Here is a 57,671-nt window from a genome sequence, read left to right as displayed (position 1 = left end):
CCCGTCGCTTTTGAGATAAAGGGCACCGTCCTGCTTGCGCGGGGATTCGCCTCGATGACGTAAACCGTATCTCCCTGAATGGCGTACTGCACATTCACAAGGCCCTGGACGTGCACCGCAAGTGCGATGCGCGCCGTTGTCTCGCGGAGCTTTGCACACAGCTCGTCCGAGAAGGAAAACGGCGGAATGCACGTTGCGGAGTCTCCTGAATGGATGCCCGCCTCCTCTATGTGCTCAAGGATGCCCCCGATGTAGACCTCATTGCCATCGCACAGCGCATCGACATCGCATTCCGTGGCACCTTCGAGGAAACGATCGAGATAAACGGGATAGTCGGGGGATACGCGCACCGCCTCCTCCATATAGGAACGCAGGTGCTCCGCATCGTAGGCGATCATCATGCCACGGCCGCCGAGAACATAGCTCGGACGCACGAGCAGCGGAAATCCGATGCGCTCAGCGACGCGCTCGGCCTCTTCGAAGCTCCGTGCCTCGCCCGACGGCGGGTACAGGATTCCCAGATCGTCGAGGAGGGCGCTGAAGCGCTCGCGGTCCTCGGCTAGATCGATGGCGGCGGGCTGCGTTCCCAGGATGCGCACGCCAGCCTGCTCGAGCGGGCGGGCGAGCTTAAGCGGCGTTTGACCGCCCAGCGTGACGATAACGCCATCGGGCCGCTCCACGTCTATGATGTCCATGACGTCCTCGTAGGTGAGCGGCTCGAAGTACAGCCGATCGCTCGTATCGTAATCAGTTGAGACCGTCTCGGGGTTGCAGTTGACCATTATGGTCTCGAAGCCCCGATCCTCGAGCGCATAGCTCGCATGCACGCAGCAATAATCGAACTCGATTCCCTGTCCGATGCGGTTCGGGCCGGCCCCTAAGATCATGATCTTCGGTTTGGTCGTCGGCGCGCACTCGTTCTGGTTCGCGGGCGCGGTGGAACCGACCTGCATCACCGGAGCCTCGTAGGTCTTGTAATGGTACTCGGTGCTGCACGCGAATTCGCCAGCGCAGGTATCCACCGTCTTCATGCAGGGCAGGACGCCCAGGCCGTGGCGATACGCGCGGACGAAGCGCTCATCGGTAGCCGTGATCTCGGCGATCTCGGCGTCGCTTGTTCCGTACTGCTTGAGCAAAAGCATCGACTCGGCATCGATGTCCTCGATGCGCAGACCCTCGATGCACGCACGAACGGCAACCATGTCGCGCAGGCGTTCGATGAACCAGGGGTCTATACCGCTCAAACCATGCACGCGCGCCGTATCCCATCCGCGCCGCACGGCCTCGACCACCGAGAAGATGCGCTCACCCGTAGGAGTTGCGATCTGCTTTGCAAGGGCATCGTCATCCTCAGCCCTAAGACCTTCCCCGTCCTTCCCAACGGGCATGATACCCAGATGCCCGTCTTCGAGCGACCTCACGGCTTTGCCCAGGGCCTCCTCGAAGGTGCGGCCGATGGCCATGACCTCACCCACTGCCTTCATGCGCGTCGAAAGGGTGTCATCGGCCCCCTTAAACTTCTCGAACGCGAAGCGCGGCATCTTGACCACGCAGTAGTCGATCGCCGGCTCGAAGCATGCCGGGGTGGCACCGGTGATATCGTTCACGATCTCGTCGAGCGTATATCCCACGGCGAGGCGCGCCGCCGCCTTCGCGATGGGAAAACCCGTTGCCTTCGATGCGAGAGCGGACGATCGCGAGACACGAGGGTTCATCTCGATGACGATGAGACGCCCGTTTTGGGGATTTACCGCGAACTGAACGTTTGAGCCGCCCGTCTCGACCCCGATCTTCTCGAGGATTGCCAACGAAGCGACGCGCATGCGCTGGTACTCGAGATCAGAAAGCGTCTGCGCAGGCGCTACGGTGATGGAATCGCCCGTGTGCACGCCCATGGGATCGAGGTTTTCGATGGAGCAAACGATGATGCCGTTGCCGGCACGGTCGCGCATGACCTCCATCTCGTATTCCTTCCATCCCTCGATGCTCTCCTCGACCAGCACCTCGTGGGCGGGACTGAGCTCGAGGCCCTGGCGCACGACTTCGATCAGCTCTTGCTCGCTGCGCGCGATGCCTCCGCCCGCGCCGCCGAGGGTGAAGCTTGGACGCAAAACGCACGGGTACCCCACCCGCCCAGCAATGGCAATCGCATCCTCGATGGAATAGGCATATCCGCTGCGAGCGACCTCGAGCCCGATCTCCGCCATCGCCTCATTGAAGAGCTTGCGATCCTCGCCACGCTCGATGGCAGCAAGGTCGCAGCCGATCATCTCGACACCATACCGGTCGAGCACCCCCGACTTGGCGAGCTCGACCGCAGCATTGAGGCCGGTCTGCCCTCCTAGCGTCGGCAGCAGCGCATCGGGATGCTCGGCCTCGATAACCCGTTCGATGAACTCCGGTGTAACCGGCTCAACGTAGGTTCTATCGGCGAGTTCGGGATCGGTCATGATCGTCGCGGGGTTCGAGTTCACCAAGATGACCTCGTAGCCGTCCTCTTTGAGAACCTTGCAAGCCTGCGTGCCCGAGTAATCGAACTCGCACGCTTGGCCGATGACGATCGGACCCGACCCGATGACAAGAATCCGCTTGATATCTTCCCGTTTGGGCATGATTGCTCTCCTTGGTAACGTTGTCTGGCGGAAAACCTGTTGAAGAAGCCTACGCTTCGACTGGGATCGTTCGGCAGTTCCAATCCGCAAGGCGGCTGGAGGCTATGTCGATATCCAGATAGTCGGCATGGCCGTCCATGAGGCGCGCGAACGCCTGGAAGAGGTATCCGGCATCCGTGGGACCGGGAGCCGCCTCAGGGTGATACTGAACGGAAAACGCTGGGATGTCGATGAATTGCATGCCCTCGGCGGTACCATCGTTGAGATTCACGTGGGTGAGCCGAATCTTTCCATAGCGCTGATTTTCGACCACCGGGGCCACACCGCGCTCAACCCACCAGCGCAAATCGGCAGATGGATGACGATCGATCCCACCCGACAGCTCGGGCACAAGTGGACCGAGACTGGAAAAGTCTAGGTTGAAGCCGTGGTTTTGGGCCGTTATCTCCACCCGGCGGGTAAGGAGGTTCATCACCGGATGGTTACCTCCATGATGACCGAACGGAAGCTTCACCATATGCGCACCCGCCGCGAGGGAGATCATCTGATGCCCAAGGCAGATACCAAAGACCGGCACCTTGCCTAATAGCTCACGAACAGCATGATATGTCTCCCCTACGGCATCGGGGTCGCCCGGACCATTTGAGAGAAACACGCCATCGGGATGACGGGAGAGCACCTTGGAAGCCGGAGTATCCCAGGCTACAACCTCGACAGAACATCCGACGCGAGCCAATCCCTCCAGAATGCCCCGCTTGATTCCGCAGTCATAGGCAACCACACGATAGGTAGGAGCGTCTTTGCGCGTCGTGCGGGCGAAGTCATGATCATCGGGTAGGTTTTCAGGCTCATAGGTATAGGTTTCTTCGCAACTTACCGTTGCAACGAGATTGCTTCCCACCAAATCCGGGGAGCATTCGAGGCGTTCCTGCAATTCGGAGACGTCGAAGACCTCGGTCGTGATGATGCCCTTCTGCGCGCCACCATCCCTCAGAACGCGAACAAGGGAACGCGTATCGATGCCCTCGATCGCAATGACCCCGTTTCGCTTTAGATAGGAAGAGAGGTCCTCGGCAGACCTCCAGTTGGAAGGCGTGGTGCACAGGTCGCGAACGACCATGCCCCTGAGCGCTGGCTGTGCCGTATCCACGTTCTGGGATGCAGGCCCTTGGGCATCGGCGGACACGAGACCGTAATTTCCTATCTGCGGATAGGTCATCGTTACGATCTGCCCGGCATACGAGGGGTCGGTCAGAACTTCGAAGTATCCTTCAAGGGCGGTGTTGAAACAAACCTCTCCGACCGCGGTTCCCAACGCACCCACTGCCCGGCCCTTGAACAGATGACCGTCGGCGAGCATCAAAATCGCAGGGATATACGTTCTCTTGCTGGTACTCTCGACCATACGGCGAGCGAGCGGAGCAACGGGCTCCGAGGCGTCAGCCATCCCACATGGTTGCAAAGATGCCATGACTTCTCCTTTCCGGACTCTCGGGACCGGGTTTAAAGGCTTATAGGCTTACGGCATTATAGACGTTATCGTAACTAACACGGCGAGATTATTCTGTTTATTACATATATCGTTTTTCAATATTCATATCGGGAATAGTAATCGCTTTATCCGATTGGATAATCCCATTCCTCCTTCCCCGCATTCTGTCGCCCTCTGTGACGGAGGGATGTTGCATCGGGTTTCCCGACGATGCGGGCATTGAGTCGTACTATGCTTGATCGATGTACGCTGGTCCATAAGTCCGCGGATGAAAGAAGGAATCCATGTCCAACCAAATCAGCACCGCCATGCCGCCCCTCTATACCCGCAAGGGGGCTTACATCCCCCGCGTCGCCGCTGTTCACGACATGTGCGGCTACGGAAAATGCTCGCTCGGCATCGCCATCCCCGTCCTGTCGGCTGCAGGCGTTGACGTCTGTCCCGTACCCACGGCCCTGTTCTCGGCTCATACCAAATTCCCCGTGTTCTACATGCATGACACCACCGAGATGCTGGAGCAGTACCTCGATGCCTGGCAGAAGGAAGGCATCGACCTCGATGGCATCTATTCCGGGTTCCTGGGGTCTGCAGAGCAGGTCGCGATCATTCAACGCCTCTATCGCGAATACCCCGATGCGCTGCGAATCGTCGACCCGGTCATGGGGGATGGCGGCTCAAAGTACCCAACCTATACCGATGAGATGTGCGAGGCCATGAAGGGGCTCGTGGATGGTGCCGACATCCTCACTCCCAACCTCACCGAGGCTTCCATCCTGACCGGAATACCCTACGAGGGACAGGATGTCGATGTGGCGTTCATTCAGAAGAACGTCGATGCATTGTTCTCCATGGGCGCCAAGTCAGTGGTCATCAAGGGCATCGTCCATCAAGGCGAGCAGATCATCAGGAACTACCTCGCTACCGCGGACCTCAACGAAGGCGCGGTTACGGAGATATCGGCTGAGCTGCTCCCCTATATGCTGCACGGCACCGGCGATCTCTTCGCAAGCGGGCTCACCGCCGCGATCTACACCGGGCGCAACCTAAACGATGCCGTCTCCTTTGCCGGTAAGCTTGTGCGCGATGCCATGACCATCACCTGCGAGCAACCTGATTATGAGGTCCGTGGCGTGAGCTTCGAACCCGTCCTCGGCGACGTCACGGCCCTGTTATCCTAATCGACACCCTGATCGAATGATTCCTGCTCCTCGGGAGCGCTTCCTTCGAGTACATCAGCGAGCGACCTATCGGGTTCCCCACCCCGGTAGGTCTCGCTCCCCATCAAGTCGCGTTCCATTTGAAGCTCGCGCTCCTGCGCGTCGATATCGGTCTGGTCTGCACCGGGAGTCTCGATGATCGACGAAACGGAGTTCACCTGTTCCTGGATGCGCTGCGCAACCTGCTCATCCATGCCGACGATGCGCAGCTCCCAGCCGATGTTGCTCGATTCCCCTGAGCGGCTCTTCGTCCAGATGAAGGAGAACATGTCGCGCGTGGCAACGGTCTCATTGCCCATGGAAAACCACGTGTCCCCCACGATGTCGCCATTCTCATCGACTCGAGCGGCAACGTTATAGACCACACGGTTGATATTGTCGTTCAGCAGCGCATTCGTTGCGAGAGCAGATGATTCGAGCTGGCTGTTCGAAAACAGCTCGAGCTCGTTCGACGAAGAGGTCGATACCACATCGACCTCGACCACGCCCGTGCGCTCATCCGCCTCGACGATCGTGTATTCCTCGGGGAACTGCGTGAAGCCGTTTCCCCACTCGACACCGCCCTCGAGGGCGCGGCGCACCGTATCGACATTCACGGATTCGGAGAGGTTGGCGGTGTTCAAGCGGCGCATGATGCCGTAGCCGATCTGCATGCCCACCACCAAAACGATGACGCCCACGATGAGCACGATACCAAAGCGCGAGATGGTGCTACCCACCTTGGAGCCGGATGGATCGTCATCAGATAGCGGGTCGATGGTCCTACCCACACGCGAACGGCGGTCTTCCTCATCCAGGCGCTCAAGCGCTTCCCTATCGCCCGCATGGCGCGCGGCGCGCCAAGCACCGATGCGCTTCTCGCGGTCGCGGACGCGCACCGGGTCCACGAGGCCGGAAGCATCGATCTCCGAGAACAGCTCGGCCACTTCATCCGATGTGAGCTTGTCGTGTTTGCGCATAGCGTTCCTTATCGAGGATGCTAGGCGAGGGAGCAATCCCGGGCAGGCGCCACGATGGCTTCCCGGGTACCCTCGAACTGCATTCGATAGTACCGAGCATACGTACCATTCTGGGCGAGAAGCTGCTCATGTGTACCGCGTTCCACAACTCTGCCACGCTCCACGGTTGCGATCTCGTCGGCATTTTTGATGGTGGAAAGACGATGGGCGATGATGATGGTCGTGCGATCGCGCGCCAGGCGCTCGAGCGATTCCTGAACCGCCTCCTCGCTCTCGTTATCGAGGGCTGAAGTCGCCTCGTCCAAGATGAGGATGGCAGGGTTCTTGAGGAATACGCGAGCTATGGCGATGCGCTGCTTCTGCCCGCCCGAAAGGCGGCTGCCACGCTCCCCCACCACCGTGTCGTACCCATCGGGAAGGCTCTCGATGAATGCGTCGATGTTGGCTTCACGGGCTGCAAGGGCGATCTCTTCCATGGTTGCCCCCGGGCGACCATAGGCGATGTTCTCACGAATGGTTCCATCGAAGAGGTAGACATCCTGCTGAACCAAGCCAATAGCTTGACGCAAGCTCTCCTGCGTCACCGAACGAACATCCTGCCCGTCGATGGTGATCGACCCTTCCTGCACGTCATAGAAGCGCGGGAGCAGCGAGCAGGTGGTGGTCTTGCCACCACCCGAGGGGCCCACGAGCGCGATGGTCTCGCCGGGGTTGATCGTGAGATTCAAATGGTCGATTACCGGACGCCCAGCTCGGCCTGATCCAAGCTCCTCATCATCGTAGGAGAAGCACACATCACGGTACTCGATTGAGCCGGCGTTTACCTGAAGAGGCTTGGCGTCAGGAGCATCTTCGATATCGGGCAGGGTCAGGATGACCTCGTCCATGCGCTTGAATCCCGCTATGGCCTTCTGGATGTTCTCCGTGGAGTTCACAAGCGTCTCGATGGGCGTGGTGAACAGGCTGATATACAGGGCGAAGGTCGCCATGTCGACGGCGCTCATCCTGCCTTGGGCGACAAGCGCGCCGCCGAGCACCACGATGATGGTGAAGAGCGCGCCGGTCATGAGTGCACTCGTCGCTTGATACGCTCCCATCGCATGGTACTGGTCTTCCTTAGAAGCGAGGTAGTGGGCGTTGGAGCGCCTGAACTTTCGACGCTCGGTCTCCTCATTCGCAAAGGACTTCACCACGCGCATACCTGCCAGCGAATCCTGCAACTGCGAATTGACCTCGGAGATCTTGCGTCGGTTATCGGCGAAGACCTCGCGCATACGCATGTTCTGGCGAACCATGACCGCAACAAAGAAGAGCGTGACCGCGCACATGGCCCCGGCAAGCGCGGGCGATATCGTGAACAGGATGACGAATGCTCCTATGATTTCCACTCCGCAAATGATGATCCATTCGGGAACATGGTGCGCGGCTTCGCAGATATCGAAAAGGTCGTTGACCACGCGGCTCATCATGTCACCGGAGTTAACCCGATCGAAGTAGCTGAAGCTGAACCTTTCGTACTGGTCGAAGAGGTCCTGGCGCATAGCAGACTCCATACGCGCGCCCATGATATGACCTTGGGCGGAAACGAAATAGCGGCACGCGCAGCGCACGAGGTACATCGCAACAAGCCCCGCAGCCACCATGCCGAGGGAGGCGAGAATGCTCGCCGAGCCCTCGGTGAACAGGCCTCCCGTGAGATTGCGCAGGATCACGGGAAAAGCGAGATCGATTCCCGCGATGATAAGGGCGCAGAGGGTGTCGGCGATGAAGAGGTGCTTTTGAGGGCCGTAATAGGCGAGAAACCTGCCGAGCATGGATCCACCCCGCCGAGAAGTGATGCCACCCTCCGCCGTGCTCCCTGCTTCCTGGACGTTTCTTGCCTTCATTATCTCACCTTCCGGTCTCCATCAGAGCTTCTCAGTCTAGCACGTATGAAAAACAGGGCATCCCACGGCATAAGACTCTTATTTTGGGTACTATTACATACCGTTCTTACGAGGTAGGAGCCCGTACTCTAGAGCGGGCAGCTCCACGACCAGCTTGCACACCAAGGAGGTGCCATAATGATCCGCGTTGACATCGAGACCATCATCATGGCCTCCGGTCCCGTTCCCTCCGTCATTGTCCTTCGCGAGCGCTCCCGAGCCGATGGCAGCGAGGCGCCTCTGCGGACGCTCTCCATTCAGACCGGCTCGTTTGAGGCTGCGGCCATCAGCCGCGGTATCGACGGTTCAACCAACGCACGGCCCATCACCCACGACTTGTTCGTCGATGCACTGCAAGCACTCGGCACGCACATCGAGCGCATCGAGATCAGTCGCGTCGATGCACCCGTGTTCTACTCCAAAATCGTCCTCGTACGCCGCGATGAGGACGATGCGGTGCACGAAGTCGCACTCGATGCTCGCCCAAGCGATGCCATCGCCCTCGCCGTGCGATGCAACACCCCCATCTACGTCGAGGATGATGTGATGAATCGCGCGGGTACGGTTTCTTATCGCACGGAGCAGACCGGAAGCGATGAAGAAGTCGAACGCTTCGACCGGTTCGTGCAGACGCTCTCACCGGATGATTTCTAGCGAGCCGGTACGGCGTCGACGCCCCCTACTCGAGCGACGAGACACTCCCCTAAACGAAAATGGCCCGGATTTCCCGGGCCATTTCTTTACTGCACCATCATGCTGCGCAGCACCGGCTACTCGTCCATCAGGTCCTCAAGCGCCTCGTCGGCAGCGCCGATATCAACACGGTCGTCATCGACGGAGGGTTCGACTTCGCCGAGGTTGAGCACTCCCTGATTCTCAGGCGGCTGCTGTGCCTTAGGCTTCTTCTTTGCGCTCGTCATACGGGCGACGGCGGTCACGCGGTCGCCGTCGGCAACCGAGAGGATCTTCACGCCCTGCGTGGCGCGCCCGGTCTTGGAGATATCCGTGCTCTTGACACGGATAACCGTTGCGCCCTCGGTGATGATGAAGAGCTCATGCTGCGGGCCCACCGTCTTCATGGCGGCAAGCTGACCCTTGCGAGAGGTCATCTGGATCGTGTACACGCCCTGTCCACCACGGTTCTGGCACGGGTAGTCTTCAACCGGAGTGCGCTTGCCATAGCCAAGTTCGGTGATGACGAACAGATCGCCCTTACCGTTCGAGATTTCCATGCCAAGCACCGATGCCCCGTCCTTGACGGTGATGCCACGCACACCGGAGGTATCGCGGCCGGTGGCGCGCACCTGGTCTTCCTCGAAAACGATTGCCTTGCCGGCGGTGGTGGCCATGATCACCTTATCGCCCTCGCGAACACGTCGCACATCGAGCAGGGAATCACCAGCCTTGAGATTGATGGCGATGATACCATCCCGGCGGCTGCGGTCGTAGGCGCTCATAACCGTCTTCTTGACCATACCGCTCTTCGTGGCGAACAGCAGGTACTCATCGTCGGGGAACTCACGACAGGAGATCACGCTCGCGATCTTCTCGCCGTCCTCGAAGGGGAGCAGGTTGACGATGGCGGTGCCGCGCGCCTGGCGCGTGCCAATCGGGAGCTCGTGCACCTTCAGGCGATACACCTTACCGCGGTTGGAGAAGAAGAGCACATACTCGTGAGTGGACGCGATGAACATCTCGGAGATGACATCGTCTTCCTTAAGGTTGACGCCCGAGACGCCCTTTCCGCCGCGTCTCTGGGCGCGGTAGGCTGCCACCGGAATGCGCTTCACGTAGCCCGTATGCGTAATGGTAACGACCATATCCTCGTCAGCGATCAGATCCTCAACATCGAGATCCTTTTCCGCTTGGCTGATTTCGGTACGGCGCTTGTCACCATACTTCTTCGCGATCTCGCGCATCTCCTCCTTGATGACCCCGAGGATCTTCTCCTCATGGGCAAGCAGATCCTCGTAATAGGCGATAGCGCGGCGAAGACCTTCGAGCTCCTCCTCGATCTTGTCTCGCTCGAGGCCGGTAAGCCGGCGCAGGCGCATCTCCAGGATGGCATTGGTCTGCTCGGGTGTGAAACCGAAACGATCGATGAGGCGTTGCGATGCCTCAGAATCGGTCTGCGAGGAGCGGATGATCTGGATGACCTCGTCGATATGATCGAGAGCCATGAGGTAGCCCTCAAGAATGTGGGCGCGGGCTTGAGCCTTCTTGAGGTCGTAGCGCGTGCGGCGGGTCACCACATCGACCTGATGGTCGATGTAGCAGCGCAGCATCTCGGGAAGCGAAAGGCACTTGGGCACGCCTCCCACGAGCGCGAGGTTGTTCACGCCGAAGGTAGTTTGCAGGGAGGTGAACTTATACAGGTTGTTGAGGACGACCTGCGGGATGACGCCCTTCTTGAGCTCGATGACGAGACGGATGCCCTTGCTCGTGGACTCATCGCGCATGTCAGAGATGCCCTCGATGCGTTTCTCGTTAACGAGCTGGGCGATCTTCTCTTGCAGCGTGCCTTTGTTCACCTGATAGGGGATCTCGGTGAAGACCAGGCGGTTCCGGCCGGTCTTCGTAGACTCGACATGAGCTTTCGCGCGCACGGTGATGGAGCCGCGGCCGGTCTCATACGCCTGACGAATGCCGTCGGAACCCATGATGACCGCCCCGGTGGGGAAGTCGGGTCCGGGCATGATCTGCATGAGCTCATCGACGGTCGCATCGGGATTGTCGATGAGATGGCACGTTGCCTCGATTGCCTCGTTCAGGTTATGAGGCGGAATATTCGTCGCCATTCCGACCGCAATGCCCGATGAACCGTTTACCAGCAGATTGGGGAAGCGAGCCGGCAGCACTTGGGGCTCGGCGAGAGACTCGTCGTAGTTCGGCTGCCAGTCGACGGTATCCTTCTGCAAATCGCGGAGGAGCTCCATGGCTGGACGGGCGAGACGGCTCTCGGTATAGCGCATGGCTGCAGCCGAGTCGCCGTCGATGTTACCGAAGTTACCATGGCCATCGATAAGCGGCGTGCGCATGCTGAACCATTGTGCAAGGCGCACCATGGTGTCGTAAACCGCGCTATCGCCATGCGGATGGTACTTGCCGATAACCTCGCCGACCGTCCAAGCCGACTTCTTGTGGGGCCGGTTGGGGTAGATGCCCGACTCATTCATCGCGTAGAGGATGCGGCGGTGCACCGGCTTGAGACCGTCACGAACGTCCGGCAGGGCGCGGGCGGTAATGACCGACATCGAGTACTCGATGAAGCTCTGGCGCATCTCATGCCCGAACTCACTGATTTGGAGCTGTCCCCCACTCACATCCTCGCCGATGGACTCGCCGCGGTCTACGGTGCCGAAGCTCTCCTCGAGCTCCTCGTCACCCTCGCCTTCCTCTTCGTCGCCCTCGCCTTCGACGTAGACGTCGGCGCCCTCGTCATCGGCCTCGGCACGGGCGAGGAGACGCCTCAAATCTTCAGGCAGGCCCTCGCTTCCCGAAGGGTTGCTGTTCATCTCGTTATCGTCTGCCACGTACTACTCCTTCTTATGCATCCAGGAAGCGGGCGTCGTGCGCATGCTTCTCGATATACTCGCGGCGATACTCAACCTGATTGCCCATGAGCTCGCGCACGGCTCGATCCGCCATGGCGGCGTCCTCGATGGACACGCGCTGGAGGATGCGCGTCTTGGGATCCATGGTGGTGGAGGCGAGCTGCTTGGGATCCATCTCTCCGAGACCCTTATAGCGCTGGACGGTGTATCCGCGGCGTTTCTTGGTCATCTTGCCGGAGGCCGCTTCATCATCCGCGTCGTCAGGGTTGAGGCCGAGCGACTGAATGGTCTCGCGGAGAATCTCCTCCTCGGGCTGCCGACCATTGGGATAGACGTAGTGGATCTTGTTGCGCACCTTCACGCCAAAGATGGGCGGGCAGGCGACATAGACGTACCCCGCATCGATAAGCGGCCTCATGTACTTATAGAAGAACGTGAGGAGCAGGATGCGGATATGCGCGCCGTCGACGTCAGCGTCGGTCATGATGATGATCTTGTGATAGCGAGCCTTCGTGATATCGAAGTCGCCGCCCTCGCCGCTGCCGCTGGTCACACCCGTACCGATTGCCGTGATGAGCGACTGGATGGTATCCGAGCTGAACGCGCGGTGGTCGCCCACGCGCTCGACGTTCAGGATCTTTCCGCGCAAGGGGAGGATCGCCTGGATGTCGCGGCGACGTCCATCCTTAGCCGAGCCTCCTGCCGAGTCGCCCTCGACGATGAAGAGCTCGGTCATCTCGGCATCGCGCACCGAGCAGTCGGCGAGCTTACCGGGTAGCGACGCGGTCTCGAGCAAACTTTTACGGCGCGTCGCCTCGCGCGCCTTAGATGCCGCGGTGCGGGCCTTCGAAGCCTGTTGGGCCTTTTTCACGATCTCGCGCGCCGCTTTGGGATGTTCCTCGAGATACTCGGAAAGCCCCTCGGAAACCACCTTTCGAACGAGCGTGCGCATGAATGAGCTGCCGAGCTTGGCCTTGGTCTGACCCTCGAATTGCGGATCGGCAAGCTTGACCGAGATGACCGCGGCAAGACCCTCGCGCACGTCGTCACCCGTGAAGTTGGAATCCTTCTCCTTCAGCATGTTCTGCTTGCGCGCGTAATCGTTGATGACCGTGGTAAGCGCCGCACGGAAGCCCTCGAGGTGCATACCGCCATCAGGGGTGTAGATGTCGTTTGCGAAACTCATCACGTTGCCCGAGAAGGAGGTATTCCACTGCATCGCAACCTCGACCTCGCCGATCTTGTCGGTGGGGGCATCGGGCTCGCTCTTACCGGAAAGGTAGATCGGGCGCTTGAGGCCATCTGCGATTTCTTTACCCTCGTTCAGGAACTTTACGAAGTCGATGATGCCGCCCTCGTAGCAGAACTCATCAACGCGAGGCATGAGTTCGCGCTCGTCTTTAAGGACGATCTTGAGGTTGCGGTTCAAGAACGCGGTCTCCTGCAAGCGGTTGCGGAGGATGTCGTAATCATAGACCGTCGTCTCGAAGATCTCGTCATCGGGCCAGAAGGTCGTTGTGGTTCCGGTGCTCTTCGCGGTACCGATTTCCTTCATCTTCATCGTGGTCTTACCGCGGCTGAACTGCATCTCGTAGATCTTGCCGTCGCGTTTAACCTGAACGTCCATCTTCTTGGAGAGGGCGTTCACAACCGATACGCCCACGCCATGAAGGCCGCCGGACACCTTGTAGGCGTTGTTGTCGAACTTGCCGCCTGCATGGAGAACGGTCATGACCACCTCGAGGGTGGGAATCTTCTTCACCGGATGCTTTGCCACGGGGATGCCACGACCGTTGTCGACAACGGTGATGGAATTGTCCGCATGGACCGTCACCTCGATCTTGGTGCAAAATCCCGCCATAGCCTCGTCAACGGAGTTATCAACGATCTCCCACACCAGGTGATGCAAGCCGCTTGAGCTCGTGGACCCGATATACATGCCGGGGCGCTTGCGTACAGCTTCGAGACCCTCAAGGATCTTGATGTCTGCTGCGCCGTAGTCGTTCGTTTTCGCCACGTTTCTCCTTTGCAAAAATCCAGGCACACAACCTTACCAATGATAGCTGATTTGGGAAGACTCTCTTGCTTCAACCTATAGCTCTACAAGGCCATCAGATTGCCTATAAGGCACTTTTCAGCGCTCCTGACCCTTTTTCCACTCAAGGCTTGCCTTCATGGCTTTTTTGAGGGATTCCCTCAACCGCTCATCTTCGATCGGGCGCACCTCCCTCTCAAGGGCGCCCTCCTCTTCGGGTGTGAGGACCCTGCGATTCGGCGCGACAGGTGGCGTCGGAGGTTCCATGCGGCGCGAACTCGTGCGCGGGGCATATCCCTTCCTCGATGTCTTGAAGATGAAGCCATCGATACCCGCGCCCTCGCGCTCCATACGTGCGCGGATTATCTCGCGAAGCATCATGAGCTCCTGGGTCCACACGGCATCATCTGTATATACGAGCAACTTGTTTGAGTCCGGAAGATATCTGAGACCCGTCACGTGCTCGCCCTCGCGGGTACCGCCGCAAACGCTGTTCCACGCTCGATACACGTCCCGAGATCGCTCGGCTGCCCGGTAGCGTTCAATCTCGTCGGACGTCGCGTTCTCCAATATCTCGCTTCGAACACCCGTGAGGTATTCGCCCATGGACATCGTGCGGCGGGACCGCAATCTATCGGACTTACGACTCACCCATGCTCACCACCTTCGCCGCATGGAGCGCGTGCTCGTTGAAGTATCCAAGATTCGTCGTAGTGATCACCGTCTGCACATCATGTCCCACACAGCTTAGGAACGCGTCGCGACGCATTGCATCAAGCTCGCTCATGACGTCATCGAGAAGCAGAAGCGGCGGGCGTCCCAATATATCCCGCGTGACCTCGACCTCCGCCATCTTCCACGCGAGAACGATGGAGCGTTGCTGTCCCTGAGACGCGAAGGAGCGGGCAGATCGGCCGTTGACCTCGAAGACGACCTCATCACGATGCGGACCGGTGAGGGTCATGCCGCGGCGGATCTCTTCATCTTCGCGTGAGGAATAGGCATCCATCAGACGTGAGCTGATCGTATCGATCGCGGCGCGCCGCTCATCGTCGGCGGGAGCGGAGCCGATCGCCGCTATCGGGACGCAGCCCTGACTCCATGATGGAAGGTACGAGACCGAAATCGTCTCCTTGGTCGTGATCCCTTCGTACGTTTCCACCAAGTGCTCGCGGATGCGGGCAAGAAGCGCGATACGGTGCACCGTGAGCGCAGCTCCGGTGACGGCTAGGGACTCATTCCAGGTCTCAAGAAGCGTCGGCGTGCAGTACCGCTCTTTGAGCAGGGCATTCCGCTGCTCAAGGGTTCTTTCATAAGAGCTAAGCAGCTGCGCGTAGTTTTCATTCAGCTGAATGCCAAAGGAATCCAGCGCCTCCCGCCTCACACGGGCGCCGCGTTTCACCATGTCAAGATCATCGGGGCAGAACAGCACCGAAGGAACCACGCCCCTGACGCCAGCGGCGCGGCATCGCTTGCCGTTCCGTGAAAACGAGCGCTTGCCGCCTTCCACCGAACAACCGAGATCGATGACACGACCATCGCCTTCAAGCTTGAGGTTGAGACGACAACTCTCCGCGCCCTCTCGAACCAGCTCGGCAGGTGACGGTTTTCTGAACGACCGTCCCGAGGTGAGGAGCTGGAGCGCTTCGACCAAGTTGGTCTTCCCCGCCGCGTTATGTCCTACCAGCACGGTCAAACCCGGACCGAGAGCAAGCGCGTAGGCAGGGAAGTTCCGATAGTCCACGACCTCGAGATCGCGAGCGAATATGCTCATCGCGCGAACCCGTACCGAAATGTCGCGCTAGAGGCGCATCGGCATGACGAGGTAGAGGTAGTTGACCTTGTCATACGACTTGAACACACCGGCACCAGAATAGCTCTTGAGCTCGAGCACCACTTCCTTGCCGCGGCCAAGGACGTTCAGGCAGTCGGAGATATAGTGGTAGTTGAATGCAATTGCCCCGCTCTCGCCTTCCGCCTCGACATCGATGACTTCGGTCGCCGCATCCTGGTCCGTGGACAACGCCGAAAGACTCAGCGTGCCGGCTTCGGTATCGATGTCGAATTTGACCGTCGGGCTGTTGGTGGCCACTACGGCAACGCGCTTCAATGCAGCGGCGAGGGCATCGGAGGAGATCTTCACCGTCGTGATGCAGGAATCGGGAAGCAGCTGGCGGTAGTTGGGATAGACGCCTTCGAGGCGGCGCGATACATAGCAGGTGTTGCCGGACTCGAACACAACCTGGCTATCGGTCGCACCGATAACGATCGAAGGGGATTCAGACATGATGGAGAGTCCATCGTTCATGGCGGAGGCGGGAATGTTGAGCTCGAAGCTGCCCTCCAACGTCGAAGTCTCGACCTGCGTGTCACACACAGCCAAGCGATACGAGTCGGTAGCTACCAGGCGGATGGTGTTATTTTCCACCCTCATGTGGATGCCGCCGAGGATTGGGCGGGCTTTGTCGCTCGACGTGACGCGCCAAACGCGGGAAACCATATCCGAAAGGACACCAACGGGCAGCTCGACCGAGGCTTCGATCGCATAGGCGGGGAAATCCGGGAAGTCCGCCGGATCGAGGGCATTCAGCCGAAATAGGCTTTTCTCGCACGTGATCGTAACTTGCCGCTCGGAGGTCTCGAAGCGCACGGCGGCATCAGGTAGCGTCTTTGCGATGTTGGTGAGCATCTTGCACGGCAACACCACCTCGCCGGGCTCGTCTACGCGCGCGGCGATGCGGTGGCGAATGTTGATAGTGAAGTTGGAAGTCTGGAATTCGAGCACACCGTCTTGCGCTTTGATGAGCACTCCCGAGAGGATAGGGAGCGTGGAAGCGCTTGCGACACCTTTGGAGACGATGGAGAGGGCGTCGGCGAGCGAATCTTGACTGACGACGAAGTTCATTGCGCTTCCTTTCTTATTTTTAATAGATATATAGATATTCAATCATAATAATAAGGGCGTTAACTGTGTCGATTACTAATAAAAACGCAGGTTGTTTACGGTATTATTCTCGACACATCCTTGTTGGGAACCGGTAAGCTTTTTGGAAGAACCCGGCTTGCTCGTAAGTTTCCCTCTTGAACTCTCCCCTTTTCCGCGACGCTTCCCCACCTTCTGCACAAGTTGCCAACACTTCGTATCCCCGCTGCTAGGAACTTAGGCGGATCTTGTTCCGAAGCTGTTGAAGGTCCTCGCACAGATTCCGATCTTCCTTCGCTTTCTTCTCAATCACTTTAATGGAGTTGAGAACCGTTGAATGATCGCGCCCTCCGAACTCCTCGCCTACCGCGACCGCTGTCATCTCGCACATATCCATTGCAAGGTACACGGCAACGTGACGAGCAAGCGCGATGTTCGCCGGCCTCCTCGGCCCGATGAGGTCCTCATGGCTCACATGGAAGTATTTCTCCACCACCGCTTGCACGGTATCGATGTGGATCTTCTTGTGAGCGGTATCGAAGTATTCGTTTGCGATGCGGTCGATATCCTCACCGGTCAGCTCGGACCCTGCCTGCTCTCGTTCGTAGGAGACACCGGCACATCGTTCGCAGAAGCTTTCAAGTTCTCGGATGTTGGTCCCGGATACATCTGCCATGTGCTTGAGCTGCGCGTCGGTGAGCTTTCCGCCTCCAACGTTTAGCGAAGTTAGGAGCGATCCGGCTTCCGTTCCGGCGAGGGCGTCAGATCCATGCAGAATCGTGTTCTCGTAATAGCGCTTCAGAATCATGTACTTCATCTCGAAGCCCGGTTCGGACACAAGGCACAGCATTCCCGCATTGAATCTGCTGGTTAGGCGTTCATCCATACCGAGATTCTTTGGCGCTCGGTCGGAGGCGATCGCCACCTTCTTGTTGTTCCTGATGAACTCATCCATGAGGGTGAAGAAGTTCTCGATGCTTTGGCTTTTCCCGATGATGTTTTGGATGTCGTCGATGATCAGAACATCCGCATCATGGTAGTCGCGCAAGATCACCCCCGCTTTATGTTTTTGGACTGATAGCTCGGTGATGTAGTCCTCGACATATGTCTGGGAATTCGCGTATTTCACGCGTAGGTGGGGACTGTGCTCGTTGAGATAGTTTGTGATCGCAAGCAGAAGATGGGTTTTACCGAGTCCTGATTTGCCGTAGATGAACAGCGACGTGCAACTGCCCGGTTCATCGGCGAGCGCTGCGAAGCGCACTGCCGACATGTAAGCGTGCTTGTTCTCGTCGCCGTATACAAAATTCTCGAACGTGAACTTCGAGTGTATCCCCACCGCTTGCGGCTTACTGCGCCCCTCTTCCCTGGAGCTCTCCTCAGCCTGCGCTGAACCGGCTTCCTCGCGCTGCATGAGCCCAGTGAGTTTTTGGAAGTCGTCGAGCGTAATGGTGTTTCGTACCTTGACCTTACCCTTGTCGTCTTCGTCATCGTGTTTGCTCGGTATGATGACCGCGGGGATCGGCGTTTTACGCAAAGGCTCCGCAGGTGCGCTTCCGCCTGCATCCTGGGTGGTGGTTTCACGGGAAACGTAAGTGCTCTGCTCCGCCTCTACCCGGCCGGTCAACCCTTGGTCCACGGTCACGATGAGCGAGAGGGGGCAAAATGCGATGTCCTCGAGGTAGCGTTCGATAACCTCCCGCTGTTTCATGAGATAGGAATAGGCGAATCTCGATGGAGCCTCGATAGTGAGGGACTCTTCGGTTAGCTCCACCGGAGCCGACTGTGCGAGCATGTTGATAAGGCGGGCGTCCCTGCCGTCACGTTTGCAGAACGAGATGGTGTCGTCGAGGATGATCTTGGCTTCTGTATCCATCCTGGTGTCTTTCCCTCATCTCTACCGCTAACGGTTGTTCTCCAACCAGGAGCTACCGAGTTCTGTGAGCATATATCTTCGCCCATGCTTAACGACGAAATCGTGTTCACCAAGTTTACCAAGCACGCGGGACCACGTGGGGACCGAGTTGCCAAACTCGCTAGCTAGCTCCCCTGGTCCTCCAGAGCCGTGTTTTTCCAGATAATCTAGGGCAAGCATGCCACGTTCATCCACATAGGGCCCATGGTTCGACACTTTTGCTACGGCACCTTGCTGCCGCGTTCCCGCTGGTTGTTGCTGGTGCTGTTGAAATGTGGAAAACTCATGGTTCTGTTGTGGATAACTTTGTCCATATGCCTGCTGGAAAGGTGCGTAACCCCCTTGTCCGCCAAACATGGCGAAGCTGTCTGTCGGCTGCGTGTAAGGGTTCGGCCATGGGTGTTGGGGATACGGAAAGGGCATCTGTTGCCCGAACGGCGCTCCCGGTGTCGCCTGCTGTGGATATCCGTAGGCCGCACCGTAAGGCTGGCCCATTTGCCCGGTTGCGGCGGGGGAAATCGACGGCGGCTGCGCGCCGTTTGCTGCAACTCCCATGCTGGCGCTATCGTGCTCGGAGGTAAATGACGTTCCCCGCACCGCCGCACCCCGCGCGCTATGTGCCTCGATCTCGCGCACCCGCGCCGCATCCACGGTTACGGTTACCACGGTCCCGGTGCCGAGGTTATCTTCTATGGATACGGCTCCACCTGCGTTTTCGAGATATTGCTGGACCATGGGGAGGCCTGCTCCCGTTCCCCTGATGTAGCGCTTCATCGAACGGTTGGCAGACGTGACCCCGAATTCGAAGGCCCGCTCCTTGTCCTCGATACCCGGTCCTTGATCCGCAAACCTAACCGTGTTTCCACCATCGAGAATCGATACGATGGGCTCGGTGAAATTGGCGTGGATGAAGTTTTCGACGAGTTCTCTGATGACCATCAAGGAGATGGAGCCTCCGAGCTCCTTCATGCAGCGGTATACGGTGTTCGTTATCTCCTCTAGGTATGAGCGAGGATCATTTGGTTGCACCACTACCACCCGAGGTGTTGAGAGCATGTCGTCATAGACCGCGATTCTGGTCGCGTAGACAGTGGATCGTGCAGATGACTCGCGTACCTGCTGGGATTGGGCTTCATTCGGGTCGGAAGCACCTGTGATATGACGATTGTCTGGGGCGGGATCACCCGAGTCCACGAAGGGATAAAAGTCGTCTGCCATGGTCGTCCGTTTCGCAGGATTCCCGGAACCTATCCGGAAGTACTTATAGCGCCAGTATGAAAATAGTAACGCACCTTGAAAGAAGTGAAACTTTCCACATGTTTTCAAATCGTGTTGAAAACTGAAGAAAGGAACTGAAAAGTAATCAACAATCAGGAATAACCTGTGGAAAGAATAATGAAACGAGGTGAAAAGAATCTGATTTGCCCAGCGCCCACTTGAAAATGCGGGAAAAATACGGTGGGAACTTGTGATTCCTTGCAGCTCTTTATTGACATCAACGCACCTTGTTCCATACAATCTTGAAGCTCAAGTGCCTAATGTGTATCCCTAAAACGCACCAGGAGGATAGTCATCATGAAGCGTACGTACCAGCCTAACAAGCGCAAGCGCGCTAAGACCCACGGCTTCCGTGCTCGTATGGCCACCAAGGGCGGCCGTGCCGTTCTCGCTCGCCGTCGCGCCAAGGGCCGCAAGCGCCTTACCGTCTAGGATTTCTGTGCCCCGCGCATGAAAACCCTTAAATCCCGGTCGGATTTCGAGCGTGTCTTCACGCAAGGGAAACGCTACAACCATTCCCTAATCCGCTTGGTAATAAGTGATGCAGAGAGCGAAGGCGATCCGGGTCGGGTCGCCTTCGCTGCACCTAAGCGGCTCGGGAATGCCGTTGTGCGCAACAGGTCCAAGCGAGTCTTAAGGGAGGCTGCGCGTTCCTGTTCCCTTCCTGTTGCCGGGAAAGACCTAATCCTATTTGCTACTCCAGCGACGCGGTCCGCATCCCCTTTTGAGATGCATGAAGCCCTGATTGGCCTATGCAGAAAAGCGGGTCTCGATGGTTAGGTTGGTAGGTTTATTGCGGAGAGCAGCTGTCATGCCGATCAGGTTTTATCAGCGCTTTATTTCGCCGTTGCTCCCAGCTTCGTGCATTTATCGCCCGACGTGCTCCCAATATGCCGTTCAAGCAATCGAGCGCTATGGGGTGATTCGGGGATTCCTTCTGGCTTTAAGGCGAATTATGCGCTGTAATCCACTTCATAGTGGCGGATATGACCCAGTGCCGTAACAACACACGTTCGGAGGATTGTATACATGTGGGATTGGATCGTTAACATTCTCTATCAAATCCTTGCCTTTATCCAAGGCTTTGCAGTCGATTGGGGCCTTTCGATCATCATCTTGACGGTGATCATCCGTTTGGCTCTTACCCCGCTGCTTCTTAAATCCACCAAATCGACCGCCCGCATGCAGGTACTCCAACCTAAGCTCATGGAGATCCAACAGCGCTACGCTGATGATCCCCAGCGTCAGGCAGAGGAGATGCAGAAGTTCTATTCCGAGAACAAATTCAATCCCCTCGGTGGCTGCCTCCCCCTTCTTATTCAGATGCCCGTCCTCCTAGCGCTCTTCACGCTGCTGAGGACGCTTCCCGAGCGTTTCCCGGATACCGAGTTCATGTTCTACAACATTCTCCCGGACCTCACGACGACCCCGGCCGCTCAGTGGGCAAACGGGATCGTCGTTGCCCTCCCGTATCTCATCTCCTTGGTGCTGTTTGCGGTCCTTACACTCATCCCGACGCTCTATCAGTCTATGAACCAGACCGGCCAGCAGGCATCCTCGATGCGTACCATGTCCATCGTGATGGCCGTCATGATGCTCTGGATTGGATGGAGTCTTCCCGCCGGCGTCCTGCTCTACTACGATGTATCCACTCTGTGGCAGGTTGTTCAGCAGCTCTTCGTGACTCGCCGAGTAATTGAAAAGGCGAAGGCCGAAGAAGAAGAGCGCCTCGCGAACGCTCCTATCGAAGTTGATGTCGTGCGCCGCGAGCGTAAGGCGCGCCCTCATAAGAAGAACTAGGGAAATCCAAGTATTTAGGTACCTAAATATCTAGGAGTAAGATTATGTCAGATCAGGATTTACAAGATTCCCTACATGAGGTTGTTGAGGCGGCTCAGCCTGAAGGATCTATCTACGAAGGACAGTATCCGGAGATCGCGGCGCACTATAAGGCTGGTGTTGAGCTGAGCGATAATGAGTTAGATACCATAGCTGATATCGCCATCTCTGTACTCAGGGATATCCTAGGATACTTTGGAATTGATAGCGCTCCAATCGATGAATACGTTGGTGATGAAGGCGAACTCATCCTTGATGTCACAGCTGGTGACCTAGCGGTTCTGATTGGTAGGCATGGTAAAACGCTTGAAAGCCTTCAGTCCATGTTTTCCCTCATTGTGAGCAGGAAGCTCGGATTCCGCTATCCTGTTGTAGTAGATATTGAGGGATATAAGAGTCGTCGAAACGAGAAGGTCGTTTCCATGGCAAAATCCGCTGCGTCTCGTGCTGTTCGTCAACATGGATCTGTAGCGCTACCGCCTATGAGTGCATATGAACGACGTCTCGTCCATATTGCCCTGAGGGATAATTCTGCTGTTGAGACACATTCTGAAGGCTCTGACCCTGAGCGTCATGTTGTTATCTCAGCGATTTAGCAATCTTTTATAGTTACGTTAAGGGCACGGTTTCCGTGCCCTTTTTTGTCAAAATCCATCGCACCATTGATTTCTGACAACTGGGAGCAATATGAATACAGATTTGCTATTACTCGAGAATCCAAATGAATATGTCGACAAGCTTAGTGCCTATCTCGATGACTATTCAATTGAACTCAACGATGGCAAGATTCTTCAGTGCCTTCAGCATCTCAAGCTTGTTCTTGAGGCAAATAGAAAGATGAATCTGACTCGCATCCTGAATATCGATGATGCCCTGGTTCTTCATATTCTTGATTCCCTTCTTCTCCATCTTCCATTAGCTGCCTCCCCTGAAGGTTCCTTTATTGATATTGGAACTGGTGCTGGGTACCCTGGTATTCCTTTGGCTATCTCTTCCGGTCGACCTGCTGTATTACTTGATTCTGTAGGCAAGAAGGTATATGCTGTTAATTCTTTTATCTCAGATCTCCATTTAGACAATGTGTCTGCTGTCCATGATCGGGTCGAGCATTATGCCTTGCTTAAACCAGAACAATTCACCTCAGTTGTTGCCCGTGCTCTTGCTCCAATTCCCGTTCTTCTTGAATATGCCTCTCCTCTTGTTCTCTTAGGAGGATTCTTGATTATCACAAAAGGAAGACCCTCACATGATGAGGTTGACTCGGGTAATACTGCTTCTAGAATTTGCGGTTTTGATTTGATTGACCGGATGTCCTTTGATTTACCAAAAGCGCTTGGCCATCGTGAGATTTTCGTTTATGAGAAGATCGGTCCCTCCAGCATTAAACTTCCTCGATCTATTGGTACCGCAAAGAGTAACCCACTTGCATGATTCTTAATCAGCCCCAATGTTTCACGTGAAACATTGGGGCTGAATCTTATGCTTGCAAGTATGTTTCACGTGAAACATAATTAAGTCGAATCACAAATTTCAGTTGTGTAAGCTAGCACCACGTAGTCAAAGCAACAGAATCATACAAAGGAGGCAACGTGGATATAAGGGCACATCAACAGCCAAGGATCATATCGATAATCAATCAAAAAGGTGGAGTCGGAAAATCAACGACAGCTGTTAATCTTGCAGCGGCACTTGGCGAGCTCGGTAAAAAGGTATTAATTGTCGATTTTGACCCTCAAGGGAATAGTACAAGTGGCCTGGGAATTGAAAAAGAAGAGCTTGAACAATGCGTCTATGATGCTTTGCTAAACGATGTTCCAGCTGAAAACCTGCTAATCCAGGCGAACTGTAATAATGTGACGGTAATACCAGCAACAATTCAGCTTGCAGGAGCCGAGATAGAACTTGTTTCAGCAATGGCAAGGGAAACAAGACTTAAAGAGCTTTTAGAGCCAGTTCAGGAGAATTATGACTTTGTCTTTATCGATTGTCCTCCATCGCTAGGTCTTTTGACAATCAATGCGCTCACAGCTGCTGATAGCGTTCTCATCCCGATTCAATGCGAATACTACGCTCTAGAGGGAGTAACAAAACTATTGGAGTCAATGAGGATGGTTAAAAGCAAAATCAATAAGGGCTTGGAAGTGTTTGGTGTGCTTTTAACCATGTATGATTCGAGGACCTCTCTTGCAAATCAAGTAGTTGATGAAGTAAAGCAATACTTCGGTGACAAGGTATTCAATACACTGATCCCAAGGACTGTCAAGATTTCGGAAGCACCATCGTTTGGAATGTCTGTAATTCAGTATGCACCGCAGAATAAAGGCGCCCAGTCGTATATGGAGCTTGCAGAAGAGGTGATTGTTCGTGCCTAGCCAGAAGGGAAAATCAAAGCTCGGAAAAGGCCTTGGCGCTCTTATGCAAGAGGCACAATTCGAGACTGGCGGAGTAACTGCTGAATCAACACTACCAATCGATGAGATACATCCGAATCCGAATCAACCGCGTGTCCACTTTAATGATAAAGAGCTTGAAGAGCTTAGCGACTCAATTAGGCAGCATGGTGTATTGCAACCGTTACTTGTTCGGAAGGACGATAAAGGTTACCAAATCATTGCTGGAGAACGCAGATATCAGGCATCAAAAATCGCAGGGCTAACCGACCTCCCTGTAATCATAAAAGATGTAAGTGATGATGAGGTTCTAGCAATTGCGCTCATTGAGAATCTTCAACGATCAGATCTCAATCCAATTGAAGAAGCAAAGGGATATCGTCAGCTGATCGATCAAAGTGGAATGACACAAGAAGCGCTTGCAAAGGCTGTTTCAAAGTCGCGATCTTCGATAACAAATGCACTACGCCTTCTTGATCTACCCGATAAGGTGCAAGAACTTATCTTTAATGGTGACATATCAGCTGGACATGCCAGAGCAATACTTGCAGTTCCATATGAAGATGCAAGGATCAAGCTTGCGGAAAAAGTAGTTCAAGAAGGATTGTCGGTTCGAGCGACAGAAAAACTTGCACCACTATTTTCAGTCAATGAGCCAGTAAAATCAGCAAGAGCGGTAACGCCGCAATCTTTTAAGCGTGCTGCAAAGGTATTGAGGCAATCATTGAATACAAACGTAAGAGTAAAGAATACGCGTGGGAAAAACAAAATTGAAATTGAGTTTAGAGATGAGGAACAACTAGCCGATATTATCAACAAGGTGGTTGGTCAAGAATGAAACCCTCGTTAAACAACAAAATTGTTTCTGCGTGTTTATTGGGAATCGGAATTACCGTTGGATCATACATTGGATACCAGCTACTAAATAATCCTGAAAAACGCGAACAGATAATCAGAAGTTTTCAAGATATATTTGATACTTCAAAAAGAAAAGTAATGGCAATGTCGGAAGATATTGCTATAAAGACAGCGCAAATGACAAACAACCCGAAGGTGAATCAAGATTGGGTTGCCCAGCAATGGGAGAGCGTGGGATACTAAAAATTAGGTACCTAAAGAAAATGTTTCACGTGAATCTTTCTCAAAATAATGAAAACGACGATATAGGATGGTTGAAGAAGCAAATCATAGATAAGAAGAAAAAGAGCTTGCAAACTCAAAACGAGAATTGGCTTGATGTTTAAGAGGTATGAACTAAGAACTGAATGGCTATTAGAAGAAGCAATTAGCTTAGCTAGCCCTGTGAAGACACTACCCTATCTTATAAATGAAGACGCTTCGACAAGCTAAGTTCAAGATAATCAGAAATGAAATGCGCCGAGACACTTTTGGAGGTCTCGGCGCTTCTTACTGGGCGGCTAAATATGAAGTGAAGCTTTACTTATGAAATGCAACCTTACGTTGTTTTAACTGGCCGCAAGCAGCATCGATATCCGACCCCCGAGAGTTTCGGATAGTCGCTTCAACGCCATGCTGCAGCAAAAGGCGCTGAAGAGCATCAACTTTTTTCTCAGGAGAAGGTCTGAAGGGGCTGTCAGGGATCTCGTTCAATTGAATAAGATTAACGTGACAGAGCGTGCCCTCGCAGAAGCTGCATAGAGCATCCATCTCAGGTCTTGTGTCATTGACACCTTCGATCATGGCGTATTCGTAGGTAGGACGACGCCCGGTCTTTTCAGTGTATTCCTGAAGCACCTCATGAAGGCGGAGGAGCGTGTATTTCTTAACACCTGGCATAAGTTGGTTACGAGTGGATTGAATAGCGGAATGGAGAGAGACCGCGAGTGTGAATTGCTCTGGAAGCTGAGCAAAGGATCGGATTCGAGGAATAATGCCCGAAGTTGAAACGGTAAGATGTCGTGCCCCGATGTTCAGGCCCTCTTCGGAATTAAGAAGACGCAAGGCGCAAACAGTCTCATCGTAGTTAGCGAAAGGTTCTCCTTGACCCATGAACACAACGCTCGTGACGCGTTCACCAAAATCACGTGCGACATGGGCAACCTGGTCTACCATTTCCTGTGCGGTCAGAGAGCGGGTGAGTCCTGCGATGCCCGTGGCGCAGAACGCACAGCCCATGTTGCAGCCAGCTTGGGTGGAGATGCAGACAGCCAAGCGGTTCCGTGAAGGCATGCCGACGGTTTCGACCGACACACCATCAGGAAATTGAAGAAGGTACTTTCTGGAGCCATCACGAGAAATCTGTTTGGCGATCTCGAGGGGAGTACCGAAACTATAACGCTCCTGTAAGGCTTCACGCAGAGCCTTGGGTACGTTAGTCATCTCATCAAACGAACATATGTTCTTAGAGAAAATCCATTCATGTATTTGCTTGTAACGAAATGCAGGCTGCCCTAGCTCAGAAATGGTTTCTTGAAGCTCGCGACTGTCGATGCTTCTAATGTCGGGAAGACGTCGCCTGGTTTCCATTGCATACCTTTCATGCGAAATCACGATGATGGGTGGTCACATATCTATACAATAAGGGAACCTGAACTGGAAACGAGCTAGGCGATGAAAAACCACCGCTGAGAGGAGAAGGCATGTCGGACTTTAAGCGAGAGGATCTACGTGTCGTGGTGCTCGCCGGAGGCATTTCGGATGAGCGCGAGATCTCCTTTGCATCGGGAGCCAATGTTGTGGAAGCACTGAAGGAAGAGGGGTACGGAGAGGTTGTAACGCTCGATCCGGCTTCAGGAGGTTTTTTGAACCAGCTTGAACACGGTGATTTCGATGTAGCATTCATCGCACTCCACGGTCGTGGCGGAGAAGACGGAATGATTCAGAGCATACTTGAGTTCTTGGATATTCCTTATACGGGTTCAGGTGTGATAGCAAGCGCATGCGCTGCCGATAAGGATGTCTCGAAGGCGCTGTATGAGCGAGCGGGAATTCCGATAGCGAAAGGTATGACGCTAGCGAGTGATGATGAGGTCTGTGTGGCTGACATCATCGAGGTCGTGGGTGAGGAGTGCTTTGTAAAACCTGCGGTTAACGGCTCGAGTTTCGGCGTGACATACGTGAAGAATGCGGATGAGCTCCCCCATGCCCTCGAGACGGTGTTCGATCATGATGATAAGGCACTCATTGAGGAGCGTCTTGTAGGAACCGAGATAACCGTTGGCGTATTTGGGGATCCAGCCCATGCCTTGCCGATCGTCGAGATTCTTCCGCAGGAGGGCTCCGATTTTTACGATCTCGAGGTGAAGTACATCGACCCGGCCCTTGTTCACCGTATCCCGGCTGCCATTGCCGGCGAGGATTATCGTAAGGCGGAAGAGTTTGCCGTCCGCGCACACGAGGCACTTGGGTGCACTGGATTCTCGCGCAGTGACTTCATCGTGACGGAGCGTGGCCCGGTGATTTTGGAGACAAACACCATCCCAGGCATGACTTCAACATCGCTCTTCCCTGATGAGGCGCGTCATGCGAACATTCCGTTCTCAAAGGTATGTGACGAGCTGATTCGCATCGCGATCAAGCGCTGGGAGCGATAGATGGCATTTCATGACGCCGCTACGGCGGTGGATGAGGCGTTGCTTCCTGCGACGCCAGGCTTTGTAGCAGAATCGTACCGCACGCTCGCCGAGCGGGCGAAAACGATGCAGTTTGGTCTGATTGAAGAGGATGTGGTCATCCTCGACACCGAGACCACGGGCCTATCGGTTCAAGAGCATGAGCTCATCGAGATATCGGCGGCAGTGCTATCGGGCAATGAGATCGTAGAACGCTTCGATACCTTTGTGCACCCCACAACCCTCATTCCCGATGAGATAACCAAGCTGACCGGTATCACGCAGGCGGATGTTGCGCATGCCCCGTCCGCGCGCGAAGCGGTTGCGCAGCTCGCGGAGTTCGTGGGAGGAAGGCCTGTCGTCGCACATAATGCGACCTTCGACCGTTCGTTTATTGAAGCGGTCAAAGGTGGAGCTGGAGTGAGCGACATCTGGATAGATTCACTTGCGCTCTCGCGCGTCGCGCTGCCCCGCCTGGCTTCGCATAAGCTTTCCTTCATCGCAGAGGTATTCGGTTGCGCTGCGGTGTCGCATCGAGCGATTGACGATGTCGATGCCCTGGCGGGGGTATGGAGAATTCTCCTTACAGCGCTATCTGATCTTCCTGGTGGATTGCTCCGCCTTCTTGCTGACACGCACCCCGATGTTCCCTGGGCGTATCGACCGATCTTCTCCTACCTCGCACAAGCTCACGTTGGAGAGTCGTTCTCATTGGCAGAACAACGCGATCGAGTCCTCAACGAAGTTATACATGAAGAACGCGTCGATGCCGACGATCTGCCGGTGCTCGATCTCCCAACAAACCAAGAGATAGTTGCAAGCTTTGGAGCAGATGGCTTGGTAAGTCGCATGTATCCAGAGTACGAGACGCGAAGCGAGCAGGTCGAGATGGCCTGTGAAGTTCGCGACGCGCTCGCTACCTCAACCCATCGTGCCATCGAGGCAGGCACCGGCGTAGGCAAGTCAATCGCCTACCTGGTCCCCTTTGCTGCTGCAGCGCGCCGCAACCACATCACGATGGGCATCGCGACCAAGTCGAACAACCTTGCGGATCAGCTCATGTTTCACGAGCTGCCCCGTTTGGCGAATGCGCTCGAAGGCGGGTTATCGTATTGTGCGCTCAAAGGATTCGATCACTATCCCTGCCTGCGCAAGATGGAACGTTTACTACGCAGCAACTCCGAAATAGAGACGAAGAAAGACCCCGCAGATACGTTAACCGCCCTTGCAGTGCTCTATGCCTATGTATGCCAAAGTCCCGATGGCGATCTCGATGCGTTGGGCATCAAGTGGAAGAGCGTCAATCGAGCCGATCTCACAACGGGTTCGCGTGAATGTGCACGCAGATTGTGTCCATTCTTCCCACATCGCTGCCTGGTCCATGGCGCGCGTCGCCGTGCGGCGCAGGCTGACATCGTGGTGACGAATCACTCGTTGTTGTTCCGTAATGTCACTGCTGAAGGCAAGATACTGCCACCGATACGCCATTGGGTCATCGATGAGGCTCACGCTATCGAGAGAGAGGCACGCCGCCAATGGGCGATTTCGATCACGGCCGATGATTCTCGTGCGCTATTCGAGAGGCTCGGTGACAGTTCTACGGGTGTGCTGGGAGGTCTTGTCCGTGAAGGTGCGACCGCGGAGGCAACGACGCTCTACCAGGGGCTCGTCGCTCGAGCTGTTAGCACGGTTAACGGCGCTTCGGCTTCGATGGCAGAGCTGTTTACAGCGGTACGTGACGTTGCCGGACGAGCCAAGACCGGTGGTTATGACCAGATGACGATCTGGATTGGGCCAGAGCTGAGGCAGAGCGCGGAATGGGACATCCTCGCCTTGTCCGGTAATGCAGCCATCGATGCGCTCGAGCAAGCAGACAAGGCGCTCGTCTCGCTTGTTGAGACCTTCGGCGCCGATATGCCCGATCAGATGGTCGAAGTTGCCGATCCGGCTCGCCGCCTACATGACCTGCTGGATGGGTTGAAGCTCATTATACAAGGGGAAGATGAGCACTACGTCTACGCCCTTCAGGTAAACCGTCGTCTCCGTGCCGGCGGCGAGGCACTTACCGCCGAGAGGATCGATATCGGCGAGGTGCTTGCTACGGACTGGTTGCCTGATATCCACACGGCGATCTTTGCATCGGCAACCATGTCGGTATCGGGCGGGTTCGAGCATTTTGAGCATGCCATCGGTCTAGACCGCCTGCCATCAGGGTCTTCTCGATCGCTGCATTTGGAGTCAAGCTATGACTTCGATGCAAATATGGCGGTGGTGGTTGCCTCCGATTTGCCGGACCCGCGCAATCGTGCAGCGTACCTATCCTCTCTAGAAGATCTGCTCGTTGATATCCACGTTGCGATGGGTGGATCGGTCCTGACGCTATTCACCAATCGTCGGGATATGGAAGATCTCTATGCGTCGGTCCAGCCACGGCTTGCGGCGGCGGGGCTCGAGCTTGCTTGTCAGCAACGAATGAGCTCGACGCGCCGGTTGCGGGATCACTTCATCGCCGAGCGCACCTCTTCGCTCTTCGCGCTTAAGGCGTTCTGGGAGGGCTTTGATGCTTCGGGAGAGACGCTTAGATGCGTGGTCATTCCCAAGCTTCCGTTTTCGAGTCCAACAGATCCACTGGCGTGCGAACGGGCGCTGCGCGAGGATCGCGCATGGGCGCGGTATGCGTTGCCCGATGCGGTGCTTGAGGTTAAGCAAGCCGCCGGGCGGCTCATTAGGTCGTCGACCGATACAGGCGTGCTCGTGCTCGCCGATTCAAGGCTGGTAAGCAAGGGGTATGGGAAAAAGTTCCTAAACTCGCTTCCGACAGCGAGCTATCAGCGTATTGAAGCAGGCCGAATAGGGCGCTACCTTGAGCTCTGGCGAAAGGCACACGACCGACATTGATGCTGTTCCGGCTTGTCATCTCTCTAGGGGGAAGTTCCATGTGCTCTGCAGCGAACTGCCCGGTGCCTCAGTCTGTCGTCACGGCGAGCGATTGGGCGTAGGTAACGAACCGAGGAATCATCTCCGGTGGAGCGACGATATGCATGCTGCCGCCCGCTGCGAGGACTTGGTCGAAGAGCCAGCGCATGGAACTCACATCCACCCGTACGCGCATGAACCCTTCCACAGGCGCTTCTTCCAAAGATCTGATGCCCGCCCACGACAGGCGCTCGGCTTCATCGTGGGGCAGCTCGAGCACCACTCGGTAAGCTCCCTGGGCCAGGCTTTCGGAGATGGACGTGGATGTGCGCTGATGAGGAACCACCGAGTCTTCGGTGAATGTGACGCCCTCAATCCGCTCGAGCCGATAGCGCCGCTCGGCATCCTTATCGATGTCCCAGGCAACCAGGTAGGCAGCTTCCGTTGTGGTTTCAAGGTCCAAGGGGTCGACCGTACGTTCCCGGGATGAGGCGTCATCGTGCGAGCGGTAGGATATGCGGCATCTCACGCCGTCGGCGATGGCCTCCGCAAGCATGCGGTACCAGGAACCGAACGAGATGTCGCGGCCGATGAGGTGGCGTCGCACCTCGTTGTGGAGCAGGTCTGGCACAAGAGCGTTGCGGAGGCGCTCGGTAACCTCAGCTCCAAGGTCTAAGGTGCCAAGGACGCTTTCGAGTGCGATGCTCTCACCAAGTGATAGGCGCAAGGGGCTCATTTGGGTGGCATCTCCCATGATGGCGACAGTATCGCCGTCGCGGTAGATTACCGCGCGGAGCCCCCTCTCCCGATCTGCGAGCGTCGAGATGAGCTCGATATAACCGTCAAGCTCAGCATCATCGCATGAGAGTTCCTCACGGGCTTCAGCTGCGGAAATGCTACCGTCTTCGCTGGAGGAGACAAGCTCAAGAAGATGGATGGCTCGCCATACCCGCTCATCGTGGGACATGGGCTGTCACCGTCCTCTCGATAAGGGCGTTCCATTCATCAATGAGCTGCTGGGGGGCGATTGGCCGCATGCCGTCCCGGGCGTGGACAAGCCCAAAGGAAGCTGCCTTGGAGACATCCTTAACCTTCACCGTCCAATGCCATGCCCATTGATCGTCGTTGTCGGCTCCAACACGGTCGATCGACCCACGGCCAAGTGTCAGCGCCTCGAGCTCATCCTCGGTAATCGATGCGGGGAGGGAGAACGTGACATCACTACCTTCTCCGGCGGCTAGGTCGAACGCGAAGAAAAGCTGATCGCGCACGTCGAAATTCTGAGGGATGGTATAGGATCCCGAAGGCTTCCACGCCCGCTCAACTCGATCGATGCGAAAGGTTCTGACCGTATTCGTAAGGTTGTCGTGGCCGCTGAAGTAGAACACGCCATCGCGCGAGAAGATCCCGTAGATGGATACGGTGCGCTTGGAAGCATCCCCTTGAGCGTTGATGTACGTGAAGGTGAGGCGACGGCGCAGCGCGAAGGCGATCCATACGGCATCCAGCAAGGGGTTGCTCGCGGAGTCCGCCGTGGAAGCGAGCTCTTTCAACGGGCGATGTCTGTCAGCGGCGACTTCGAACGCCTTCTCTTCGACGGAACGCAGCGGCCGGGTGAGCGGTGAGGGGATGTTCCCCAGGTAGCCGTTTATGGCGTCGGCAAGGGTCTGGGCATCCTCCGCGTCGAGAGAGCCGGCAGAAGCGAAGGTGAGATTGCGGTTGAGACGCCAAGAGCCCTCGGTGTTCATCGCGTCTCCGGGGTTCTTGACTTCTTCGATGAAGATGCCCTGCTCCGCCAGCTTGATGCGATCCCTCCGGAACTTCCGCAGATCGGAATCGCGCTGTGGCGAGCCATAGCCCAGATCACTGTCGCTCACGATTTCGTCGGTGGTGAGGGGGCGGGTTGTGGCGTTGAATATAAACAGGAGGTTGAGAAGGCGTCCTGCCGTGGCATCATGTGCGATGGATTCGCCGCGCGCCATCCCTATCACGTCCCTCCCCGAGAGCTCGTCATCTCGTCCCATTCTACACGACGGGCGCCACCTGAAGAGTTTGTCGGCGGTATCGAGAGGGTTGGGGCTCGTTGATGGCGCGTACGCAGAAGCGGCAGGTTGTTCCCTCCTTGTGGAGATTGAGGACGTTATTCATAGGGTTACGCGTGCAACCTGCGGCGATAATGCAGCTTTTGATAACTAGCGCTATACTTTGCAGGATATGGACATATTCCTCGGAATACGATCGGGGTAGCTTGCACCTCACGATATAGGGATAGGGAGCGTTCATGGCCACCACCCGGAAATACCTTGCCCACCTGCTGCAGAATACTGGAATCACGCCGGCGTGCAGCGAGGAAGAGCATGCCGCAGCGGAGGATCTGGCGGCCATCTTCTCGGCGCACGGCTTCGAACCCGAGATTCAGGAATTCAAGGCTTCCGGTTCACGCCGGATGGTCTTGGCGATTCTCGGGATCGTCACGTTCATCGGCTCGGTCCTCATGGGTATCGGCGGGCCTGTGGGTGTAATCGGCCTTCTGCTGGTGGTCGTTGCCGCGGCGCTGTTCATCCTTGAGCGCTTTGGGAAGATATCTTTCGCGAGCATTGGCGCTGGAGGCCTCTCCCAGAACGTGATCGCGTACCACAAGGCATCCGGTCCGCTTGCCTCTCCGCGCAATCGACCGGTTGTGGTGGTCGCGCATTACGATTCGCCGCGTGCCGACTTGCTCTCGCAGTTCCCCTACGTCAACTATCGCCCCATGTTGGTGAAGTTCATGCCTGCAGCCATGATCGCCCCGGCGGCCATCGCCATCGCGCGCCTGCTCCCGCTTCCCGGTGCGGCAAAGCTCGTTCTGTGGCTGCTCGCCATTGTGGCCGCGTTCGTGCCTTTGGCGAACGCAGTTGCTACCATCATGAACCGTATGGTGCTTCCATACACCTCGGGTGCCGTGTGCAACAAGTCTTCGGTCGCCGCCATGCTGGGTGTCATGGACGCCGTTGCCCCGTGCCAGCGCGAGGTTGAGTTCCCCAACGACATTCCCTTCGACGAGTATTTCGCGGAGCAGCGGCGTTTGGCTGAAGAAGCCGAGCTTGCTGCCGCGGTCGCCGCGGGGGATTTGCCCGAGGATGCCATGGACAAGGCTTCAGAGGAGGATGCCGAGGGCGAGGATGCCGCGGTTGACGAGGGCGCTTTGGACGCCGATGCCACTATGGCGGGGACCGCAAGCATCCCTGTGGATGCCTTTGCCGGAGCCACGGCTGCCATGGAGGTGCTCGATGGTGGCGAGGCCGCCGCAAACGGAGACGCTGAGAAGAGCGATGTCCCTCATGATCCTGACGCTACCCAAGCGATTCCTCCGCTCACCGAGGATGAGGGCGAGTCCGATTCTGCTGCTGATTCCGTTGATGCTGGTGTGGAGCCCGTTGAAGAAGAGCCCGCAGAGCGTGCCGAGCAATCGTCCGATGCTGCGATGACTGAAGCCGCACCTACGCAGGAGCCCGAGCCCGAGGAAGAGCCTGAGGCCGAGCCGGTACCGAGCATCGTCAACAAGGCGGGTAACTATCGCTATGGGCTAGCCGCTATTCAAGCTATCGGCATGGTTCCCGAGAGTTGCGTGATTGAATACGAAGCGCCTGTCGAGGACGAGATTCCGGATGCGGTTCCGGTGGAGCCCGCTGAGAAGGAGCCCAAGGCTAAGGGTTCTGATGAACGGCAGGTTGACGAAGAGCTTGAGTCCGGCTCCGATGAGGACTCCAGCGACGAGTACGATGATTCCGGCTCCTACGATGAGGAGTACGACGACTACGCGTACGAAGAAGACGAGGGCGGATACGAGATCCAGCACGCCACCCGTGCCGGCGGCATCGCCGAGGCCATTTCGGCTGCGGGTGCCGGTGCGGCGCGCCTCTTCGATGGCGTATTCAAGCGCGGCAAGAGCCTTGTCGAGCAAGCGAAGGAGCGCGCCTCTGCTCTGGAGGCGTCTCATGCTGCGGACGATGATGAAGAAGCGGCCGCGACGGTGGAAGACGAGGCCATCGCTAACGGTGAGGCCAGCCAGCAGGTAGCTGCATCAGAGGAGCTGTCCGAGCTCGACGCAACGGTCGAGGTGCCGGCAAGTGCGTTCGCCTCCGAGGTTCCATCCAGCGAAATCGTAGAGCCCTCTTCCGCCGATGACGGCGCATCTCCTGCAGAGCAGGGCGAAATCGACGAGGAAGTGGCTGCACCGGTGGCAGACCCAGACGCTACCCAGCGTTGGACGCCGAGCGATATGCTGCAGCAGGCTTCCTCGAGCGCGGTTGATCTCGGAGCGACCGTTGCACAAGAACCGCTCCAGATGGTCAATATCGTGCAGGAGCCGGCTCCCGTGCAGGAACCCGAGACCGTTGATTCCCTCATGGCTCAGATATCGCGCCCGCGTACGCAGGCGGTCAATGTCAACCCGTTGGTGAACGTCAACCCGCTGCAGGCGTCTTCTCAGAGGTTCAGTGCGGTGCCGGACCCCTCGCTTCCGTCGGTGAACCAGGGCACGCCGATCAACCGCGCCTCGCTATTCGATCTTCCCGATCCCTCCTCCGCGCCGATAGACCCCTTTGCACCGATCCAATCATCCGCGCCCGCCGCGCCTGCTACCCAGGTTCCCGAGGTGCCAGCTGCGCCATCCTCCGCGCCCGCAAGCCCGTCGAATGGCTTTAGCGTAATCAGCGCGCCCAACCCAGAGCCTGTCGCTCCTGTGGTTCCCGCTGCTGGGGATGGTGCGTTCGAGACCATCAGCGCAGACGCCCCTGCACCGGTGGCTCCGCGTCCTGCTGCGCCCAAGCGTAGTCGGGGCGGGCTGTTCCATCGCAAGAAGCGCGAACAGGAGAGCATGAGCGATTGGCTTGGAGTCGATGAGAACTTTGATGCGAAGAGCTCCGGCCGCGACATCGGTTCATGGGACAACTTCGAGGGTGATGACTGGAAGGGCGGCGCTACCGGCGCGGAAGGCGTGACGGAAGAGGAACTGCGTGACGCCATCACCTCGATGGGCGACGACGAGCTGCTCGGTCATGATATCTGGTTCGTTGCGACCGGTGCGTCCGAGTTTGATCATGCGGGCATCTCAGCGTTCCTGAATACGCATCGCGATCGTCTGCGCGGCGTGTTCCTCATCAACCTCGAAAGCGTTGGTGCCGGCGAGCTCTGCACGGTTGCTACCGAGGGCGATGTCCGCGTACTCAAGGGAGACAAACGCATTACGAACCTCGTCCACAAGGTCTCTTCCGCCTTCCATCACAAATTTGGATCGGTGGAGATGCCCTTCGTGTCGACCGATGCGTATGCGGCGATGGATATGAGCTTGCGCGCTCTCACCATCGCCGGTATCGACGGGAGCGGGTTTGCATGCTCTCATACTGTCGACGATGTGCCACACAACATCGATGCGAAGAATGTTGATCGTGTCGCCGATGTCGTCACCGAGGTAATCAGGCGCTCATAGGAGGAGGCTGTGCGGAACCTGATCGAATTCATCAAGCTGCATCGAAACGTGTACATCATAGCTGCGCTCGTTGCCGTGCTCCTTGGTTTTACCGCTGCGTACGTTGTGTTCACGTTTGGCTCGACTCAGCCGGAAGCGCAGCAGGAGAGTACTGCTGAGCAGTAGCAAGATAATATCGAGCAGGGGAGGCCGCAGTTGCATGCGGCCTCCTATCATTAGGTTCGACATCTTGCAGCGTTTAGGCTTTGTTTTCACTGCAAGGCTTGCTCGTCCGCTTCGCGCGTGAATAAGACGAGGGTTCGTGTTGTGCTGTGGCCGTTTCCCTCGGCGCAGGTGACAAGCGTGAGAACCCGTGTCGCGGCTTTGATGCGCTCCCGTGAATCCGGTGCGGTTGCGGTGGCGGAGTCGGCTACATCTTCCAGCCAGACACACAGAGCGTCCGCATCCTCGAATGCGAACCGTTGGATTGGAGCGTACGTTCCTGGTACGCGAAGAGCGCACAGAGGGGCGAAGCTCAGCTTTCCGTCGACCGAGGTGTCCCAGACGGCATCGCCGAGCTCCTTGAATGCCGTTGGGGTATAGCGGTTCCATAAGCTTCCAAACATCGTGTCAGAGCCTGCGATGCGGTGCCCGTAAATCAGCAGGTGGGTTCCGTGAGCGGAGCAACGACTATCGAGATAGGGACAGCCTGCGGCTCGCGGAGTCCCGTCGATATCGTGATCGAGGTAGAAGTCCTCAGGGGTATCGTGGTCGGGCAGCGCAACCGGGTAGTCGATGGGCGTTCCCGAAACGGTGATCCAAGCTTCCAGTTCGGAAGCGCTGGGTTTCAAGGAGGTCCAGCGAGAGGCTGGGTCGCCATCGCGCTCGCGGGATAGGCGGCGATAGGATTGCTCACCGGCGTGCTCGTGGGCGAGCAGACTGCCGGCAAGTCCCGACGAGCAGAACGCAACGCCCAGGAAGGCTCGCCGTGTCAGGAGGTGCTGCCCCTTGTGGGATGTCAACGCTTCCATGGGAACCTCCCGGAGAACCGTTTTCTCAAGAGCAGATAGGCTGCAGCTCCAACACCGGCGGTGGTTGCCATAGCGGGGACCAGCGAGGCGTTGCCGGTCTGTGCGAGGGGGCGAGTCGGCTGCGTTGGTTCTGCAGGCTCATCTTCCGTTTTGGGAAGCTGCTGAACCTCGTCGCCGTCATGATCCTCGAGGGGTTCATCGCCGTTGATTGCTCCCCCGTTGCGGTACAGGTCAACCCCTGCCCCGTTGGTTAAAACGGCCTCTCCTGCGTAATCATCTGTGACGCGCAGGTTGAGGACGAGCGGCGCGGTCCCCTCTTTGCCTTCATGAGGAGTCACGACGAGCTCCACATCGTCGTGCGCGTCTTTAAGGTCGTCTCGCTCCCACAGGCCTTCACGGGTGGTGAATCCTGCCTCGACGCGGCCGTATTCGAGTCTAAGTCCGATGACCTGCTCGCCTTCTGCCAGGTTAAGCTCCGCGACGGAGAGCGTCGTTGCGCTGGCGGCATCGACATCCGCCGCCCAGAGATGCCAGCCGGAGTAGTCGAGCACGCGGCCATCATCGCCCAATCTGGCAGCGGTTGATTCGTGGGTGAGCCAAGGGTTTTCATAGCCGCTCGAGAGCGTCGCGTTTGCTCCAGAGGGATCTTGGAAGTCCGTAGGCGTCATATTGGTTCGATACCATACGTTGAGCCTGCCATCGAAATCGCCCAGTGCCTGCGGGGTGGTGATGCTTACGAGCTCTGCCAAGCCTTCGTGCACCTGGGTGAGGTCGTCGGTAACGGTGAATTCATCGACCCAGGTGCTCGACGTCGAGCGCACGTCCACGCTGTAGGAAAACGAGCCATCTTGTGAGACGCGCACCGGTGCGCGGTTCAATCCGTCTCCATTCTCCACGGTGTTTTCCGCGATGGGATCTGCGATCTCCTGCCGTTTGTCGAGCTCGCCAGAAATCTCGATCGGCTCATCGTACATGACGACACGTTGGATCTCGCCGGTCTCCTCGACCGTGAACTCTACGGCGGTCGTTTGGTCGTAGGTATGCGGCGTCATCTCTTCCACGAGGGTATAGGTGCCCGGGGGTATGGCATCGATGCGATGGTCTTCTTCCGTGGAGGTCCATGTCGCCACGGGACTTCCCTCGCTATCGAGGATGGTGAGGGTTGCACCGGGTATCTCGGATTCGTTGGTGATATCCCGCTTTGAGAAGTCCACCTTGGTGTAATCGTTTTCGGCGACGATCTCGAAGGACGCTGCTCCTTCGATAAGGCCTTGGTCATCGACGGTGAACGCATGAACGGTCTCGTCGAGAAGATAGCCTGCAGGAGCCGAGGTCTCTTGGATGCGATAGGATCCGGGTAGTAGGTGGGCAAGGGTGATGATGCCGTCGTCGCCTGTTTCGAGGCGTTGCCTGCTGCCCTCGACCTCGAATGGCTGCCCCTCCTCGTCGAATGAGACCTGCCAAAGCTCGAATACGGTATCGGGAAGCGCTCGGTCGGTTCCTGCAATGACTTTGCGCAGGGTTACCGTGGTCGGGGCATCCGATGCGGCAACCGAACCTTGCACGAGCGCGACCTCGGGAACTTCATAGGTGAGGGTGAATTCGCGCGGTGTGCTATCAAGCACATGCCCCTCTGGTGCCGCGGTCTCCACAAAGGCGTACGTTGCGGATCCAGAGCCCAGATACAGATCGCGGGTGGTCGCCGTGCCGTCCTCGCCCGTGGTTACATGGTCGACAACCTGTCCCTCCACGGCACGAATGGTTCCGTCGGGAGAAACGATATCGGTGCAGGCGACCACGTCGAATTCCGCACCTGAGAGCAAGGCTCCATCATCGTCGCACTGCTTGGTCACGGTCGCGCGCCCCATCGCTTGCTCGTCGGTAAAGCTGACCACGGTTACCGGAGGAGTCTCGGTCGACGCGGGGATTTCAAAGGCGACCTCTTCCCCTGCTAGTAGATAAGGCGGCGCGACGGCTGTTTCGCGCAGGTAGTACGTACCAGGACGCAGAGGTTCGGGCAGCGTCACGCTTCCCGTGTCATCGGTGGTGAACGAAGTGAGTTCGACATGGTTTGGATACCACGCCTCTTGCGTTACGGGATTATGCTCGGCATCGAGCAGTTCGAAGGTAAAGCCGGCAAGGGGAACCGTCATGCCGGTCTCGGCATCGGTCTTGACGATCTGCACCCGGCTTTCAACAAGATCGTTGTCCACGATGTACTGCAGCGTCGCGCCGTTGGTCATCTGGTTGGGAGAGATGGTCCAGGGGCCGGCGGGGCGGTAGCCGTCTGGCGTGGTCTCGGCAACTTCGCGCACGGTGTATCCGGCGCGGTCGTAGGGGAGCGCCCCGCCAATGCCCTCGGGCGCCGTACCATAGCCAAACCAGGAGCCGGCGGTCGTAGCGTTACCATCCGCGTCGGTGACGATCGTCCCCACGACGTTGCCAGTGGTGTTCGACACGATCTCGAACGAGACACCCGCAGCCGGCGTCTGCAAGCCGGAGTCATCCGATCCGGTATCCGCATACTTCACGATGGAGATATCGAATGCCCGCACGGTTTCGATGAGAGGATCGCTTGGCTCGAGCACGATGTCCTCGTGAACGGCGTCGCTCCCGAGCTCGAATTCGTGGACCGTCGTATCGAGCAGATAGCCTTCTGGAGGATCAATCTCAACGACGGTCGCCGGACCCAGGGGCAATTCAGTAAACGAGAGGGTTCCGTCCTCGGATGAGGTTGCCTCATGTGTGTCGCCGTTGGAATCGGTGAGCCGGTAAGTGGCACCCACGAGCGAAGCGCCCGGCTGCGCCTCAGCGCCGGTGGCGGAGTCTGCCTTATGCAGGATGAGGCTTGCGCGCGCTGGGTTGTCGGCGGTATGCACCTCGGTGATGGCTCCGGACGTCGTGAAGTAGTGGCGCTCGGTATCTTGCTTGAATCCAGCTGGCGCGCCGACCTCGATCACATAGTAGCGATCGTTTGGCGCGAGGGTGAACTGAGCCACCCCCGCCGCATCGATGGTCACGGTCGCCACGAGCGCGTCATCCGAGGCGCGCCTGACCTCATAGGTGGCCCCGGCGAGGGAATACGAGGCGTTTCCTGCGGTCAGCTCGACATCTGTAGAAGATTTGCGCAAGGTGACATCGACAGCCCAGGACCATGAGAGCACCACTTGGGTCGAAGGTCCCGTACTGAGCTGGTAGACATGGAAATCGGCTGGAACCTCGGCTACCTTGCCGCGGATTTGCTGGAGCGGGGCGCTTTCATTCACCACGCGCCCGCTTTCGTCCATACCAAAGATATGCTGCAAAAACCACGTGCGTCGATGCTGCCAGCTGCCGTCGACCCCGGTCAGGGCGGTGTCGATGGACCCGGTCCATGCGTAGGCGGCGAGCAGATGCGTCTCAGCCCAGATCTTTTGCTGCTCGGTCTGCCCGGAGCTGCCTACGAAGGTGGGCCAAGAGATGCTTCCCTGCCCGGGACCCTCGGCACCGAAATAGAGGACGGCGCGTACGAGGTCGTTCTGCCCGCTCGGGGCAGCAAGGCTCGTCTGACGGTATGCGCCCGATCCGGGCACCGACATGTTGGGCTGAGCGCAAAACGCCGGATAGCCATCTGCGCGCATCAGCCATGTGGTATGGCCGCCATAAGCGACCTCGCGCTCGATATCGAGTGTCACCTCGCCGGCTTCCGCCTTCGCCGTGTGGGGAAGGAGCAGGGCGGCAATGGGCAAAAGCATCACGGCCGCAAGCAGCGCCGTACCACCGATTCGTATGAGAAGCCAATGCGCTCGGGGAGGCTGCGTGCTCCGTTTGCGCTCGCGTTCCCGCCGCATTCTCTGATCGGAAGGACCTTTCGTCATCATACGCGCTCCCTTCTCGCCGTCGTGGGTACAGCGTACGGGCCGCTTCCTACCGGTTTTCCCTACTTGCTACACAAGAGCTGGCGGATATCTCACAAAGGGGTCTTACCGTTCCAACGCGGCTCTTCTGCCGGTGACATCGCCCACCTCTCTTGCGTGCTGGTGAACAAGGCCATCGCTTGACCAAGACAATCCCCACGGTATTCGCATATTTGGAATCATCGAAAAAAAGTGTTGACGAGTGCGGAGGGGGCGGGGTATTATCTCCTAGTGCGATGGACCTGTAGCTCAGTTGGTTAGAGCGTCCGGCTGATAACCGGGAGGTCACAAGTTCGAATCTTGTCAGGTCCACCATCTTCTTTCGCAATAAACACCCCAGCGAGAGCGAGTCGCCGCTGGGGTGTTTATTCCTAGATGGGGGTATAGCTCAGCTGGGAGAGCGCGGGCTTTGCAAGCCTGAGGCCAGGGGTTCGAACCCCCTTACCTCCACCATCGATTCTTCGACCCCGTCTAAGCGGGGTCTTTTCTAATATGAGCTGAACATTGTCAAGAGGCAAAACCGGCCCGACCGCCCGCGGAGCTACCGCGACCGGTCGGGCCTACCTATCTTCACCCGGGGGCGCCGCCGCTTGAGGGCGTGTCTGTTCGACGCACGTTCGGCATTCTAATATCCGCGCGTGGCCTCGTCGGCTGCGCATTTCGTTGCTACGGCTGGGGGCCTCGGCCGAAGTCTGTATGGCGGGCGTGGCGGTTCCCCGCTGCCCATAAAAAGAGACTCGAGTGGCCTCCCAACGGCCTCGAACGCGGCGGGCCCCGGGGTCGGACCCTGTTTCGCTCGGGCGGCCGCTACTCCGCGGCCATCCTCGCTATCGCCCAGGCCCAGCACGCCATCTCGCGCGCGGTGGCGCAGTTGGCGACGACGGGGCGCTTGCCGGCCCCCGCCATCGCCTCCCTGCGGTCGATGAGCCTGCGGTTGCACTTCGTCGCGTGCCTCCTCACCGCGGGGGCGACCTCCTGGCCCGGGGCGAGCGGCTTCGGGTCGCGCGAGGACATCGGCACGTGCCAGGCGGCCTCGACGAGGGCGGAGCGCACGTGGGCGTTGCCCGCCCGCGTGATCCCGCCCTTCGACGACGTCTCACCGCTCGAGTGCTCCGAGGGCGTGAGGCCGCACCACGACGCGAAGGACGGGGCGGTGGGGAAGCGGGAGAAGTCGCCCGCCTCGCAGGCGAGCAGGAACGCCGTGGCGACGTCGAAGCCCTTCACGCACCTGAGGGCGTCGACGACGGGCCTCCACTCCGGCCTCCCGGCCGACTCGGCGACCTTCCCCGCCAGCTCGTCGCGCGCCTCCTGGCAGCGCCTCACGCAGTCGCGGTAGTGCTCGTAGGCGGCGGCGTCATCGGGCTCGTCGAACTCGATCGCGTCGGCCCACTTCCAGTACGCGCGCGTCCAGTTGCCCCTCCTGCGCCCGGTCGGCGTCGACTCGTCGAAGACGTGGCCGTGGCGCAGCAGGAACTTCGACATCCGCTGCTTGGCGCGCTGGAGGTCGTCGCGCGCGTCGGCGAGGGCCCGCGACAGGTCGCGGGCGGCCTCGGTGCGCTCGTCGGGGACCCACACCTCGACGACGTTCCTGGTCGCGAGCAGGCGCGCCAGGAACTCGGCGTCGCGCCTGTCGGTCTTCCTGCCCCTGTCGGCGGCGGGCCGCTGCATCTTGGAGACGGCGCCCACGACGCAGTCCAGGCCGAGCGCGCGCAGGGCGCGGCAGAGGTGGAAGCCGGTGACCCCGGACTCGTAGACGGCCCTCGGGGACTCGAAGCCGAGCGCCCACTCGGCGACCGCCGCCGGGTCGTAGCCGAACGAGGCCCGCTCGGCCTCGCCTGTCATCGGGTTCAGGGCGAAGGCCTTGATGCTGCGGGCGTGGACGTCGAGACCGATGGCTGTGACATAATGGGACATGGCCCCTCCTCTGTCGTATGTGGCGCGCGGCCACGGTTGCGGGATACGACCATTGTCGCCCGACCCACGGACCTGCGACAGGAGGAGGGGCTCAATGTTCAGCTCATATCGTCTTTAGGCGGGCATCCTCTAAGATGGTGAACACGACCTATCGGGAGGTGTCTCATGACCGCTGTCGATACCACGCTATTCAAACCGGAACTCACCTTTACCGAGTTCGATGCGGTTGATCGCTTCGACCTGTTCAAGCGTTTAGGTGAACTGCTTGAACCGCAAGGCTATGTTGGAAACGGGTGGCTTACCGCAATCTTGGAGCGCGAACGCTTGTACCCGACCGGCTTGGACTGCGGGTCCATCAGGGTGGCCATCCCCCATGTCGAAGCATGTCATATCAAGAAGCCCTACATCGCCATCATCAGACCCAAGAACCCCATCGAGTTCGAGGGGATGGCCGGCCTCCCACCTGTTCAGGCTGAGCTCATCGTGAACCTAGGGCTGCAGGGACATGAGGATAGCCAGGTCAGGGCTCTCCAAGCGCTCATGGGCGTTTTTACCGATGCTGGTTCCGTTAAGAAGATCAAGGCCCAGACCACCCCTGAGGGGCTGCTCACCTCGATGCTCGGCGGCATGGAGTAGCACTGTGCGGGGCTCCAGCAGCGAAGCTTTCTGTGCATGCTGTATGCAGGGGCGACGCGTGCGCTATTGCGCGCGGTGCAGCCATACCGTGGAGTACCATCGGTGGGGTACCATTACAGAACGACTGAAACCATCGGCCTTTGACCGAACCTATCGGTCATGTTGAGGAGCTTGGAGGAATTATGGCAGAGCAGGAGCGCACTCCGCTGGTTGGCATCATCATGGGGTCCAAGTCCGACCTTCCGGTTATGGAGGGTTGCACGGCCGAGCTCGAGAAGCTCGGCGTCCCGTACGAACTCGTGATCGCGAGCGCCCACCGCAACCCGCAGAAAGTGCACGAGTGGGCTCAGACCGCGGCAGACCGTGGCCTGCGCGTGATCATCGCCGCTGCCGGTAAGGCGGCGCATCTCGGCGGTGTGGTCGCGGCGTCAACTCCGTTGCCGGTGATCGGCGTGCCCATGAAGACGAGCGATCTCGGCGGGTTGGACTCCCTGCTCTCCATGGTGCAGATGCCCTCGGGGGTACCTGTAGCCTGCGTTGCCATCAACGGCGCCAAGAACGCCGCCATCTTCGCGACCCAGATTCTCGGCGCCGGAATGCCTGAATACCTCGACGTCATCAAGAACATGAAGCAGGAGATGGCCGAGGCGTAGGAAGCGCCGCTGAGCACCGGCGACTTGTGTTCGCACCGCACGAGGATATAAAGGGGAGAACGGGATGGCTGAATATCAGGGCAAGCGCTTCAAGGCGAGCAGTGATGGGGACGGGGCCCATAAGTCGATGCCTCATGCTGCAGCTCGCTCGTCTGCCACCGATTTGCCAGCCAGCCACGCCCTGAGGGGAGGAGCTTCAGCTCGCCCGCTGGGAAACCATGGCGCTCCCACGTCTGCTTCGCGTGGTTCGGCTGCTGTTCCTCCGAATCCCGTGCCCCGTGTACGTGGTAACCATATGAAGGCTCCCGCGCGGGATGCGGAGGCACCTCGCGAGCAGCTGCGTTCCATTACCGGGGGAGCCAAGCCGCCCCGTCCCTATCGGCCTTCTTCCTATGGCTCCCAAGCAGGGCGCGAACGCGATCGGGCCGGTCGCAACGCGGGTCGCGGCGATCGCGGACCGGCGCGCGCCAACCGCAGAGGATCGGGCCGCGATATCATCTCGCGTGTTCTTATCGGCATCGGTATCGTGCTGCTTTTGGTTGCAGGGGGTATCTTCATCTTCGCTCAGCTGGGGTATCGCCAGGCAGCAGACACGTATGAGGGCCTTAGCGCCTATGTCACGGTCGATGATTCCAATGGAGATGGCATACCCGTGGTCGACTGGGCGGCGCTTGCCGAGGAGAGCGAGGACATCGTCGCTTGGATCTACATCCCTGGTACCGATATCAGCTATCCCGTTGTCCAAGGGGAGACGAACGACCAATATTTGAGGGCGCTCCCTGACGGCACGTGGAACAACTCCGGCAGCATCATGCTTGACAGCGATCAAACCGCCCCCGGTATGGTTGGGCAGCAAACCACGGTTTACGGCCATCACATGAGCGACGGCTCCATGTTCGATCCCATCGAGCAGACGCTTGACCAAGCGAACTTTGACGAGATGGACACGGTCTACTACCTCACGCCCGAGGCGACGTACCGTCTCACGCCGCTGTTCACCGCGCGCGTGGATGATACATACGTCGCCGCGCGGCAGGAGAATTTCGGCGAGCAGGCGACGCTGAGGAGCTATCTCGAAGACCTGCGCACATACGCTCAGGCTGAGGCTGCTGACGCTGATGAGCGCATCGCCTCAGCCGATCAGGTGCTTGCCCTTGTGACATGCAGTGGCATGGCGCCCGCGGATCACCGCGCCGTCATGATCTGCACGATCGCGGAGACGATGACCGTAATCGATGACGGGGCAGAAGCCTAGCTGACGGCTCAAGGAAGACATGAGATAGAAGGCCCGGCACAGCGTCCGGCTCCGTCTACACCCCATGCAGGTACTGGTTTCGTTCATTTTGCGGGAGCCATCCATGACCACCACGCCGAGCGCAGATCTCGCATCCACTTCCAACAGTGTTCCCGCGGACAACGGCCTCGATCCGCAAACTCCATCGTCCGATGAGAAGCGCGAAGTACCCCTGTTCATCAAGATCTACGGGTTCTTGTGCCTTCTCGACGGTGTGATAACCGCGCCGCTCATCGCGCTGTTCATCGGGTTGGTGGCGCTTGCGGTCTTCGCCAGTCCCGTTGCCGTCACCGTGGGCGACAATCCTACGGTGCCCATGGTCATCATTGTGATAAGCGTACTCATTGCCCTGGTGAACGGTGTCGGGCTCGTCATCTTCGGGCGATCGCTCATTCGAGATCGGCGACGCCATGCCGCGCGATGGTCGTACGTGCTCATAGCAACGACGCTCATCGGCATGCTTTGCGCGGTGATGCTCCAAGGAATCGGGCCGAACCTCATCAACGATGCCGTGCAGCTCGTGATACTGCTGACGCTTTCCGTGACCATTGACCCCTCCTTGCACCAGGAGCGCGAGCTTCAGCGCAAGCTTCGCATCCAAGAGGATCGCGATGCGGCAGAGGAGGGCATGCTGGGGCGGGATCCCGAGGGCAAAGGATACATAGAGCTCAACTTCTTCAACCTGTTCTGGGTGTTCTTTGTCTGCAGCATCCTCGGTCTCATCATCGAGATCGTCTACCATATGGTGGTCGTAGATCCCGGTGTGTACCAAGACCGGGCAGGCCTGCTTTTCGGACCATTCTCACCGATCTACGGCGTCGGAGCGGTTTTGCTCACCATCGCGCTCAACCGGTTCTATCGTGCGAACCCCGTCATCATCTTCGTGGTATCTGCGATTATCGGTGGCGTGTTCGAGGCGTTCGTGAGCTGGTTCATGCAGACCTCGTTTGGCGCCGTCGCGTGGGACTACACGGGCATAACGCTATGCGGCATGCCAGATCCAATCGCCGTTCTCTTTGAAGGGCGCACGAGCACTCCCTTCATGTGCATGTGGGGCATCCTCGGGTTCGTCTGGATCAAGGCATGCCTTCCGTGGCTACTCCGTCTCATCAACATGATTCCATGGAAGATTCGCTACTCGCTCACCTCGCTCGTCGCGGTGCTCATGCTGGTCAACGCGGTCATGACGTTGCAGGCGCTCGATTGCTGGTTCGAGCGGGTGTCCGGAACGGCATGGAACACTCCGGTCGAGGACTTCTATGCTGAGCATTTTGGCAACGAGTACATGGAGAACCGGTTTCAAAGCATGACGATCCATCCCGAGGATACGAGCCGCGTGGATGAAGGTGCGATCGCCGAGCTTTAGAGGAGGTCTTCGGTTTGCCTAGCGGATTATGGAAGGCGATGCGGCTTTGCTATGTGGGCGAGCCGGAAACGCCTCTGCTACCATCACGCGCGCTTCAGAACTAAGAGGCGCGCGTGATAGGATCGGGCGTCGTAAGAATAATGCAGAAGAGAATACGATATCGTAACAATAATGCTGAGCGTATTTTCAAATCGTAGATAATATTAAAATATAAGAAATAAATGAAGATAGTCTACGATTAACAAAAACAGAATGCTGAAAAGTTGCGATAACTACTGAGAAAATGCGGAAACGGAACGATAACAAAACGGCACCGTTACCGGTGCCGTGAGAGGTCTGGAGCGGGCAACGGGACTCGAACCCGCGAGTGTCAGCTTGGGAAGCTGATGCCTTACCACTTGGCGATGCCCGCATATGTGATAGCCGGAAGAACCGGCGCAGGGGATAGTATACCGTGCCAGTTTTCGCGGGACAAGGCATCGCCGCGTAAACGGGTGCGATCAGCACGAAAATGGCTTACGCGGCAACCGCCTCGGCCCTGCCCATGTAGCGGTTCGAGAGCTCCGCGTTCGTTGGGGGTATGTATCCGACGTAGAGATCGAGGGTGTACGACGGGGTAGCGTAACCAAGAACGACCGAGATGGTCTTGATGTTCTCCCCATAGGCGAGGTTGAGGGTGAATCTGAATCTACCCCGACTCCGTTTACACCCTCTACGCCGCCGCAGCTTCCTCCATATGCCTCGCCTCGAACTCCTCGGGGCTGAGGTCGCCGAGCGCGGAGCGGATCCGCGCCCTGTTGTAGAACGCCTCGATGTAGTCGAATATCTCCAGCGCTGCCCGCTCGCGCGTCTCGAAGGTGTGCGCGTGGACGCACTCGGCCTTGATGAGCCCCATGAGCGACTCCATGGCCGCGTAGTCCCACAGCGACGATGTCGAGCCCATTGACGGCTCGATCCCCGCGTCGCGCATGGTCTTCCCGAGCAGCAGCGAGGCGTACTGCGAGCCGTGGTTGGAGTGGTGGACGCTTGTCGCCCAGGCACGCGAGGTCGTAGTACTTGTTCACCGTTCCAATCTGGATGCCTGCTGGGCAGGGCTGGCAATGGTTGCAGTACATGCAGCTCACGGCGCGCGACTCGGGTGCCATGTCCGCTAGCACGGAGTAGTCGCGTTCCTCGGGCGTCGCATCGACATATGCGAGGATCTCAAGGTCACCCAATCCGCGCACGCCGGGCAGCACCGTGAGAGCGCCGGGGCGGTCGAGCGCATACTGAATGCACTGTACGCGGGTGAGCGCCCGGCAAAACGGCGACTGGAGAGCGTCGAGCAGCTGGCCACCCGCAAACGGCTTCATGACAGAAATGCCCACACCCGCCTGCTTCTGCGTGAGCGCGTAACCCCATGTGCCGCCGTTCATAACGCGGTCGAGGTCGGCATCCCCATCGATGCAGTGGATAAAGCCAAAACGGCGTAGTCGGTTCCGAGGGTGCGTAGCCGCTGATCAAATTCGCTGATGGCTGCTTTGGGGTCGGTTGTTCACGCGTACTCGTGACCGCGATAGTCCACCCCCAGATGCACCTGTAGGTGGACCTCAGCACGATGGCGACGGATAGCTCGCGCCATGGGTTCGAACAGCTTGTCGTTGGTGGTGACGTAGTCGAAGTGGTTGATGCCAGCTTCGATGGCGGCCTCCACGGTGCGCTCGATCTCTGCCGGTTCGGACACGCGCAGGCTGCCTGCCCCGAGGCCGATTACGCTGATGTTGTCGCCGTGATGCGGCAAAACATGTACATGAGCGGCGCGGAAGGGCCTATTTCGGGCAGAAGATGGCGCTCATGTACATGTTTTCTGTCGCGTGCGGGCGCTGCTCAGGTCTTTATGCACATGCTGCTCAAACGACTTGACTAGATACACTCACACGAGCGGTGCCTATCTCGTCGCATAGCGGGTCGCCCTACCCGAGCCGCTGCGCCTGACAAGGCCCCGCGCCACGAGCGCGTTCAGCAGTCGTCCTGCCTTCGCTCGGCTCACACCGAGCATATCCTCAAATTCCTTACGGGAAAGAACTCTGCCCTGCGCGAACGCGGAAAGCGCCCGCCCCTCCTCCAGCGTGAGCGCCATACCCTGATCTATAACCGGCAACTCAACGGTCAGCAGGTTATCCGACACGGAAAACTGCGGTTTTACCGGCATCTCATCGTATGCCGCCATGATTCTCTCTACGCCCGTACCGAATATCTCGACATAGTCGAGACGATAGAACACGTTGGCAATAATAGGGTTTCGCAACACGGAAACATGCCCGCTAAGGTATTCCCCAAAGGTGATACCCGAAGGGAGCCCTCCAGGAGATGACACAGTGACGCTACCCGATTCCATGGAAATCTGGATGTTTGCCGGGATATCCCATCGACGGTGAATCAGGGCGTTTGCGACCGCTTCTCTGAACGCCTCTTCCGGGACCATCTGCCTCGTCGTCCTCAGCGCGCCGTCGATCACCTCATATTGGTAGTACTTACGGTACATATCGAGCGCCCCATGTAGTTGGCTGAGCGCCGATATTCCGATAAAACGCTCTCTATCGCGAATCTCGCTGATATTCGAGCCGAAACGAACGACATCGATGCCGGGCAGCGCGTTCTTATCGGCGAGCATCGCTGCCGCATTGCTGTATCCGCCGCCTGCCGTGTACAGACCAAGCGTTCTGAGTATGTCGGTGCTCATAGTCTCTACCCCGACACGTTCCCGGAGCTCCGCCCCTAAGATCTCAAAGGAGAGCACCTGCTCCTTGCTGGAAACCTCATCGAATGTGAGATGTCGTCCCTCAAGTACCAACCGGTTGAACTCGATGCGGTCGACTTCCACATCTGCCGTATCGTTCCTTCGATAGGCCTTTCCGCGATAGAGATACGGCTTGTTTTCACCCTCGAACACCGTGAGAGCAACGACAGGAAGACCGGAAATCACCCGGCGCTCGATGCTAAATCGAGGCACGGGGCTCATGCTATCGTTGAGAGCGTTTTCGATTGCCAGGCGCATGTGCGCGACATCCTCAACCCCCGTAACGGAACCGTCGTCTTCGACTCCAAAGAGAATTTCCCCCGTACCGTAATTCGCGAAAGCGCTTACCGTTTTGAGAAACGTACGAGCAGGCTCGCGTTTGAACTCCAACGATTTCGTTTCTTCCACGAGAAGATCCTTTCACGCGGGTCCTTATCGTCGCAATTGAATTGAAACGATATTTGTTTCGTTGCATTATAACTGAGTAGATTACTCGTATCATTGCAAATCGACTGCGACGATTATGGAAGCGCCGCGGTCCGGGGCTTGCAGGATCCGCTGGCGCTAATCGAATGATTCAAGATCGAGGGAAGATTCGACGGTGTCGAGGGAGAGGGTCGCCCCCAGAAGGACATGGGAGAGATGCTCCGGGGTCAGCGGTTCCGGCTCGGTCAGCCGTCGTTCGATCACGGCGAGCGTCCCCTCCACGGCATAGCTCACGAGCAGGCGATGCATCTCGTCGTTGCGCCTGCCCGGCATGCGATGGGTGCTCAGATCGAGCGTTTCAGCACGGAGGAGCATCGAGCCCTCGAGCTTTCCGGTGCGTCTCAGAGCGATGAATCGGGCGCTATGGGTGCGGCAGTATCGGAGGAATCCCTCGTACTCGTCGAGGTTCTCGCTCATGGGGTGGTCCTCGTTTATTAAGGGGAGGCGCTCGGCAAACGCGCGTTCCATCCCATCCAGGACCTGCTCGATCGTTCGATAGTGGGCGTAGAACGTCGAGCGATTGATACCGGCTTCGCGGCAGAGCGTGGTGACCGTGATGCGATGTTCGGGGCGGTCCAGGATGAGCCGAGGAGATGGACGGTCTGGTGACGCTGCTCGCCTCCGACAGCGCCTCGTACCTCACCGGCCAGACCATCGCCATCGACGGCGGCAAGTGCGCCATCTAGGCTCATCCTGTTGCAAGGCCGTTCTGGCCCCGTCCGGCAAGATGCGCCGACTAGTGGATGAACCGTAGGAGCACGACCCCTATCAAGAGATTCAAGAGTGGGCGCCGCCTCGCTCTGGAATCGACATACCGCCCCAGCACTATACGTCCCGGTGCTGGGGCGGATTGCTAAAACGGCTATCTGGTGTCTCGACGGCCTCCGCGCCCTTCTAGCCAAGGCGACAAAACCAGAACCTTCCAGACATGAATTCGCGCTCGATCGCGCGTTCACCCTTGCATTTTTATCAGGGGGGAGCGTATCCTGAGGGCACATCTATCTGTTGCGCTGCGCCGAGCGGCATGGAAGGGGAAGGATTATGCAGAAGAATCGGGCAATGCGCCACCTGCTGGCGTTTGCCGCGGCACTGCTCATAGCCGTGATCGGGTTTATGCCGAAGGCGGCTTGGGCACAGGCGGCGACGGTAGACGGCACTCCTTATGATACGGTGAGTGAGGCGATTAAGGAAGCGCCTAATGGCGGTACGGTCACGCTTACCGACGATGCCCAGGACATCGTGGTCCCTGAGGGCAAGACGCTGACCATCGATCTGAACGGGCGTGACGTGACCGCCGTGGACAATCATGCGATCACCAACCACGGCACCCTAACCATCGTGGGCCCCGGTACGGTGAACGGCGCCTCGGTATCCGGCAAGGGCGCGATCTACAACTCGCCTACGGGCACCGCAACGCTCAACGGCGGGACCTTCACGGGAAACACGTGGTACGTCATCAAGAACCTCGGCTCCATGACGATCAACGCCGGGTTCTCGCTCGAGCAGAAAGACGCTGGCTCGAGCGCGATCGACAACGGCTATTATGGCGATTCGTCGAACGACTGCGGTGTCGTGCGTCCCCAGAGCGCCGAGGTGACGCTCACGATCAACGGCGGCACGTTCTCCGGCGGCATGAACACCGTCAAGAACGACGACTTCGGCGTGCTTGAGATCTCGGGCGGCGACTTCTCCAACACCAATGGCCCCACGGTCCTCAACTGGCACAGGGCGACCATTTCGGGCGGCACTTTCACGGTCAACAACGCCTCAACGGGCGTGCTTGCAAACGGCTACCTCTCCGATGATGCCGATGCTGGCCAGCTCACCATTACCGGCGGCACCTTCACGGCGAGCGACACCGGCGTTCTCTTCACCTACCCGCTGGGCGCCAGAGAGGGAGGCAGCATCGATGTGAAGGGCGGCACGTTCACCGGAGAGCTCGTCATCCCGGATGATGATAAGTACCCGTCTGTTCCCAGCATCTCCGGTGGCACGTTCTCGAGCGAAGTTGATGCGTTCCTGGTCGAGGGCGTCACGCAGGACGAGAACGGCCTCGTCGTGGAGCTTCCGGACGTCGCCACCGTCAACGGTGTGGGCTACCAGTCCTTCGAGGAGGCGGTCGCTAAGGCTCAGGATGGCCAGACGGTGACGCTGCTCGCGGATGCCTCGACCGCGCCCGTGACGATCGACAAGGGCATCACCATCGATCTCGGCGGCCACACGCTCTCGCTTACGGGCAAGGAGAAGCAGGACGACGCCGGCATCACCTTCACGGACGGCTCAAGCACCATCAAGAATGGCACCATCGTCGACACCTGCCAGATTGCGCGCACGTTCGCCGTCGTGATTACCGGCCAGGGCACCGCGCTCACCATGGAAGATGCAACCCTCACGGTCGAGGTCCCGAAGTCGGGTGATGGCTACGGCATGCGCGTGCTAAGCGGCGCCGAGCTCACCTTGAATGACGGCGCGGCCATCAACAGCTCGCCCGTTTCCGGCAACGACGGTTACATCTACGGCATCACGGTCTACGGTAGCGCCCAAGGTGCCGTCTTCGACGAGGCGACCGCCACCAAGCTCACGGTGAACGAGGGCGCCACCGTCGAGGCGCGTGCCTTCGCGGTGAGCGGCAACGGCGACGGCACGAAGGACAACACGCTCATCACCGTCAACGGCGGCACGCTCATAAGCGAGGCCGGCCCGGCAATCTATCATCCTCAGTACGGCAAGCTCGTCATCAACGGTGGCACGCTCGATGGTTGCAGCGGCGTTGAGATCCGTGCCGGCGAGCTCACCGTCAACGGCGGCACCATCAAGGGCGATACCAGCCAGACTATCGTCTATCGCAAGGATCAGATTGGCGGCGGCAACTCCGTCGACGGCGGCGGTATCATCGTCGCGCAGCACTCCACCAAGCTGCCTGTCAAGGTGACCGTGAACGGCGGCACCATCGAGGCGAATACTGCGTTCATCCAGCACAACGTCATGGGCAACGATCAGGAGTCCATCGATCTGATCGAGATGTCCATCACCGGCGGCGAGTTCGTGGGCGCCCTGCGCTCGGATAACTTCAAGGACGAGAACGGCAAGGGCTTCGTCTCCGGCGGATCGTTCAGCGACCGTGCGGTCGGAGACTACCTCGCGCCCGGCGCTGCGGTGGCCGTGAACGGCGGCGCGACGCCCTACGACATCTTCCCCTCCACGGACGAGGCTCTTGAAAACGGTGGCGCGCACGCCGTCGTTGACAGGCAGGGAAACACCTGGGTGTTTGCCGATAAGGATGCCGCCGAGGGGTTCGCCCAGCAGGTCGGAGGCAAGGTCACCACCATCATCCACACCGTGACCTTCGATGATTGCCTGGCCTCGACCGAGAACACGGTCGTCGAGGTCGAGAACGGCACAACCGTTGCGCGGCCCGCCGAGCCGGTTTGCGCGGGCTGGACGTTCGAGGGATGGTACGCCGACGCGAGCCTCACCACCCCGTATGATTTCAGCGCGCCGGTGACCGGGGACATCACGCTGTATGCCAAGTGGAGCAAGGACGCCCCCTCCATCTTCGGCGAAGAGGAGCCCCAGACTCCCGCAGATGAGACGCTCACGAGTACCGGCGACATGGTTCCGCTTGTGACCGCGGTGATCGCGGCCGCGGGTGCCGGTGCGCTCGGCCTCGCCGGCGCGATGCGCCGCCGCATGAGGTAGCGCTCGCTTGCACCGGTGCGCACGCGCGAAGGAGAGCGACGGGGCGGCTTCGGCCGCCCCGTTTTCTTCAAGGGTCATCAACCCTGTGGCGCGCGCAGCGCGCCACTGAAAACCACCCGCTACGCGGGTGGATCCCACTGATGCTACGCAACGGGCCGCCCTCCTCCTAGGATGGTGATTGTTCAGGTCGCCAGCCCCAAGAGGAGGGTGATAGCCATGGCGCAGAAGGCCAACAGCCTCGCGCACACGAAGTGGCTCTGCAAGTACCACATCGTGTTCACACCGAAGTATAGAAGGAAGGCGATATACAACCAATACCGCAAGGACCTCGGGGAGATCCTCAGGCAGCTCTGCCGCTGGAAGGGGGTGGAGATCATGGAGGGGCACCTGATGCCGGACCACGTGCACATGCTGGTCAGCATCCCGCCCAAGATCAGCGTGTCGAGCTTCATGGGCTACCTGAAGGGGAAGAGCTCGCTGATGATGTTCGACCGGCACGCGAACCTCAAGTACAAGTTCGGGAACAGGAAGTTCTGGGCGGAGGGCTACTACGTGTCCACCGTCGGCCTGAACGAGGCCACGATCGCCAAGTACATCAGGGAGCAGGAGGCCGCCGACATCGCGCTGGACAGGCTGAGCGTGAAGGAGTACGAGGACCCGTTCGGTAGGGGGTAGCGGCCCGCCCGTTCGACGGGCGTGCCACGAGTCAAGGGGCTATCGGGCCTGAACTTCGTTCAGGCCAGGGACTTGAGTCCCTGGCCTGGGCCCCTAGGGTTACACCCTAAGAGCAAACCACCCGCTATGCGGGTGGTCCTGCTTCAAGGGTCATCAACCCTGTGGCGCGCGCAGCGCGCCACTGAAAACCACCCGCTACGCGGGTGGATCCCACTGATGCTACGCAACGGGCCGCCCTCCTCCTAGGATGGTGATTGTTCAGGTCGCCAGCCCCAAGAGGAGGGTGATAGCCATGGCGCAGAAGGCCAACAGCCTCGCGCACACGAAGTGGCTCTGCAAGTACCACATCGTGTTCACACCGAAGTATAGAAGGAAGGCGATATACAACCAATACCGCAAGGACCTCGGGGAGATCCTCAGGCAGCTCTGCCGCTGGAAGGGGGTGGAGATCATAGAGGGGCACCTGATGCCGGACCACGTGCACATGCTGGTCAGCATCCCGCCCAAGATCAGCGTGTCGAGCTTCATGGGCTACCTGAAGGGGAAGAGCTCGCTGATGATGTTCGACCGGCACGCGAACCTCAAGTACAAGTTCGGGAACAGGAAGTTCTGGGCGGAGGGCTACTACGTGTCCACCGTCGGCCTGAACGAGGCCACGATCGCCAAGTACATCAGGGAGCAGGAGGCCGCCGACATCGCGCTGGACAGGCTGAGCGTGAAGGAGTACGAGGACCCGTTCGGTAGGGGGTAGCGGCCCGCCCGTTCGACGGGCGTGCCACGAGTCAAGGGGCTATCGGGCCTGAACTTCGTTCAGGCCAGGGACTTGAGTCCCTGGCCTGGGCCCCTAGGGTTACACCCTAAGAGCAAACCACCCGCTATGCGGGTGGTCCTGATTTTTCTTTTTCACCGCCGATCCATCCGATCCCCATCAGGTTCCGTCGCGGCCGCCGTCACGGCGCGCCCCTCACCCATACTTTGAGTGAAATGTCTGCACGCGCGTGGCCTGCGGTAGAATCTGAGGTGAACGAGCACGGCGCGCCGCGCCCGCGCGCCCAGAGCAAAAGGAGCACCGCATGATCGATCGCTATACCCGCCCGGAGATGGGCCACATCTTCTCGCTCGAGAACAAGTACGCCATCTGGCAGGAGATCGAGGTGCTCGCCTGCGAGGCTCACGCCGAGATGGGCAAGATCGGCATCACCAAGGAGGAGGCGGCCTACATCCGCGAGCACGCCTCCTTCAACAAGGAAGAGGTCGACGCCATCGAGACCGTCACCAACCACGACGTCATCGCCTTCCTCACCAACATGGGCGAGTACATCGACAAGGACGTCCCCGAAGGCGAGCCCAAGCCCAGTCGCTGGGTGCACTACGGCATGACCTCGTCCGACCTGGGCGACACCGCCCTTTGCTACCAGCTCGTCCAGGCGACCGACATCCTCATCGAGGACTGCCGCAAGCTCGGTGAGATCTGCAAGCGCCGCGCCTTCGAGGAGCGCAACACCCTTTGCGTGGGCCGCACCCACGGCATCCACGCCGAGCCCATGACCTTCGGCATGAAGTTCGGCAGCTGGGCCTGGGAGCTCAGGCGCGACCTCGACCGCCTGATCGACGCTCGCAAGAACGTTGCCTTCGGCGCCATCTCCGGTGCGGTGGGCACCTACAGCTCCATCGACCCCTTCGTGGAGGAGTACGTCTGCGAGCATCTGGGCCTCGTGCACGATCCGCTGTCCACCCAGGTCATCAGCCGCGACCACCATGCCTACCTGGCGGGCGTCCTCGCCACCACCGCCGCTACCTGCGAGCGCATCGCCACGGAGATCCGCAACCTCCAGAAGACCGATACCCTCGAGGCGGAGGAGCCGTTCAAGAAGGGTCAGAAGGGCAGCTCCGCCATGCCGCACAAGCGCAACCCCATCACGCTCGAGAAGGTCTGCGGCCTCTCGCGCGTGGTGAAGGCCAATGCGCAGGTGGCCTTCGATAATGTGGCGCTCTGGCACGAGCGCGACATAAGCCACAGTTCCGCCGAGCGCGTGGCCCAGGCCGACAGCTTCATCGCGCTGGACCACATGTTCCAGTGCCTCATCCGCATCGTGGACGGGCTCATCCTCTACCCGGAGCAGATGAAGGCCAACCTCAACAAGACGCGCGGCCTCATCTTCTCCTCAAAGGTGCTGCTCGCGCTCGTGGATACGGGCATCACGCGCGAGGAGGCGTACGCCATCGTGCAGGAGAACGCCATGGCAACATGGCGCGAGGTGCAGCAGTGTGAGCAGGGCACGACGTTCCGTGAGAAGCTCGAAGCCGACCCGCGCTGTACCGTGACGGCCGAGAAGCTCGACGAGATCTTCGATCCGTGGGACTTCCTCACGCGCATCGATCGCGTCTTCGACCGTCTCGAGGAGCTGAGCTTCGCGTAAGGCTTGCCTGACAACGTGAACGATTGTATGTGGGGGCTCTCATTCTTATGATGCGGAGCCCCCACGTTATGTTCCTCGGTATACTTTGCACGAACGAGATTCGTATCTGTCGGTTTTGAGATGGAAGAGGGTGCCCATGGGTGCGCTGGGTCATGCAGACGTAAATCGGAAAGGAAGGCGTAGCTGCTGGTTGGCCGCCGCCGTGATAGCCTGTGCGACTGCGCTGCTAATCTTCATGGCGGCACCCTCCACAATCTATGCCGAGACGCTGGCATCCAACGAGACCCGGCAGTTCGGTGATTTCACGGTGAAGACGGGGGCGGACGAGACCGCTGACGTGAGCTGGGACGAGGATGGCCGACGCCTCAGGGTGACGAGCGGGTCGCTCACGGTCTCCAACACCAACCCGTCGACCTCGACCAACGATGCGATCTACATCCGCGGGACCGATGGAAGCGTTCCCATCGAGCTGACGCTCGATGGCGTGAACATCGCCACGACGGTGAAGAACCGCTCACCCATCGAGATCGACAACCATGCCACGTCCAACGTGGTGATTAGGCTTGCGGGCGAGAACACTCTGAGCGCTTCGGGCGATATCGCTGCGGGAATCGAAAAGAGCAATGGGCAGAGGGGCGATGACCCCGATGTTGCGAAGCTCAAGATCACGAGCGCCTCGGGCGACGGTTCGACCGAAGGTGTGCTTCGGGTGACGACGAGTGGCAGGTGGGCGTCTGCCATCGGTG

45 protein-coding genes and 3 tRNA genes (2 of these 48 running past the window's edge) are annotated in these 57,671 nt (G+C 58.4%); 26 read left to right on the top strand and 22 right to left on the bottom strand.

The features are described 5' to 3' along the window. Together carB and carA are read right to left on the bottom strand one after the other, a co-directional pair. Positions 1-2,612, bottom strand: partial view of a carbamoyl-phosphate synthase large subunit gene (gene carB / locus C1717_RS10185; protein WP_102373031.1) — the 5' portion only. It extends 682 nt beyond the left edge of the window; only the first 2,612 of its 3,294 coding nucleotides appear in the window; the start codon lies at positions 2,610-2,612; the stop codon falls past the left edge of the window. A 49-nt stretch (positions 2,613-2,661) separates the two neighbouring features. Next, a complete protein-coding gene (gene carA, locus C1717_RS10180) occupies positions 2,662-4,083 on the bottom strand; it encodes a glutamine-hydrolyzing carbamoyl-phosphate synthase small subunit (protein ID WP_102373030.1) in 1,422 nt (473 codons plus the stop codon). Positions 4,084-4,388: 305 nt separating this feature from the next. Here carA and C1717_RS10175 point away from each other — a divergent pair, with 305 nt between their 5' ends. After that, positions 4,389-5,282 carry a pyridoxamine kinase gene (locus C1717_RS10175; protein ID WP_219722317.1) on the top strand — a complete coding sequence of 298 codons (894 nt, stop codon included), beginning with the start codon at positions 4,389-4,391 and terminating at the stop codon, positions 5,280-5,282. Here C1717_RS10175 and C1717_RS10170 read toward each other — a convergent pair. After that, entirely contained in the window at positions 5,279-6,280 is a 1,002-nt protein-coding gene (locus tag C1717_RS10170; RefSeq protein WP_102373029.1) for a hypothetical protein, read from the bottom strand. The two genes, C1717_RS10175 and C1717_RS10170, sit on opposite strands and share 4 nt — an antisense overlap. A 20-nt stretch (positions 6,281-6,300) precedes the next feature. Continuing rightward, positions 6,301-8,094 carry an ABC transporter ATP-binding protein gene (locus C1717_RS10165; RefSeq protein WP_180965928.1) on the bottom strand — a complete coding sequence of 598 codons (1,794 nt, stop codon included), beginning with the start codon at positions 8,092-8,094 and terminating at the stop codon, positions 6,301-6,303. A 249-nt stretch (positions 8,095-8,343) separates the two neighbouring features. Between C1717_RS10165 and C1717_RS10160 the strand changes: the two genes are divergently transcribed. After that, positions 8,344-8,859: a bifunctional nuclease family protein gene (locus C1717_RS10160; protein ID WP_102373027.1), complete on the top strand. Its 516-nt coding sequence runs from the start codon at positions 8,344-8,346 to the stop codon at positions 8,857-8,859. Positions 8,860-8,975: 116 nt separating this feature from the next. Here the strand turns inward: C1717_RS10160 and gyrA are convergent, their stop codons facing one another. From gyrA to C1717_RS10125, 7 genes are all read right to left on the bottom strand, one after another. Next, positions 8,976-11,720, bottom strand: coding sequence for a DNA gyrase subunit A (gene gyrA, locus C1717_RS10155; protein ID WP_102373137.1), 2,745 nt, complete (start codon positions 11,718-11,720; stop codon positions 8,976-8,978). A 31-nt stretch (positions 11,721-11,751) separates the two neighbouring features. Continuing rightward, positions 11,752-13,776 carry a DNA topoisomerase (ATP-hydrolyzing) subunit B gene (gene gyrB, locus C1717_RS10150; RefSeq protein WP_102373026.1) on the bottom strand — a complete coding sequence of 675 codons (2,025 nt, stop codon included), beginning with the start codon at positions 13,774-13,776 and terminating at the stop codon, positions 11,752-11,754. A gap of 117 nt (positions 13,777-13,893) precedes the next feature. Continuing rightward, on the bottom strand, positions 13,894-14,400 hold the full coding sequence (locus tag C1717_RS10145) for a DciA family protein (RefSeq protein ID WP_245859670.1): 507 nt from the start codon (positions 14,398-14,400) through the stop codon (positions 13,894-13,896). Between the two features lie 34 nt (positions 14,401-14,434). After that, positions 14,435-15,568 carry a DNA replication/repair protein RecF gene (gene recF / locus C1717_RS10140; protein WP_102373024.1) on the bottom strand — a complete coding sequence of 378 codons (1,134 nt, stop codon included), beginning with the start codon at positions 15,566-15,568 and terminating at the stop codon, positions 14,435-14,437. A gap of 27 nt (positions 15,569-15,595) precedes the next feature. Then, positions 15,596-16,699, bottom strand: coding sequence for a DNA polymerase III subunit beta (gene dnaN / locus C1717_RS10135; RefSeq protein WP_102373023.1), 1,104 nt, complete (start codon positions 16,697-16,699; stop codon positions 15,596-15,598). 247 nt (positions 16,700-16,946) lie between these two features. Further along, positions 16,947-18,593: a DnaA ATPase domain-containing protein gene (locus C1717_RS10130; RefSeq protein WP_102373022.1), complete on the bottom strand. Its 1,647-nt coding sequence runs from the start codon at positions 18,591-18,593 to the stop codon at positions 16,947-16,949. 27 nt (positions 18,594-18,620) lie between these two features. Beyond that, complete coding sequence (locus C1717_RS10125) at positions 18,621-19,850, bottom strand: ATP-binding protein (protein WP_102373021.1); 1,230 nt, start codon at positions 19,848-19,850, stop codon at positions 18,621-18,623. Between the two features lie 357 nt (positions 19,851-20,207). Between C1717_RS10125 and rpmH the strand changes: the two genes are divergently transcribed. From rpmH to C1717_RS10750, 9 genes are all read left to right on the top strand, one after another. Then, positions 20,208-20,342, top strand: coding sequence for a 50S ribosomal protein L34 (rpmH, locus tag C1717_RS10120; protein WP_019127408.1), 135 nt, complete (start codon positions 20,208-20,210; stop codon positions 20,340-20,342). A gap of 18 nt (positions 20,343-20,360) precedes the next feature. Then, positions 20,361-20,690, top strand: a complete 330-nt coding sequence (rnpA, locus tag C1717_RS10115; protein WP_102373020.1) for a ribonuclease P protein component — start codon at positions 20,361-20,363, stop codon at positions 20,688-20,690. A 31-nt stretch (positions 20,691-20,721) separates the two neighbouring features. Beyond that, a complete protein-coding gene (gene yidD, locus C1717_RS10110) occupies positions 20,722-20,913 on the top strand; it encodes a membrane protein insertion efficiency factor YidD (RefSeq protein ID WP_423767113.1) in 192 nt (63 codons plus the stop codon). A 26-nt stretch (positions 20,914-20,939) separates the two neighbouring features. Beyond that, the gene (locus tag C1717_RS10105) at positions 20,940-21,710 is read left to right on the top strand and encodes a YidC/Oxa1 family membrane protein insertase (protein ID WP_102373018.1); all 771 of its coding nucleotides are present in this window, start codon (positions 20,940-20,942) and stop codon (positions 21,708-21,710) included. Positions 21,711-21,754: 44 nt separating this feature from the next. Beyond that, positions 21,755-22,345 carry a Jag family protein gene (locus C1717_RS10100; RefSeq protein WP_102373017.1) on the top strand — a complete coding sequence of 197 codons (591 nt, stop codon included), beginning with the start codon at positions 21,755-21,757 and terminating at the stop codon, positions 22,343-22,345. A 91-nt stretch (positions 22,346-22,436) separates the two neighbouring features. After that, positions 22,437-23,180, top strand: coding sequence for a 16S rRNA (guanine(527)-N(7))-methyltransferase RsmG (gene rsmG, locus C1717_RS10095; protein WP_102373016.1), 744 nt, complete (start codon positions 22,437-22,439; stop codon positions 23,178-23,180). 158 nt (positions 23,181-23,338) lie between these two features. Next, a complete protein-coding gene (locus C1717_RS10090) occupies positions 23,339-24,121 on the top strand; it encodes a ParA family protein (RefSeq protein ID WP_102373015.1) in 783 nt (260 codons plus the stop codon). Between the two features lie 43 nt (positions 24,122-24,164). Further along, a complete protein-coding gene (locus C1717_RS10085; protein WP_102373136.1) occupies positions 24,165-24,977 on the top strand; it encodes a ParB/RepB/Spo0J family partition protein in 813 nt (270 codons plus the stop codon). Further along, positions 24,974-25,240 carry a hypothetical protein gene (locus C1717_RS10750; RefSeq protein ID WP_146003698.1) on the top strand — a complete coding sequence of 89 codons (267 nt, stop codon included), beginning with the start codon at positions 24,974-24,976 and terminating at the stop codon, positions 25,238-25,240. Before C1717_RS10085 ends, C1717_RS10750 begins: the two co-directional genes overlap by 4 nt. A gap of 336 nt (positions 25,241-25,576) precedes the next feature. Here the strand turns inward: C1717_RS10750 and rlmN are convergent, their stop codons facing one another. After that, a complete protein-coding gene (rlmN, locus tag C1717_RS10080) occupies positions 25,577-26,626 on the bottom strand; it encodes a dual-specificity RNA methyltransferase RlmN (protein ID WP_102373014.1) in 1,050 nt (349 codons plus the stop codon). 113 nt (positions 26,627-26,739) lie between these two features. Between rlmN and C1717_RS10075 the strand changes: the two genes are divergently transcribed. Next, positions 26,740-27,693 carry a D-alanine--D-alanine ligase family protein gene (locus C1717_RS10075; RefSeq protein WP_102373013.1) on the top strand — a complete coding sequence of 318 codons (954 nt, stop codon included), beginning with the start codon at positions 26,740-26,742 and terminating at the stop codon, positions 27,691-27,693. After that, complete coding sequence (locus C1717_RS10070) at positions 27,694-30,609, top strand: helicase C-terminal domain-containing protein (protein WP_102373012.1); 2,916 nt, start codon at positions 27,694-27,696, stop codon at positions 30,607-30,609. A 67-nt stretch (positions 30,610-30,676) separates the two neighbouring features. On the opposite strand, the gene C1717_RS10065 is transcribed toward C1717_RS10070, so the two are convergent. Then, positions 30,677-31,594, bottom strand: coding sequence for a helix-turn-helix transcriptional regulator (locus C1717_RS10065; protein ID WP_102373011.1), 918 nt, complete (start codon positions 31,592-31,594; stop codon positions 30,677-30,679). Further along, positions 31,581-32,609, bottom strand: coding sequence for a helix-turn-helix transcriptional regulator (locus C1717_RS10060; protein ID WP_180965927.1), 1,029 nt, complete (start codon positions 32,607-32,609; stop codon positions 31,581-31,583). Before C1717_RS10060 ends, C1717_RS10065 begins: the two co-directional genes overlap by 14 nt. A gap of 299 nt (positions 32,610-32,908) precedes the next feature. On the opposite strand from C1717_RS10060, the gene C1717_RS10055 reads away from it, so the two are divergent. Together C1717_RS10055 and C1717_RS10640 are read left to right on the top strand one after the other, a co-directional pair. After that, positions 32,909-36,097: a M28 family peptidase gene (locus tag C1717_RS10055; RefSeq protein WP_102373009.1), complete on the top strand. Its 3,189-nt coding sequence runs from the start codon at positions 32,909-32,911 to the stop codon at positions 36,095-36,097. A gap of 9 nt (positions 36,098-36,106) precedes the next feature. Beyond that, positions 36,107-36,262 (top strand): hypothetical protein, encoded by a 156-nt coding sequence (locus C1717_RS10640; RefSeq protein ID WP_180965926.1) that lies wholly within the window; start codon positions 36,107-36,109, stop codon positions 36,260-36,262. Between the two features lie 86 nt (positions 36,263-36,348). Here C1717_RS10640 and C1717_RS10050 read toward each other — a convergent pair whose 3' ends face one another. Next, complete coding sequence (locus C1717_RS10050; RefSeq protein ID WP_102373008.1) at positions 36,349-37,107, bottom strand: class B sortase; 759 nt, start codon at positions 37,105-37,107, stop codon at positions 36,349-36,351. Further along, complete coding sequence (locus C1717_RS10045) at positions 37,095-40,841, bottom strand: SpaA isopeptide-forming pilin-related protein (RefSeq protein ID WP_146003697.1); 3,747 nt, start codon at positions 40,839-40,841, stop codon at positions 37,095-37,097. Before C1717_RS10045 ends, C1717_RS10050 begins: the two co-directional genes overlap by 13 nt. A gap of 400 nt (positions 40,842-41,241) precedes the next feature. On the opposite strand from C1717_RS10045, the gene C1717_RS10040 reads away from it, so the two are divergent. Together C1717_RS10040 and C1717_RS10035 are read left to right on the top strand one after the other, a co-directional pair. Further along, positions 41,242-41,318, top strand: a tRNA-Ile gene (locus C1717_RS10040). 62 nt (positions 41,319-41,380) lie between these two features. Beyond that, positions 41,381-41,456, top strand: a tRNA-Ala gene (locus tag C1717_RS10035). A gap of 354 nt (positions 41,457-41,810) precedes the next feature. Here C1717_RS10035 and C1717_RS10030 read toward each other — a convergent pair. Then, positions 41,811-42,917: an IS110 family RNA-guided transposase gene (locus C1717_RS10030; protein WP_102371612.1), complete on the bottom strand. Its 1,107-nt coding sequence runs from the start codon at positions 42,915-42,917 to the stop codon at positions 41,811-41,813. Positions 42,918-43,082: 165 nt separating this feature from the next. Between C1717_RS10030 and C1717_RS10025 the strand changes: the two genes are divergently transcribed. The 4 genes from C1717_RS10025 to C1717_RS10010 all read left to right on the top strand — a co-directional run bounded on the left by C1717_RS10025 (position 43,083) and on the right by C1717_RS10010 (position 46,866). Continuing rightward, the gene (locus tag C1717_RS10025; RefSeq protein ID WP_102373006.1) at positions 43,083-43,553 is read left to right on the top strand and encodes a PTS sugar transporter subunit IIA; all 471 of its coding nucleotides are present in this window, start codon (positions 43,083-43,085) and stop codon (positions 43,551-43,553) included. Positions 43,554-43,735: 182 nt separating this feature from the next. After that, positions 43,736-44,206 carry a 5-(carboxyamino)imidazole ribonucleotide mutase gene (purE, locus tag C1717_RS10020; protein WP_102373005.1) on the top strand — a complete coding sequence of 157 codons (471 nt, stop codon included), beginning with the start codon at positions 43,736-43,738 and terminating at the stop codon, positions 44,204-44,206. A 295-nt stretch (positions 44,207-44,501) separates the two neighbouring features. Next, positions 44,502-45,461: a class B sortase gene (locus tag C1717_RS10015; RefSeq protein WP_245859666.1), complete on the top strand. Its 960-nt coding sequence runs from the start codon at positions 44,502-44,504 to the stop codon at positions 45,459-45,461. 103 nt (positions 45,462-45,564) lie between these two features. Next, positions 45,565-46,866 (top strand): putative ABC transporter permease, encoded by a 1,302-nt coding sequence (locus tag C1717_RS10010; protein ID WP_102373003.1) that lies wholly within the window; start codon positions 45,565-45,567, stop codon positions 46,864-46,866. Positions 46,867-47,203: 337 nt separating this feature from the next. Here the strand turns inward: C1717_RS10010 and C1717_RS10005 are convergent. The 5 genes from C1717_RS10005 to C1717_RS09980 all read right to left on the bottom strand — a co-directional run bounded on the left by C1717_RS10005 (position 47,204) and on the right by C1717_RS09980 (position 50,548). Beyond that, positions 47,204-47,278: transfer RNA gene (locus C1717_RS10005), tRNA-Gly, on the bottom strand. Positions 47,279-47,578: 300 nt separating this feature from the next. Then, complete coding sequence (locus tag C1717_RS09995; protein ID WP_146003696.1) at positions 47,579-47,836, bottom strand: IS3 family transposase; 258 nt, start codon at positions 47,834-47,836, stop codon at positions 47,579-47,581. A gap of 564 nt (positions 47,837-48,400) precedes the next feature. After that, complete coding sequence (locus tag C1717_RS09990) at positions 48,401-48,589, bottom strand: aldo-keto reductase family protein (RefSeq protein WP_146003695.1); 189 nt, start codon at positions 48,587-48,589, stop codon at positions 48,401-48,403. Between the two features lie 204 nt (positions 48,590-48,793). Further along, complete coding sequence (locus tag C1717_RS09985) at positions 48,794-50,035, bottom strand: RNA-binding domain-containing protein (protein ID WP_219722315.1); 1,242 nt, start codon at positions 50,033-50,035, stop codon at positions 48,794-48,796. 174 nt (positions 50,036-50,209) lie between these two features. Further along, positions 50,210-50,548 carry a hypothetical protein gene (locus C1717_RS09980; RefSeq protein WP_102373000.1) on the bottom strand — a complete coding sequence of 113 codons (339 nt, stop codon included), beginning with the start codon at positions 50,546-50,548 and terminating at the stop codon, positions 50,210-50,212. A gap of 624 nt (positions 50,549-51,172) precedes the next feature. On the opposite strand from C1717_RS09980, the gene C1717_RS09970 reads away from it, so the two are divergent. The 5 genes from C1717_RS09970 to C1717_RS09950 form a co-directional block, all read left to right on the top strand. After that, positions 51,173-53,830 carry an InlB B-repeat-containing protein gene (locus C1717_RS09970; protein ID WP_102372999.1) on the top strand — a complete coding sequence of 886 codons (2,658 nt, stop codon included), beginning with the start codon at positions 51,173-51,175 and terminating at the stop codon, positions 53,828-53,830. Between the two features lie 216 nt (positions 53,831-54,046). Next, a complete protein-coding gene (tnpA, locus tag C1717_RS09965) occupies positions 54,047-54,505 on the top strand; it encodes an IS200/IS605 family transposase (protein WP_102371427.1) in 459 nt (152 codons plus the stop codon). Positions 54,506-54,797: 292 nt separating this feature from the next. After that, a complete protein-coding gene (gene tnpA, locus C1717_RS09960; RefSeq protein ID WP_077071246.1) occupies positions 54,798-55,256 on the top strand; it encodes an IS200/IS605 family transposase in 459 nt (152 codons plus the stop codon). A 322-nt stretch (positions 55,257-55,578) separates the two neighbouring features. Continuing rightward, positions 55,579-56,925 carry an adenylosuccinate lyase gene (gene purB / locus C1717_RS09955; protein WP_102372998.1) on the top strand — a complete coding sequence of 449 codons (1,347 nt, stop codon included), beginning with the start codon at positions 55,579-55,581 and terminating at the stop codon, positions 56,923-56,925. Positions 56,926-57,160: 235 nt separating this feature from the next. Beyond that, positions 57,161-57,671: the start of an InlB B-repeat-containing protein gene (locus C1717_RS09950; RefSeq protein WP_146003694.1), read on the top strand. The gene runs 1,832 nt beyond the window's last position; 511 of the gene's 2,343 nt are visible here — the first part of the coding sequence; the start codon lies at positions 57,161-57,163; its stop codon lies beyond the right edge, outside the window.

It is taken from the genome of Enorma phocaeensis, from assembly GCF_900186505.1.
In the GTDB taxonomy this organism is placed as follows: domain Bacteria; phylum Actinomycetota; class Coriobacteriia; order Coriobacteriales; family Coriobacteriaceae; genus Enorma; species Enorma phocaeensis.
Note: the sequence above shows the minus strand (reverse complement) of the source record. Positions and strands in the feature narration are given on the sequence as shown.

Bases quoted from the DNA above. Each gene is read 5' to 3' on its own strand.
- C1717_RS10010 (WP_102373003.1), top strand. From the start codon at position 45,565: ATGACCACCACGCCGAGCGCAGATCTCGCATCCACTTCCAACAGTGTT.
- C1717_RS10075 (WP_102373013.1), top strand. From the start codon at position 26,740: ATGTCGGACTTTAAGCGAGAGGATCTACGTGTCGTGGTGCTCGCCGGA.
- C1717_RS10060 (WP_180965927.1), bottom strand. From the start codon at position 32,609: ATGGCGCGCGGCGAATCCATCGCACATGATGCCACGGCAGGACGCCTT.
- carA (WP_102373030.1), bottom strand. From the start codon at position 4,083: ATGGCATCTTTGCAACCATGTGGGATGGCTGACGCCTCGGAGCCCGTT.
- C1717_RS10750 (WP_146003698.1), top strand. From the start codon at position 24,974: ATGAAACCCTCGTTAAACAACAAAATTGTTTCTGCGTGTTTATTGGGA.
- C1717_RS10145 (WP_245859670.1), bottom strand. From the start codon at position 14,400: ATGGGCGAATACCTCACGGGTGTTCGAAGCGAGATATTGGAGAACGCG.
- C1717_RS09970 (WP_102372999.1), top strand. From the start codon at position 51,173: ATGCAGAAGAATCGGGCAATGCGCCACCTGCTGGCGTTTGCCGCGGCA.
- C1717_RS10100 (WP_102373017.1), top strand. From the start codon at position 21,755: ATGTCAGATCAGGATTTACAAGATTCCCTACATGAGGTTGTTGAGGCG.
- C1717_RS10130 (WP_102373022.1), bottom strand. From the start codon at position 18,593: ATGGATACAGAAGCCAAGATCATCCTCGACGACACCATCTCGTTCTGC.
- C1717_RS10165 (WP_180965928.1), bottom strand. From the start codon at position 8,094: ATGCTCGGCAGGTTTCTCGCCTATTACGGCCCTCAAAAGCACCTCTTC.
- tnpA (WP_102371427.1), top strand. From the start codon at position 54,047: ATGGCGCAGAAGGCCAACAGCCTCGCGCACACGAAGTGGCTCTGCAAG.
- C1717_RS10025 (WP_102373006.1), top strand. From the start codon at position 43,083: ATGACCGCTGTCGATACCACGCTATTCAAACCGGAACTCACCTTTACC.
- C1717_RS10045 (WP_146003697.1), bottom strand. From the start codon at position 40,841: ATGCTTTTGCCCATTGCCGCCCTGCTCCTTCCCCACACGGCGAAGGCG.
- C1717_RS10050 (WP_102373008.1), bottom strand. From the start codon at position 37,107: ATGGAAGCGTTGACATCCCACAAGGGGCAGCACCTCCTGACACGGCGA.
- C1717_RS10055 (WP_102373009.1), top strand. From the start codon at position 32,909: ATGGCCACCACCCGGAAATACCTTGCCCACCTGCTGCAGAATACTGGA.
- C1717_RS10170 (WP_102373029.1), bottom strand. From the start codon at position 6,280: ATGCGCAAACACGACAAGCTCACATCGGATGAAGTGGCCGAGCTGTTC.
- C1717_RS10085 (WP_102373136.1), top strand. From the start codon at position 24,165: ATGCAAGAGGCACAATTCGAGACTGGCGGAGTAACTGCTGAATCAACA.
- C1717_RS09980 (WP_102373000.1), bottom strand. From the start codon at position 50,548: ATGAGCGAGAACCTCGACGAGTACGAGGGATTCCTCCGATACTGCCGC.
- C1717_RS10065 (WP_102373011.1), bottom strand. From the start codon at position 31,594: ATGTCCCACGATGAGCGGGTATGGCGAGCCATCCATCTTCTTGAGCTT.
- rsmG (WP_102373016.1), top strand. From the start codon at position 22,437: ATGAATACAGATTTGCTATTACTCGAGAATCCAAATGAATATGTCGAC.
- gyrA (WP_102373137.1), bottom strand. From the start codon at position 11,720: ATGAACAGCAACCCTTCGGGAAGCGAGGGCCTGCCTGAAGATTTGAGG.
- rpmH (WP_019127408.1), top strand. From the start codon at position 20,208: ATGAAGCGTACGTACCAGCCTAACAAGCGCAAGCGCGCTAAGACCCAC.
- purE (WP_102373005.1), top strand. From the start codon at position 43,736: ATGGCAGAGCAGGAGCGCACTCCGCTGGTTGGCATCATCATGGGGTCC.
- C1717_RS10175 (WP_219722317.1), top strand. From the start codon at position 4,389: ATGTCCAACCAAATCAGCACCGCCATGCCGCCCCTCTATACCCGCAAG.
- C1717_RS10105 (WP_102373018.1), top strand. From the start codon at position 20,940: ATGTGGGATTGGATCGTTAACATTCTCTATCAAATCCTTGCCTTTATC.
- rlmN (WP_102373014.1), bottom strand. From the start codon at position 26,626: ATGGAAACCAGGCGACGTCTTCCCGACATTAGAAGCATCGACAGTCGC.
- recF (WP_102373024.1), bottom strand. From the start codon at position 15,568: ATGAGCATATTCGCTCGCGATCTCGAGGTCGTGGACTATCGGAACTTC.
- rnpA (WP_102373020.1), top strand. From the start codon at position 20,361: ATGAAAACCCTTAAATCCCGGTCGGATTTCGAGCGTGTCTTCACGCAA.
- C1717_RS10125 (WP_102373021.1), bottom strand. From the start codon at position 19,850: ATGGCAGACGACTTTTATCCCTTCGTGGACTCGGGTGATCCCGCCCCA.
- tnpA (WP_077071246.1), top strand. From the start codon at position 54,798: ATGGCGCAGAAGGCCAACAGCCTCGCGCACACGAAGTGGCTCTGCAAG.
- C1717_RS10160 (WP_102373027.1), top strand. From the start codon at position 8,344: ATGATCCGCGTTGACATCGAGACCATCATCATGGCCTCCGGTCCCGTT.
- C1717_RS10070 (WP_102373012.1), top strand. From the start codon at position 27,694: ATGGCATTTCATGACGCCGCTACGGCGGTGGATGAGGCGTTGCTTCCT.
- C1717_RS09995 (WP_146003696.1), bottom strand. From the start codon at position 47,836: ATGCGCGACGCGGGGATCGAGCCGTCAATGGGCTCGACATCGTCGCTG.
- dnaN (WP_102373023.1), bottom strand. From the start codon at position 16,699: ATGAACTTCGTCGTCAGTCAAGATTCGCTCGCCGACGCCCTCTCCATC.
- C1717_RS10015 (WP_245859666.1), top strand. From the start codon at position 44,502: ATGAAGGCTCCCGCGCGGGATGCGGAGGCACCTCGCGAGCAGCTGCGT.
- C1717_RS10030 (WP_102371612.1), bottom strand. From the start codon at position 42,917: ATGTCCCATTATGTCACAGCCATCGGTCTCGACGTCCACGCCCGCAGC.
- purB (WP_102372998.1), top strand. From the start codon at position 55,579: ATGATCGATCGCTATACCCGCCCGGAGATGGGCCACATCTTCTCGCTC.
- yidD (WP_423767113.1), top strand. From the start codon at position 20,722: ATGCCGATCAGGTTTTATCAGCGCTTTATTTCGCCGTTGCTCCCAGCT.